Annotated in this window: 60 protein-coding genes (1 of these 60 running past the window's edge); 51 read left to right on the forward strand and 9 right to left on the reverse strand. The window is 57.7% G+C overall.

Annotated features, from left to right (window positions below):
- Positions 1–532: 532 nt before the first annotated feature.
- The gene (locus tag DHN60_RS11965; protein ID WP_159089199.1) at positions 533–1,189 is read left to right on the forward strand and encodes a VPLPA-CTERM sorting domain-containing protein; all 657 of its coding nucleotides are present in this window, start codon (positions 533–535) and stop codon (positions 1,187–1,189) included.
- A 458-nt stretch (positions 1,190–1,647) separates the two neighbouring features.
- Here DHN60_RS11965 and DHN60_RS11970 read toward each other — a convergent pair whose 3' ends face one another.
- The 3 genes from DHN60_RS11970 to DHN60_RS11980 all read right to left on the reverse strand — a co-directional run bounded on the left by DHN60_RS11970 (position 1,648) and on the right by DHN60_RS11980 (position 5,477).
- Positions 1,648–2,622, reverse strand: coding sequence for an ABC transporter permease (locus tag DHN60_RS11970; RefSeq protein ID WP_108837561.1), 975 nt, complete (start codon positions 2,620–2,622; stop codon positions 1,648–1,650).
- Positions 2,615–3,622 carry an ABC transporter permease gene (locus DHN60_RS11975; RefSeq protein WP_108837562.1) on the reverse strand — a complete coding sequence of 336 codons (1,008 nt, stop codon included), beginning with the start codon at positions 3,620–3,622 and terminating at the stop codon, positions 2,615–2,617. The genes DHN60_RS11970 and DHN60_RS11975 overlap by 8 nt, the downstream gene beginning before the upstream one ends.
- A 151-nt stretch (positions 3,623–3,773) precedes the next feature.
- On the reverse strand, positions 3,774–5,477 hold the full coding sequence (locus tag DHN60_RS11980) for a peptide ABC transporter substrate-binding protein (RefSeq protein WP_108837563.1): 1,704 nt from the start codon (positions 5,475–5,477) through the stop codon (positions 3,774–3,776).
- 302 nt (positions 5,478–5,779) lie between these two features.
- On the opposite strand from DHN60_RS11980, the gene DHN60_RS11985 reads away from it, so the two are divergent.
- The 7 genes from DHN60_RS11985 to DHN60_RS12015 all read left to right on the forward strand — a co-directional run bounded on the left by DHN60_RS11985 (position 5,780) and on the right by DHN60_RS12015 (position 13,716).
- A complete protein-coding gene (locus tag DHN60_RS11985; protein ID WP_108837798.1) occupies positions 5,780–7,612 on the forward strand; it encodes an ABC transporter ATP-binding protein in 1,833 nt (610 codons plus the stop codon).
- A gap of 6 nt (positions 7,613–7,618) precedes the next feature.
- On the forward strand, positions 7,619–8,317 hold the full coding sequence (locus DHN60_RS11990) for an SDR family NAD(P)-dependent oxidoreductase (RefSeq protein WP_234423624.1): 699 nt from the start codon (positions 7,619–7,621) through the stop codon (positions 8,315–8,317).
- A complete protein-coding gene (locus tag DHN60_RS11995) occupies positions 8,314–8,688 on the forward strand; it encodes a VOC family protein (RefSeq protein WP_108837565.1) in 375 nt (124 codons plus the stop codon). The genes DHN60_RS11990 and DHN60_RS11995 overlap by 4 nt, the downstream gene beginning before the upstream one ends.
- A complete protein-coding gene (gene argE, locus DHN60_RS12000; RefSeq protein ID WP_108837566.1) occupies positions 8,685–9,836 on the forward strand; it encodes an acetylornithine deacetylase in 1,152 nt (383 codons plus the stop codon). Before DHN60_RS11995 ends, argE begins: the two co-directional genes overlap by 4 nt.
- An 85-nt stretch (positions 9,837–9,921) precedes the next feature.
- A complete protein-coding gene (locus tag DHN60_RS12005) occupies positions 9,922–11,265 on the forward strand; it encodes an FAD-binding oxidoreductase (RefSeq protein ID WP_199913673.1) in 1,344 nt (447 codons plus the stop codon).
- 19 nt (positions 11,266–11,284) lie between these two features.
- Entirely contained in the window at positions 11,285–12,451 is a 1,167-nt protein-coding gene (locus DHN60_RS12010) for a M20 aminoacylase family protein (RefSeq protein WP_108837567.1), read from the forward strand.
- A 98-nt stretch (positions 12,452–12,549) separates the two neighbouring features.
- The gene (locus tag DHN60_RS12015; protein ID WP_108837568.1) at positions 12,550–13,716 is read left to right on the forward strand and encodes a M20 aminoacylase family protein; all 1,167 of its coding nucleotides are present in this window, start codon (positions 12,550–12,552) and stop codon (positions 13,714–13,716) included.
- 74 nt (positions 13,717–13,790) lie between these two features.
- Here the strand turns inward: DHN60_RS12015 and DHN60_RS12020 are convergent, their stop codons facing one another.
- Both DHN60_RS12020 and moaA read right to left on the reverse strand, forming a co-directional pair.
- Positions 13,791–14,519: a 3-deoxy-D-manno-octulosonic acid transferase gene (locus DHN60_RS12020; RefSeq protein ID WP_108837569.1), complete on the reverse strand. Its 729-nt coding sequence runs from the start codon at positions 14,517–14,519 to the stop codon at positions 13,791–13,793.
- Between the two features lie 5 nt (positions 14,520–14,524).
- A complete protein-coding gene (gene moaA / locus DHN60_RS12025; protein ID WP_108837570.1) occupies positions 14,525–15,532 on the reverse strand; it encodes a GTP 3',8-cyclase MoaA in 1,008 nt (335 codons plus the stop codon).
- A gap of 76 nt (positions 15,533–15,608) precedes the next feature.
- Between moaA and DHN60_RS12030 the strand changes: the two genes are divergently transcribed.
- Positions 15,609–16,043 carry a hypothetical protein gene (locus DHN60_RS12030; RefSeq protein ID WP_159089200.1) on the forward strand — a complete coding sequence of 145 codons (435 nt, stop codon included), beginning with the start codon at positions 15,609–15,611 and terminating at the stop codon, positions 16,041–16,043.
- A 4-nt stretch (positions 16,044–16,047) separates the two neighbouring features.
- Here the strand turns inward: DHN60_RS12030 and DHN60_RS12035 are convergent, their stop codons facing one another.
- From DHN60_RS12035 to glmU, 3 genes are read right to left on the reverse strand one after another with little or no spacing between them, the layout of a single operon-like run.
- Positions 16,048–16,725: a DNA alkylation repair protein gene (locus DHN60_RS12035; RefSeq protein WP_108837572.1), complete on the reverse strand. Its 678-nt coding sequence runs from the start codon at positions 16,723–16,725 to the stop codon at positions 16,048–16,050.
- Entirely contained in the window at positions 16,722–18,542 is a 1,821-nt protein-coding gene (gene glmS / locus DHN60_RS12040) for a glutamine--fructose-6-phosphate transaminase (isomerizing) (protein ID WP_108837573.1), read from the reverse strand. The genes DHN60_RS12035 and glmS overlap by 4 nt, the downstream gene beginning before the upstream one ends.
- A gap of 1 nt (position 18,543) precedes the next feature.
- Positions 18,544–19,899 carry a bifunctional UDP-N-acetylglucosamine diphosphorylase/glucosamine-1-phosphate N-acetyltransferase GlmU gene (glmU, locus tag DHN60_RS12045; RefSeq protein WP_108837574.1) on the reverse strand — a complete coding sequence of 452 codons (1,356 nt, stop codon included), beginning with the start codon at positions 19,897–19,899 and terminating at the stop codon, positions 18,544–18,546.
- 141 nt (positions 19,900–20,040) lie between these two features.
- Here glmU and DHN60_RS12050 point away from each other — a divergent pair, with 141 nt between their 5' ends.
- From DHN60_RS12050 to DHN60_RS12250, 42 genes are all read left to right on the forward strand, one after another.
- Positions 20,041–20,703 carry an HAD-IA family hydrolase gene (locus tag DHN60_RS12050; protein WP_108837575.1) on the forward strand — a complete coding sequence of 221 codons (663 nt, stop codon included), beginning with the start codon at positions 20,041–20,043 and terminating at the stop codon, positions 20,701–20,703.
- Between the two features lie 82 nt (positions 20,704–20,785).
- On the forward strand, positions 20,786–21,982 hold the full coding sequence (locus DHN60_RS12055; protein WP_108837800.1) for a DegT/DnrJ/EryC1/StrS aminotransferase family protein: 1,197 nt from the start codon (positions 20,786–20,788) through the stop codon (positions 21,980–21,982).
- Positions 21,983–22,077: 95 nt separating this feature from the next.
- The gene (locus DHN60_RS12060; protein ID WP_108837576.1) at positions 22,078–22,686 is read left to right on the forward strand and encodes a DJ-1/PfpI family protein; all 609 of its coding nucleotides are present in this window, start codon (positions 22,078–22,080) and stop codon (positions 22,684–22,686) included.
- A gap of 96 nt (positions 22,687–22,782) precedes the next feature.
- Complete coding sequence (locus DHN60_RS12065) at positions 22,783–23,946, forward strand: isovaleryl-CoA dehydrogenase (protein ID WP_108837577.1); 1,164 nt, start codon at positions 22,783–22,785, stop codon at positions 23,944–23,946.
- A complete protein-coding gene (locus DHN60_RS12070; RefSeq protein ID WP_108837578.1) occupies positions 23,946–24,218 on the forward strand; it encodes a hypothetical protein in 273 nt (90 codons plus the stop codon). The genes DHN60_RS12065 and DHN60_RS12070 overlap by 1 nt, the downstream gene beginning before the upstream one ends.
- A 145-nt stretch (positions 24,219–24,363) precedes the next feature.
- Positions 24,364–25,968, forward strand: a complete 1,605-nt coding sequence (locus tag DHN60_RS12075; protein ID WP_108837579.1) for a carboxyl transferase domain-containing protein — start codon at positions 24,364–24,366, stop codon at positions 25,966–25,968.
- 51 nt (positions 25,969–26,019) lie between these two features.
- On the forward strand, positions 26,020–27,957 hold the full coding sequence (locus DHN60_RS12080) for an acetyl/propionyl/methylcrotonyl-CoA carboxylase subunit alpha (RefSeq protein WP_108837580.1): 1,938 nt from the start codon (positions 26,020–26,022) through the stop codon (positions 27,955–27,957).
- Entirely contained in the window at positions 27,954–28,619 is a 666-nt protein-coding gene (locus tag DHN60_RS12085; protein ID WP_108837581.1) for a glutathione S-transferase family protein, read from the forward strand. The genes DHN60_RS12080 and DHN60_RS12085 overlap by 4 nt, the downstream gene beginning before the upstream one ends.
- Positions 28,620–29,471 carry a hydroxymethylglutaryl-CoA lyase gene (locus tag DHN60_RS12090; protein WP_108837582.1) on the forward strand — a complete coding sequence of 284 codons (852 nt, stop codon included), beginning with the start codon at positions 28,620–28,622 and terminating at the stop codon, positions 29,469–29,471.
- A 1-nt stretch (position 29,472) separates the two neighbouring features.
- A complete protein-coding gene (locus DHN60_RS12095; RefSeq protein ID WP_108837583.1) occupies positions 29,473–30,261 on the forward strand; it encodes a crotonase/enoyl-CoA hydratase family protein in 789 nt (262 codons plus the stop codon).
- A gap of 197 nt (positions 30,262–30,458) precedes the next feature.
- Entirely contained in the window at positions 30,459–31,283 is an 825-nt protein-coding gene (locus tag DHN60_RS12100; RefSeq protein ID WP_108837584.1) for a GAF domain-containing protein, read from the forward strand.
- Between the two features lie 147 nt (positions 31,284–31,430).
- Positions 31,431–31,796, forward strand: a complete 366-nt coding sequence (locus DHN60_RS12105; protein WP_108837585.1) for an NADH-quinone oxidoreductase subunit A — start codon at positions 31,431–31,433, stop codon at positions 31,794–31,796.
- A 397-nt stretch (positions 31,797–32,193) separates the two neighbouring features.
- Positions 32,194–32,727, forward strand: coding sequence for an NADH-quinone oxidoreductase subunit B family protein (locus DHN60_RS12110; RefSeq protein WP_108837586.1), 534 nt, complete (start codon positions 32,194–32,196; stop codon positions 32,725–32,727).
- A 54-nt stretch (positions 32,728–32,781) separates the two neighbouring features.
- The gene (locus DHN60_RS12115) at positions 32,782–33,390 is read left to right on the forward strand and encodes an NADH-quinone oxidoreductase subunit C (RefSeq protein ID WP_108837801.1); all 609 of its coding nucleotides are present in this window, start codon (positions 32,782–32,784) and stop codon (positions 33,388–33,390) included.
- Between the two features lies 1 nt (position 33,391).
- Positions 33,392–33,565 (forward strand): hypothetical protein, encoded by a 174-nt coding sequence (locus DHN60_RS22510; RefSeq protein ID WP_199913670.1) that lies wholly within the window; start codon positions 33,392–33,394, stop codon positions 33,563–33,565.
- Positions 33,566–33,576: 11 nt separating this feature from the next.
- Positions 33,577–33,948, forward strand: coding sequence for a nuclear transport factor 2 family protein (locus DHN60_RS12120; RefSeq protein ID WP_159089201.1), 372 nt, complete (start codon positions 33,577–33,579; stop codon positions 33,946–33,948).
- A 7-nt stretch (positions 33,949–33,955) separates the two neighbouring features.
- On the forward strand, positions 33,956–35,167 hold the full coding sequence (locus tag DHN60_RS12125; protein WP_199913674.1) for an NADH-quinone oxidoreductase subunit D: 1,212 nt from the start codon (positions 33,956–33,958) through the stop codon (positions 35,165–35,167).
- Positions 35,164–35,433 (forward strand): hypothetical protein, encoded by a 270-nt coding sequence (locus DHN60_RS12130; protein WP_108837589.1) that lies wholly within the window; start codon positions 35,164–35,166, stop codon positions 35,431–35,433. The genes DHN60_RS12125 and DHN60_RS12130 overlap by 4 nt, the downstream gene beginning before the upstream one ends.
- Positions 35,434–35,452: 19 nt before the next feature.
- Entirely contained in the window at positions 35,453–35,716 is a 264-nt protein-coding gene (locus DHN60_RS12135) for a hypothetical protein (RefSeq protein ID WP_108837590.1), read from the forward strand.
- Positions 35,717–35,735: 19 nt separating this feature from the next.
- Positions 35,736–36,869: an NADH-quinone oxidoreductase subunit E gene (locus DHN60_RS12140; protein WP_108837591.1), complete on the forward strand. Its 1,134-nt coding sequence runs from the start codon at positions 35,736–35,738 to the stop codon at positions 36,867–36,869.
- Positions 36,870–36,896: 27 nt separating this feature from the next.
- Positions 36,897–37,634, forward strand: coding sequence for a hypothetical protein (locus DHN60_RS22660; protein WP_234423625.1), 738 nt, complete (start codon positions 36,897–36,899; stop codon positions 37,632–37,634).
- A 3-nt stretch (positions 37,635–37,637) separates the two neighbouring features.
- Entirely contained in the window at positions 37,638–37,856 is a 219-nt protein-coding gene (locus tag DHN60_RS12150) for a DUF5337 family protein (RefSeq protein ID WP_108837592.1), read from the forward strand.
- A 60-nt stretch (positions 37,857–37,916) separates the two neighbouring features.
- Positions 37,917–39,194 carry an NADH-quinone oxidoreductase subunit NuoF gene (gene nuoF, locus DHN60_RS12155; protein WP_108837593.1) on the forward strand — a complete coding sequence of 426 codons (1,278 nt, stop codon included), beginning with the start codon at positions 37,917–37,919 and terminating at the stop codon, positions 39,192–39,194.
- A gap of 173 nt (positions 39,195–39,367) precedes the next feature.
- Positions 39,368–39,862 carry a DUF3291 domain-containing protein gene (locus DHN60_RS12160; protein WP_108837594.1) on the forward strand — a complete coding sequence of 165 codons (495 nt, stop codon included), beginning with the start codon at positions 39,368–39,370 and terminating at the stop codon, positions 39,860–39,862.
- Positions 39,828–40,208: a hypothetical protein gene (locus DHN60_RS12165; RefSeq protein WP_108837595.1), complete on the forward strand. Its 381-nt coding sequence runs from the start codon at positions 39,828–39,830 to the stop codon at positions 40,206–40,208. Before DHN60_RS12160 ends, DHN60_RS12165 begins: the two co-directional genes overlap by 35 nt.
- Before the next feature lie 121 nt (positions 40,209–40,329).
- The gene (locus tag DHN60_RS12170; protein WP_108837596.1) at positions 40,330–40,728 is read left to right on the forward strand and encodes a DUF5333 domain-containing protein; all 399 of its coding nucleotides are present in this window, start codon (positions 40,330–40,332) and stop codon (positions 40,726–40,728) included.
- A 3-nt stretch (positions 40,729–40,731) separates the two neighbouring features.
- Entirely contained in the window at positions 40,732–42,750 is a 2,019-nt protein-coding gene (nuoG, locus tag DHN60_RS12175) for an NADH-quinone oxidoreductase subunit NuoG (RefSeq protein ID WP_108837597.1), read from the forward strand.
- Entirely contained in the window at positions 42,747–43,127 is a 381-nt protein-coding gene (locus DHN60_RS12180) for a hypothetical protein (RefSeq protein ID WP_108837598.1), read from the forward strand. Before nuoG ends, DHN60_RS12180 begins: the two co-directional genes overlap by 4 nt.
- Before the next feature lie 6 nt (positions 43,128–43,133).
- The gene (gene nuoH / locus DHN60_RS12185; RefSeq protein WP_108837599.1) at positions 43,134–44,174 is read left to right on the forward strand and encodes an NADH-quinone oxidoreductase subunit NuoH; all 1,041 of its coding nucleotides are present in this window, start codon (positions 43,134–43,136) and stop codon (positions 44,172–44,174) included.
- A gap of 3 nt (positions 44,175–44,177) precedes the next feature.
- Positions 44,178–44,381 carry a hypothetical protein gene (locus DHN60_RS12190; RefSeq protein ID WP_108837600.1) on the forward strand — a complete coding sequence of 68 codons (204 nt, stop codon included), beginning with the start codon at positions 44,178–44,180 and terminating at the stop codon, positions 44,379–44,381.
- Positions 44,378–44,872: an NADH-quinone oxidoreductase subunit NuoI gene (gene nuoI, locus DHN60_RS12195; RefSeq protein WP_108837601.1), complete on the forward strand. Its 495-nt coding sequence runs from the start codon at positions 44,378–44,380 to the stop codon at positions 44,870–44,872. Before DHN60_RS12190 ends, nuoI begins: the two co-directional genes overlap by 4 nt.
- Complete coding sequence (locus DHN60_RS12200; RefSeq protein ID WP_108837602.1) at positions 44,869–45,288, forward strand: carboxymuconolactone decarboxylase family protein; 420 nt, start codon at positions 44,869–44,871, stop codon at positions 45,286–45,288. The genes nuoI and DHN60_RS12200 overlap by 4 nt, the downstream gene beginning before the upstream one ends.
- The gene (locus tag DHN60_RS12205) at positions 45,285–45,887 is read left to right on the forward strand and encodes an NADH-quinone oxidoreductase subunit J (RefSeq protein WP_108837603.1); all 603 of its coding nucleotides are present in this window, start codon (positions 45,285–45,287) and stop codon (positions 45,885–45,887) included. The genes DHN60_RS12200 and DHN60_RS12205 overlap by 4 nt, the downstream gene beginning before the upstream one ends.
- Before the next feature lie 19 nt (positions 45,888–45,906).
- Complete coding sequence (locus DHN60_RS12210) at positions 45,907–46,278, forward strand: hypothetical protein (protein ID WP_159089202.1); 372 nt, start codon at positions 45,907–45,909, stop codon at positions 46,276–46,278.
- Between the two features lie 41 nt (positions 46,279–46,319).
- Positions 46,320–46,793 (forward strand): hypothetical protein, encoded by a 474-nt coding sequence (locus DHN60_RS12215; RefSeq protein ID WP_234423626.1) that lies wholly within the window; start codon positions 46,320–46,322, stop codon positions 46,791–46,793.
- Positions 46,794–46,821: 28 nt separating this feature from the next.
- The gene (nuoK, locus tag DHN60_RS12220; RefSeq protein ID WP_008553673.1) at positions 46,822–47,127 is read left to right on the forward strand and encodes an NADH-quinone oxidoreductase subunit NuoK; all 306 of its coding nucleotides are present in this window, start codon (positions 46,822–46,824) and stop codon (positions 47,125–47,127) included.
- A gap of 6 nt (positions 47,128–47,133) precedes the next feature.
- Positions 47,134–49,233: an NADH-quinone oxidoreductase subunit L gene (nuoL, locus tag DHN60_RS12225; RefSeq protein WP_108837606.1), complete on the forward strand. Its 2,100-nt coding sequence runs from the start codon at positions 47,134–47,136 to the stop codon at positions 49,231–49,233.
- Positions 49,233–50,774, forward strand: a complete 1,542-nt coding sequence (locus DHN60_RS12230) for an NADH-quinone oxidoreductase subunit M (RefSeq protein ID WP_108837607.1) — start codon at positions 49,233–49,235, stop codon at positions 50,772–50,774. The genes nuoL and DHN60_RS12230 overlap by 1 nt, the downstream gene beginning before the upstream one ends.
- Positions 50,775–50,787: 13 nt before the next feature.
- On the forward strand, positions 50,788–52,227 hold the full coding sequence (nuoN, locus tag DHN60_RS12235; protein WP_108837608.1) for an NADH-quinone oxidoreductase subunit NuoN: 1,440 nt from the start codon (positions 50,788–50,790) through the stop codon (positions 52,225–52,227).
- Between the two features lie 37 nt (positions 52,228–52,264).
- Positions 52,265–53,032, forward strand: coding sequence for a biotin--[acetyl-CoA-carboxylase] ligase (locus tag DHN60_RS12240; protein WP_108837609.1), 768 nt, complete (start codon positions 52,265–52,267; stop codon positions 53,030–53,032).
- A 12-nt stretch (positions 53,033–53,044) separates the two neighbouring features.
- Positions 53,045–53,818, forward strand: a complete 774-nt coding sequence (locus DHN60_RS12245; RefSeq protein ID WP_108837610.1) for a type III pantothenate kinase — start codon at positions 53,045–53,047, stop codon at positions 53,816–53,818.
- Positions 53,819–53,822: 4 nt separating this feature from the next.
- On the forward strand, positions 53,823–55,493 hold the full coding sequence (locus tag DHN60_RS12250; protein WP_108837611.1) for a ribonuclease J: 1,671 nt from the start codon (positions 53,823–53,825) through the stop codon (positions 55,491–55,493).
- Positions 55,494–55,568: 75 nt separating this feature from the next.
- Here DHN60_RS12250 and DHN60_RS12255 read toward each other — a convergent pair whose 3' ends face one another.
- Positions 55,569–56,792 carry the 3' portion of a DEAD/DEAH box helicase gene (locus DHN60_RS12255; protein ID WP_108837612.1) on the reverse strand. The gene runs 270 nt beyond the window's last position, so the window shows 1,224 of its 1,494 coding nt (coding positions 271–1,494); its start codon lies beyond the right edge, outside the window; it ends in the stop codon at positions 55,569–55,571.

Here is a 56,792-nt window from a genome sequence, read left to right on the forward strand (position 1 = left end):
GTCCGCGCCCAACCATGCTGAGAGGGCACGGAAACCGGTAGGTGCATTGGGAAAGCGCGCTGTGCCTCCATCGCTTAACCGATGCGCTTCCAGAAAGTCCTTCGAAATATCAATGCCTATGCTATCATCTGTCATCATCGTCATGTCCTATGCTTGTCATGCAAGCCCATGAAAAATCCAGCTTGCGTATCCGTTCAGGCCTCATGCGAAGACGGCGGCTGACCATACTCGAAAACGGTCCCTCACGACCAAGCCCAAAGCGATCCAGCCGCCACCACTGCCAGCCATAAATGGCTTGGCCGGCAGTGGCTCAATCTTTGCAGATCGATAAGGAAAGCATAAGACAAGCCCGAAGCAGCCTTGTCGCCAAGGGTTTTCATGTTGTCATAGATCAAGGCCGCTATCATGCACAAACGTCAAACTGGACCACTCTGCAGGGGCTGATCAGAATTTTTGGTTGTGACTTCCGGACATCAAGTCTAAATTACGGCGAAAGTGTGTCGGGCTTTGCCCTGTAATGAGGATTAGTTTTATGAAAACCTTGATTATCGCAGCTATTGCAGCTGCAAACTTTGGAGCGGCAGCTCAAGCTTCTACCGTGAATCTCGTCACTAACGGCAGTTTCGAAGATACTCCAGACTTCAGTGGAAGCTGGAGAGTGTTTCAGGGCGCGGAGCTGGATGGTTGGGAAGTCCAGTCCGGCGCAGGCGTCGAAATCCAAACAAATTCTGTCGGCAGCGTTCTGGATACGCTCTGGGGCACGAAATACGTTGAGCTTGACAGCCACAACGGCAATGGTGGTGCGACAACCGGGCCGACAAATTCGGCGATCGGGCAGGACATTTTTCTGAGCGCCGGGCACTACTTGCTGTCGTTCTACTATTCGCCCCGCGTGAACTCTCTCGGAACCGATACCAATGGTATTGATTACAGCATTGCCGGCGTGAGCGGGTCCGCATCCGGCCCCAACGACGATTTCCGCTTTGGTGAGTGGACGCTAATTGAGGAAACCGTCAAAATTGACGTGGGCGACACGTATAAGCTCCTGTTTGCGGCGACCGGTGGCGATGAAACGCTCGGTGGCCTGATTGATAACGTGTCGTTGACCGCTGTGCCACTGCCTGCTGGTATGCTTTTGCTTATGACGGCTCTCGGCGGCCTTGGCATTGCCCGCCGTCAAAAAGGCTGAATCTGAAATCCCTGAAATTGAAAAGGACGGACATTTTGTTCGCCCTTTTTTTCGTGTCATGCAGACGAGTTTGTATGGATCTAAAGAAATCGCATGCGGCGGCAAACAAGTTGTGCCTGCCGTCCTTATTTTCTTAAATCCTGCACGCCAGTGTCAGATGAGAACGATCCCTTTGTCGGTTACTGTCAGACAAACTTGGCTTGAGCTGGGGTGGAGTTCTGGTTTACGCGCGGGAACGACCAAATCGACCCTAGTACAGTCGTTCAATACTTAAACTAGGATCATTTGTCTGGCTGCGATGCTCTACGTTCTTTTTTTGCTGCGAAGATCCGCAACGCGGGCTGCGACCGCCGCAATACGGCGAGTCCGCCAATGGCAGTCATTGGCCGATCGCACTAGTTCGAATGAGGTGATTAAGCGACGGCTTCGTCCGCACAGCGGACGTTTGTGTAAACCCCTCAGCGTCCCCTGATCCGGGGATCAAGCGCGTCGCGCAGACCGTCGCCAAGGTAGTTTACCCCAAGCACCGTCAGCGAGATCAACAGGCCGGGCAGGATAACCCGTTCGGGGTATTGCTCCATCCGCTGGACCGAGTCCGCAAGCAACTTGCCCCATGTTGGGAAGTCGGACGGGAAGCCGACACCGAGGAAGGACAACGCACTTTCGGTGATGATCGCAGTGGCGAGACCCAAGGTGGCCGACACCATGATTGGTGAGATCACGTTGGGCAGCAGGTGGCGCAGAATGATCGACCCGGATGTGGTACCGATTGAGCGGGCGGCGAGGATGAACTCGCGCTCTTTCAGCGCGAGGATGTCACCGCGCACGATACGCGCAGTCTGCATCCATGAGGTCAGGCCAATCACGCCAACGATCAGGATAAACATGCCCCCCTCAGGGCCGAAGTTGGCGCGCAGGGGTTGGCGGAACAGGGTTACGGCGACCAAAAGCAGGGGCAGGATAGGCAATGACAGAACAAGGTCCGTAAAGCGCATCAGCCAGAAGTCGGCCTTTTTGAAGTAGCCCGAGACAACGCCCACGGCCGTGCCGATCAAAAGGGCGAGCACCATCGCAGCCCAACCCACTGCCATGGAGGCGCGCCCGCCCGCAATCAGGTTGGCGAGGATGTCGCGCCCCAGATTGTCGGTGCCTAACGGATTGCCCCAACGCACGGCGGCCGTGCTGTCCCAGATCGCCGTATAGATCGGGCGCAGGTCCTTGTTGCGGATATCCAGCTTTTGCGGATCAACCTGCCACACCCATGGGCCGACAAGCACCGCAAGCGTGATGAAGATCAGAAAACCGCCGCCAAACAACGCACCCTTGTGGTGTTTGAACTGGTCCCAGACGTCTTTCCACTGGCTGCGCGGCGCCTTGGGGGGCTCTTTGTCCTGAAGGGCCGCATATGGGTCGATTGGGGCGGTATCAGTCATAGCGGATCCTCGGATCGAGCACGCCATAGAGCACGTCTGCGATCAGGTTGAAGAGCACAATCAGGATGGCGAAAATAAAGGTCAGCGTCATCACCATGGGGATGTCATTTGCAAAGAGCGCGGTGAGCAGCAGTTGCCCGATCCCGTTCACTTTGAACACATTTTCGGTGATGATAGCGCCGCCGAAGATGGCTGGGATGCCCAGGGCAATAACCGTGATCACCGGGATCATCGAATTGCGCAGAACGTGCTGCATAACTACGACGCCTTCTTTCAAGCCCTTGGCGCGGGCCGTGCGCACATAGTCCTGCCCAAGATTGTCGAGCATGGAAGAGCGCATATAGCGAGAGATCTGTGCCGTGGTTTGCAGCGCGAGGACCATCACAGGCATCACCATCTGCATGAACTGGATTTTAAAGCTGGCCCAATCCGTCACGACGTGGGTGGTGTCGTAGATCGACGGCAGCCATCCCAGTTGCACGGAAAAGACCACGATCAACAGTGGCCCGGTAAAGAAGGGCGGGATCGAAAAGCCGATCATGGTGATGAACGTGCCGGCCTGATCGAAGACGGAATACTGTTTGTAGGCCGAATAGATGCCGATCGGCAGAGCGATCAGAATACCCACGATGTATGAAAGCCCCACAACCCACAGAGTTTGCGGGATACGCTGCACTACGATGTCCATCACGGGGCTGCGTGTCTGCCACGAGATCACGCGCTGCTTGCCTTCGGCGAAGGTCGTGCCAAACCAGTGATCGATCAGAACCTGCGGTTCGATCCAGAAGAACTGTACAATCCATTTCCAGTATTGGACGTGGATGGGTTGGCCAAGGCCAAGAGCCTCGCGCATCTTTTCTTTGACTTCGGGCGGGACCGTAAGGGGCACTTGGGCCATTGGGTCGCCGGGGGCGAGCTGCAAGAGCAGGAAAATCACAAGGCTGATGAACAAAAGCGTCGGGATCGATAGGATCAACCGGCGGATTGTGAAGGTCAGCATAGTCAGGCCAGTCCTTTGTCGGAGGTCTTGTTGTTGCTTGGCGGTGGGCGGAGGTTCGTCCGCCTTACGGGGTGGGTGCCCTCTGGCAGGCGTTACGAGGCAGCCTGCCAGAAGGGAGGGTAAGGCGGACGTGTTGCCCGCCTTGCCTTGATTAGTCGACGCGGTACCAGTCGGCCACGTTCCACAATTCACTGTCCCAGACGTTCAGCTTTACGCCACCAAGGGAGTTGGCGTGTGCCGATACACGACCACGGTGCACAAGTGGCACGATGGTATAGGTGTCTTTGGTCAGCATGTTGTTCATCTTGATCGCGATTTCGGCGCGTTTCTCGATTTCACCGGTGCGACCCAGTTCGTCGATCAAAGCGTCATACTCTGGATCACAGAAGCGGTTGATGTTCTCACCCTGCCACTGGCTGGAAGGCTTGGGTTCGTTGCCACAACGGTAGGCCGACAGGTACGCCTGTGGGTCTGTTCCGTCGAAGGTGTTGGCATACATCTCTACGTCCGCATAGAACTTCTGGAACGTGTCAGGCGAACCTGGGTCACCACCAAAGAACACGGATGCATCAAGGTTACGCAGTTCGGTTTCAACACCGATCTCGCTCCACCACTGCTTGATCAGGGCTTGGAAGTCCTGACGCACAGCGTTGGTCGATGTCTGATAAAGGATCGACAGTTTCACGCCGTCCTTGTCACGTACACCATCACCATCGCTGTCGGTCCAGCCGGCTTCGTCCAGCAGGGCCTTGGCGCCTTCAATGTCCTGGGTTGCACAGTGCATGTCGCCGGAGGCGAACATTGCTGGGGCAGGGACCAGATCGCAGGACACTTTACCAGCCTGACCATAGCCGACTTCAACCAACAGGGGGCGGTCGATCGCGAGCGACAGCGCTTTGCGCACGTTGATATCCGTCAGGAACGGGTGGGGTTCGGCAACCGTGGCGCGTGTTTCGGCCGGCAGGTCTGGTGACGGGTTCGTCATGTTCATTTCCAGACGTTCGATCAGCGGGCCAAAGCCTGCAATCGCCACACCTTTGCCTGCCGCTTCCATACGCGCGATCACGTCGGGCGCAAGCTGCAGGTTCCAAGCGTAGTCAAACTCGCCCGTTTCCAGAACGGAGCGGCCTGCCGCTGCGGCATCGCCACCACCTTTGAACGTCAGCGACGCAAATGCGGGTTTCGCCGGGTCACGGTAGTTCGGGTTGGCCGACATCTGGATCACGTCGTTGGGGCGGAATTCGTCCACAACAAATGGGCCGGTACCGATCGGGCCAAAGTTCGCGTCCGTGCACTCGGGCGCTTTGGCACCTGTGCAATCAGCAAACTGAGCGGCTTGAATGATCGGGGACTGACCGCCGACAAATGGGCCATATGGGTTGGGCTTGGGCTGGTTGAAGGTGACGACGATGGTTTGCGCATCTGGCGTCTCGACGTTTTCAACACCGTCGAATTTGGCCAGCTGTGCACAACCGCCTTCGGGGTTCATGCAGTAGTCAGCAGTGAATTTCACATCAGCCGACGTCACGGGCGAGCCATCAGACCAGACAAGGCCATCTTTCAGCTTCCATGTGATGGTCGTGAGGTCTTCGCTCACGCCGCCATTGCCGACGGTCGGGATTTCTGCGGCCAGCCATGCTGTCAGTTCACCGACTTCGTTGTAACGCGCAAGCGGTTCGATCACGAGGCTGGAGGATTCGATGTCCTTGGTGCCGCCTGACAGGTAAGGGTTCAGGATCGACGGGGCTTGCCAGTAGATGATGCTGACTTCGCCATCTGATCCGCGTTCAGCAAATGCTGCAGGCGCAAGCGCCGCTGTCGCGACAGCACCCATAAGCAGGGATTTGAGGGTCATGTGTTACTCCTTGTTGGACGGCATGGGCGCACCCAAAACCATCAATCGCGTGCCGCGTTGACCGCCGCACATTTTTCGACGCTTGAGAATAAGTGGCGCAATCATCGGTGTAACCCACGGTTCGTCCGACATTTTTACCTATTGCCCCCAAGCACACTTGAACATCGAAACAGAACTTGGCGAAATTGCAAGCCTTGCGTGCCGTCAATGGACCATTTTGGGCATCTAAAGTTTGACAGTGCCTTAAGGTTCGACCACTCTTTTTGAAACTGCGCTAATGCTGGCGCACTGCGGGGATGCACATGCTAGATCACACCGAAAAAACGCCCATTGCCGACATTCAGGAATTGCGCGTTGCCTTTCAAACAAAGGATGGTCCGGTGCTGGGGGTCGAGGACGTTTCGTTCTCCATAAACGCAGGCGAAACCGTCTGTGTGGTCGGGGAATCTGGATCCGGCAAATCCGTGTCGTCGTTGTCTTTGATGCGTTTGGTGGAGTTTGGCGGGGGCGAAATCGCTGGCGGGCGCCTCATTTTTAATCGCAAGGATGCCGATCCGATCGATCTTGCGGACGCAGAACAAGAGTTGATGCGCACGATCCGCGGAAACGAGATTGGGATGATCTTTCAGGAGCCCATGACTGCGCTGAATCCGGTGTTCACCGTGGGGCGTCAATTGACCGAAGGGCTGCGCCTGCATCGCGGAATGAGCAAGAGCGAAGCCGAAGCGCGTGCGCTTGAGTTGATGAATCAGGTCCGAATCCCGGAACCGGAGCGTCGCCTTAAACAGTATCCACATGAACTGTCAGGCGGCATGCGCCAGCGTGTGGTCATCGCGATGGCGCTTGCGTGCAAGCCGCGCCTGCTGATTGCGGATGAACCCACGACGGCATTGGACGTGACCATTCAGGCGGAAATTCTTGCCCTTATGGATCGTCTCAAACGCGAAACAGGCACGGCAGTGATGTTTATCACCCATGATATGGCGGTGGTTGCGCAGATGGCTGACCGCGTGGTCGTCATGTTCCGCGGCAACAAGGTAGAAGAGGGAACGGTCGAGGAAATCTTTGAAAATCCTCAGCACGCTTACACCAAGGCACTGCTGGCCGCTGTCCCGAAGCTGGGCGAAATGCGCGGCAAGGCAGCCCCCGAGCCGATGAAGCTGATGGGCCGGGACCAGGCCGAGATCAAACCGATCCCCGGCACGGACGAACCCCTTCTCAAAGTTAAGAACCTGACGACTCGATTCCCGGTGCGCGGCGGATTTTTCCGCCGCCTCGTGGCGAACGTCCACGCCGTGGAGGATCTGTCCTTCACCATCAACAAAGGCCAGACGCTCAGCCTTGTGGGTGAAAGCGGGTGCGGCAAATCCTCGGCTGGTCGCTCGATTTTGCGATTGGTCGAACCGCAATCAGGCGAAGTGGTGCTGGATGGCAAGGACATCATGGCTCTGAATGATCGCGATTTGCGCACTGCTCGGCTCGACATGCAGATGATCTTTCAGGATCCATTTGCCTCGCTCAATCCACAGATGCAGCTTGCTGATCAAGTGGCCGAACCGATGCAGAACTTTGGCATGTTCAAAGGCGAAGAGGGTCGCAAGCGAGTTGAGATGCTTTTTGACCGGGTCGAGTTACCGCGCAGTTTCATGCGACGCTTTCCCCACGAACTGTCCGGCGGGCAGCGCCAGAGGGTTGCCATCGCACGCGCGCTGGCCCTCAACCCCAAACTGATCATCGCGGATGAGGCTGTGTCTGCGCTGGATGTTTCGGTGCAGGCACAGGTGTTGAACCTGATGATGGAGTTGCAGGCCGAGCTGGGCCTGTCCTTCCTGTTCATCAGCCACGACATGGCAGTTGTTGAGCGGGTCAGCCACCATGTGGGCGTCATGTATCTGGGCCGGATCGTCGAAATGGGCCCGCGCGCCCGCGTTTTCGAAAACCCGCAGCACCCCTATACGCAGGCATTGATGAAGGCCGTGCCAATCGCCGACCCGCGACAGCGCAAGGACGAAAAAGACCTGAACTTCAAACCCATCCCATCGCCGATCCATCCGGTGACCTATACGCCCGAACCCTCGGCCTATAACGAGGTCGAGCCGGGGCACTTTGTGCTGACGACAGACAGCGGGTATTGATCCATTGTGACTGGCAAGGAACGGCGCAAAACGGTTCTGGTCACAGGGGGCGCGCGTGGGATTGGTGCGGGTATCGTCGCTGCTTTGCGCGACACCCATGACGTCATGGTGCACTACAACACAACGATCCCTATTCATGATGCGGTTGTGCAGGGGGATCTGACCGATCCCGAAACGCCCGCCCGTTTAATTGCGGCAACCATGGAACGGTTTGGCCGACTGGACGGTGTGGTGCACAATGCAGGCGACATTTCAGTGTCTCCGCTGGATGCATTCACGCCAAAGGCTTATCACGAGATGTTCGATGTGAACCTGTTTTCAGCCCAGGGTCTGCTGTCTGCCGCAATGCCCCATTTGTCGCGCGGTGCGGCCATGGTGAACATCTCGTCTGTGAATGCTGTATTGCCGCCCAAAGGGGCCGCAATGTACGGCGCCAGCAAGGCGGCCCTTGATTTGTGGACCCGAGGAGCGGCCAAAGAGCTGGGCCCTCGGGGCATCCGGATCAACGCGGTGGCGCCCGGCGCAATTGATGTCCCAGATGCGGGGCGAGATGATGATCTGAAACAAGCATTTGTTGATATGACCGCATTGGGGCGCATGGGCACACCTGCGGACATTGCCGGTGTTGTGGCCTTTCTGCTGAGCGATGCGGCATCGTATATCACGGGCGAAGTTCTGACCGTATCGGGAGGATATCGGTTGTGAGCGCGCGTTTAACCCAAGTCACACCTTTTGTGCCCTGCACATCGCTTCAGCAGCAAATTGGGTTTTACAGGGATATTCTGGGTTTTTCGGTGGGATTTCAGGCGGAGAACTACGCTTTCGTTCGTCGTGACGATGTGGCCTTGCGGCTTGTCGAAGTCTGGGAAACGGTGGACCTGTCGCATCCCGAACGAGAGAACTCGTTTTATGTGGATGTGGTGGGGCTTGATGATCTTTTTGCTTTGATGAAGCCAAAACTCGACACGCTTGCCGACGGCCGGGTGCGCGCGCCTTTTGATCAAGACTATGGCCAGCGTGAGTTTCACGTCAAAGATGAGGACTGCACATTGATATTCTTTGGAGAAGCGTTGTGACCACCCGCCTTACACCACTGCAGTTGATGACCAAGCTCATCAGCTTTCCGACGGTCAGCCGTGACACAAATCTGCCGTTGGTGGATTGGGTTGAGGAATACCTGAGCGGCCACGGGATAACCTGCCACCGGTATTATCATCCTGACCAACCCAAGGCCGCGCTTTTTGCTCATGTGGGTCCCGAGGTTGAGGGTGCGGTTGTGCTGTCTGGGCATACGGACGTTGTGCCTGTTGATGGCCAGCCGTGGGATACGGACCCGTTTGTCGTCACCGAAGTTGGTGGCAAATATTTCGGGCGTGGCACCTGCGACATGAAGGGCTTTGATGGGCTCGCCATCTGGGCGCTGGTCGAGGCGCATTATGCGGGCAAGGCGATGCAAATTGCGCTGAGTTTTGATGAAGAGATTGGGTGTCTTGGTGCCCCGCCAATGATTGAAGCCATGCAAGGGGTGGTGCCCAAGGGCGGGCCAGTGATTGTGGGCGAGCCCTCGATGATGAAAGCAGTGACAGGCCACAAGGGCGGGCAGGGCTTTGACACCCATGTGGTGGGATTCGAGGTGCATTCCTCGCTATTGCCCACGGGGGTCAGTGCCATTTTGGAAGGTGCAAAGATCATCGACTTTGCCAATCACCGCAACGCCGAAAATATGGCCGCCATACCTTCGCCGCTGGCTGCGATGTTCGATCCGCCTTTTACCACATGGCATGTGGGGCAAGTGTCGGGGGGGACCGCCCACAACATCACGGCCAAGGATTGCCGGTTTTCCATGGATTTCCGCGCCGTGCCGGGGGACGATGTTGTCGCGCTGAAAGAGGCCTATATGGCCCATGTGGCTGGGATCGAGGCGGGGATGCAGGCGATACACCCTGACACACGCGTCGAGATTGAGACCCGCTTTGATGTGCCTCCGTTGAAGCCGGAAGCCGATGGCGTTGCCGAGGCATTGGTGCGTGGCATTACGGGGGACAATGCAGGTCACGTGGTAAGTTATGGAACCGAGGCCGGACAGTTTCAGGCGGCGGGATATTCTGCGGTTGTCTGCGGTCCCGGCGACATTGCCCAGGCACACCAGCCCAACGAATTCATCACTGTGGCGCAATTCGAGGCGGGACACACCTTTATGCGGGATTTGGTGGCGCGGTTGTGATTGTCGTCGTGCGGGACTGTTTTGAGCAATGCTCAAAAGGCGCACGCCCACCGGCACGCCTGTCGCCCCGCCAGTCTCGGAGATGATGAGGTTTCCGATCCACGAGGGGACACCTATTTCATGGCCGGGCCCACATCCCACTGAAGCCGATGTGGTTGTCATTGGAGGCGGTGTGATCGGTGTGTGCTCGGCTTTGTACCTCGCGCGGAGCGGCCTGCGTGTCGTTTTGCTGGAGAAAGGCCGGATCGCGGGCGAACAGTCTTCACGCAACTGGGGCTGGATTCGTCAGCAGGGACGCGATCCAGACGAGTTGCCGATCATGGTCGAAGCCAACCGCCTGTGGCGTGAACTGGCCAGTGAGACAAATGTGGACATCGGTCTGAAAACCGGAGGCGTCACGTATCTGGCCAGCACCGAAAAGGCGATGGCAGATTACGAAGATTGGCTGCCCCATGCGCAGGTGAATGGGGTGGACAGCCGCCTTTTGACCCGAGCCGCAACAGCTGAACTGATCCCGGGAATGTCCCGCACATATGTGGGGGCGCTGCATACAGCTTCGGATATGCGGGCCGAACCGTGGGTGGCGGTGCCTGCTCTTGCCGGAATTGCCGCGCGCGCAGGTGTTTCGATTGTTGAAAACTGTGCTGTGCGCGAGCTGGACATTGCCGCAGGCCGTGTGATCGGAGTGATCAGCGAACATGGGCGCATAAAAGCACCCGAGGTGGTTCTGGCTGGAGGCGCTTGGTCGAGCCTGTTGTTACGACGGCACGGCGTGGCGCTGCCTCAGCTGTCGGTACGTGCAACCGCGGCCGCAACCGAGGCCTTGCCTATGGTCTATCCCGGTGGCGCCGCAGATGACGAGATCGCATTTCGCCCGCGTGCGGACGGGGGATATTCGCTAGCGGCAGGCGGATTTCATGAGCTTTTTGTGGGCCCGGATGCCTTTCGTGCGTTGCCAAATTTTCTGACCCAATTGCGCGCTGATCCATTTGGGACGCGATTCTTGCCCGGTGCCCCGCATGGATTTCCCGACGCTTGGGGCACGCCGCGCAGCTGGACAGCCGACGACATCAGCCCGTTTGAGAAAATGCGCGTGCTGAACCCCAAACCGAACAAGGGAAAGCTCAAAGCGCTCACTCGCGATTTCGCCGCACTGTTTCCCAACATCGGGCCTGTTCGAATCAAGGCCGCGTGGGCGGGCATGATCGACACGATGCCAGACGTGGTGCCTGTGGTGGACCGGGTTGCGGCCTTGCCCGGACTAACGGTTGGCACAGGCATGAGCGGCCACGGCTTTGGCATCGGTCCGGGTATGGGAAAGGTGCTGGCTGCTCTGGTCACTGGCGCGGAGGTGGGGCATGATCTGGCACGCTTCCGCCTCGCTCGGTTTTCGGACGGTTCGCCTATGCGACTCGGTCCTGCCCTTTGACATCCAGAAAGGATATGTGATGCCGATCAAGAACCGCCTTGCTGAGACCCACGCCGAAATCATCGGCTGGCGCCATCACCTGCATGCCCATCCCGAACTGGGTTTTGAAGAGCATGAGACAGCCGCCTTTGTGGCGAAAAAGCTGGGTGAGATTGGTGCAGACAAGGTCGAGACAGGCGTGGCCCAAACCGGCGTCGTTGCGGTGATCAAAGGACGCACGGACAGCAAAGGTCGCGTGATTGGCCTGCGTGCAGACATGGATGCCTTGCCCATTCTTGAGGCCAGCGGCGTGGATTACCCATCGCAAAACGCCGGTGTGATGCACGCGTGCGGCCACGATGGGCATACTTCAATTCTACTGGGGGCCGCACAATATCTGGCCGAGACGCGCAATTTTGACGGTACGGTGGTGCTGCTGTTCCAACCTGCCGAAGAAGGCGGCGGGGGCGGCCGCGTCATGGTCGAAGAAGGCGTACTAGACCGCTACGGTGTGCAAGAGGTTTATGGATTGCACAATATGCCGGGCTTTCCCACGGGGCAGTTCGCGATCCGGCCCGGCGCATTGATGGCGTCGGCGGACGAATTTTACATCACCGTGACGGGCAAGGGCGGGCATGGCGCCGCACCGCACCAGTCGATCGATCCCAACATCACGGCTGCACACATCATTCTGGGGCTGCAAAGCATCGCCAGCCGCAATGTGGACCCGCTCGAATCAACCGTTGTGTCGGTCTGCGCGCTGCATTCTGATGTGGATACGCACAACGTAATCCCGCAGCAAACGCGTATGACTGGTACTGTACGCGCACTGAATTCAGACGTGCGCGATATGGTTGAGGCTCGGGTCATATCCATCGCCAAAACCATTGCAGAAGCCTATGATTGCGTCGCCGAGGTGGATTATCGGATCGGGTATCCGGTGACCGTAAACGATCCTACACATACCGAATTTGCCGCTGCTGCCGCCCGCGCTGTGGCGGGGGACGTGGACATGGAAACGCCGCCCATTATGGCTGCCGAAGATTTCTCCTTCATGCTGAACGAACGGCCCGGCGCGTACATCTTTTTGGGCAATGGAGACGGCCCCATGGTGCATCACCCCGCCTACGTCTTTGACGATGATGCCATTCCTGCCGGGTGCAGTTGGTTCGTGGAACTTGTCGAACAACGTATGCCAGCCCAATAACTTAATAACCACGACCTGCATGCTGGTCCGGTCTGGACATTCCGCCCGATTGGCACAGTTTCATCGCAACAAACCCACATCCCGGACAGGAGTTCCCGATGCCGATCAAAAACCGTTTTGCCGAAATGCAGGCCGATATCACTGAATGGCGCCGCGATATCCACGAACACCCGGAAATCCTGTTCGAAACCCACCGCACCAGCGCGTTGGTGGCCGAAAAACTACAGGCATTCGGCTGTGACGAAGTGGTGACCGGGATTGGTCGCACAGGGGTCGTTGGCGTGATCAAGGGCCGCGGCGCTGGATCCGGCAAGGTGATCGGTTTGCGCGCCGATATGGACGCGCTGCCCATCCATGAACAGACAGGGCTCGACTACGCCTCCAAAACGCCAGATGCGATGCACGCCTGCGGGCATGATGGACATACCGCGATGCTGCTGGGAGCTGCGAAATATCTGGCAGAGACGCGCAATTTCGACGGTACTGTTGTGGTCATCTTTCAACCCGCTGAAGAAGGTGGAGGCGGCGGACGAGAGATGTGCAATGACGGGATGATGGAACGCTGGGGCATTGATGAGGTCTATGGAATGCACAACTGGCCCGGCAAACCCGTGGGCGAGTTTGCGATCCGGTCGGGTCCCTTCTTTGCGGCTACAGACCTGCTGAATATCGAATTTGAGGGCTTGGGCGGGCACGCGGCCAAGCCGCAGGAAACCATCGACACGACTTTGATGGCGTCTCACGCCGTCACGGCGCTGCAATCCATCGTCAGCCGCAATGCCGATCCTATTGACCGCATCGTGGTATCGATCACCTCGTTCGAGACATCGTCAAAAGCCTTTAACGTGATCCCGCAGAAGGTTCAGATTTATGGCACTGTGCGCACCATGTCGGCGGAGATGCGTGATTTGGCGGAAAAGCGGGTTATTGAGATTTGCAACGGCGTCGCGGCCACCTTTGGCGGCGTTGCTCGTGTGGAGTACCAGCGCAACTACCCGGTGATGGTCAATCACGACGAACAGACTGCATTTGCGGCCGAGGTTGCCCGGTCCGTGTCCGGGCAGTGCGAAGAAGCGCCGCTTGTGATGGGGGGCGAGGACTTCGCCTTCATGCTGGAAGAGCGCCCCGGGGCCTATATTCTGGTTGGCAATGGCGACACAGCCATGGTGCACCACCCCGAGTATAACTTTAATGACGAGGCGATCCCGGCGGGCTGTTCGTGGTGGGCGGAAATTGTTGAGCAAAGGATGCCTTTGGCCGGCTGACGTTCCTGCCGTTGGCAGATCGCTCCTCCCGACGTCCCTCAAACCATGGTTGGGATTGGCCGGGCGGGAGCGGCTCAACGCATAACGTCAACCGCGTGATCGTTCGCCAATGCAAACAGGCGGCTGGCAAGCGGCCGTCTGGTTTTGCCCTGCATCTTTGGGTCAGAAAGTGTCTTTGGGTCACTCATCCGGGCCAACTCCAGCCCCATATCGCGCAGATGATTTCTGCTGGCCATGTCGCGGCACTCGGCCATAATGATGCCACGCAAAACGTAAGATGCGGTGGTAGGAAATCGTTTCCAACCTTGCGCGCTGGCGTCCGCCAGATGCACATCCAGCAAAGCAACAGGAACGCCTGCATGTGCGCAGCGATCCAACAGGTTTGGCCATAGATCTGAGTTCACAAGAACACAAAGGTCGGGCCGCCAGTGCCGCAAAAAGCGGTCAATTGGTCCTGTTCCTTCTAGAGGGCTGAACTGGTGCACGGCGCGTGCGTTTGACTGTCCAGCCGCCGCCTGTGCAGCGGCAGCGGTGTTAGAGGTGAGCAACAGCATGGCGTCCGGGTGGGTACGGGTAATGTCCGTGATCAGAGGCAGAACCGAAGTGACATCATCTTCATCCGCTGCATAGATCCAGATCATTGGGCCGGCGCGCCTATCTGCCGTGGCGTGCCCGAGGCGTTCATGCGCCCGGTCCACGGAAACGCCAGCACGTCGCAATGCATTAACTGATGCACTCGCCATGAAGGGCAGGGCAAGGGTGGTGGCAGCCCTGTAAAGGTAGAACAGGGCGGTGGGGCGCATATTGGCTATCCGCCTGTATGGCTCATATGGCGCGGCATCTGGCCATCAAGGCGCTGGCGCGAATAGTCAAAGTCATGCCCTTTGGGCTTGGCCCCGATGGCGGCGCGGATGGCGTTTTCCAGCGGCACATCGTCATCGGGATGCGCACGCAACGGAGCACGCAGGTCAGCCATGTCTTCTTGACCCAAACACATATAAATCTCGCCCGTGCAGGTCAGGCGCACGCGGTTGCAGCTTTCGCAGAAATTGTGGCTGAGGGGGGTGATGAACCCAATTTTTTGGTCCGTCTCTTCCAAACGGACATAGCGGGCGGGGCCGCCGGTGCGTTCGGCCAGATCGGTGACGGTGTAGTGATCTGCATAGCGCGCGCGTACATCTTTGAGCGACCAGTACTGGCCCAGACGGTCCTCGTTCCCAAGATCGCCCATCGGCATGACTTCGATCCAGGTGAGGTCCATGGATCGCTCAGCACACCAACGCGTTATCGTCTCCAATTCGTCTTCGTTGAAGTCTTTGAGGGCAACGGCGTTGATTTTAACTTTCAGACCAGCGGCCAGCGCCGCATCTACGCCACGCAGCACTTGGGGCAGACGGCCCCAACGGGTGATATCCGCGAATTTCTGCTCGTCCAGCGTATCAAGCGAGATGTTCACGCGACGCACGCCTGCGGAATAAAGTTGATCCGCAAAGCGCTCAAGCTGGCTGCCATTGGTGGTCAGCGTCAGTTCTTTGAGTGTACCCGCTTCGAGATGCCGGCCCATCGCGTTGAAAAAGGTCATGATGTCACGACGCACCAGAGGCTCGCCGCCCGTTATCCGCAGCTTTTCCACGCCCAGACCGATAAAGGTCGAGCACATGCGGTCCAGCTCTTCGAGGGTCAGCAGTTCTTTCTTTGGCAGAAAGGTCATGTTTTCCGACATGCAGTACACACAGCGGAAATCGCATCGGTCGGTTACAGAAACGCGCAAGTATGTGATGGCGCGGGCAAAGGGATCAATCAACGGAGCATTCATGTGAATATTGGTAGGTGCGCGCAAGAGTGTCTGCAAGGGGCATTGCGTCAACAATTGCGTGCTCTATGGTTGGATCATGCGACGAATGATTATGATTGTGCTGTGTGTTTCGGGATGTGGGACCTTGCCGGGGCAGCTCGAAACCGCATCCGGTACCGCGAATGTATCCTCGGCATCCGGTGATGTGCAGCGCCCCGTCGCTCGTTCGGACGGCGTCGTTGCGACCGAAGCATCTGTCAGTGGCACGCCCGAAGTCTCGGTTGGCACTCTGGGTCGTACGATTGCCTCTCTTGGTAATCCGGGCGAGCCAGGATTGTGGCTGAAGACCCCGTTGGTGTCCGCCGAACGGAAAGCACGTGTTTCCAACCCAGCGACAGGTCAGGCCGTTGAGGTCACGTTGATTCCAATTGAGGGGCCGCGGACAGCGGGCAGTCGAATGTCATTGGCAGCCATGCAGGCGCTTGGCGCGCCGCTGGGTGATCTGGTCGAAGTCGACGTGTTCGGGTTTTAGCGCGTCAATCGAGGTACTTGCCCGCCTCTTTGGCGGCAAAAGGCTTCATTGCGCTCCCATGTTCCTCAAGAAATGCGCGCGCACGCGGGGCGTCATGCTTGCCCAATTCACGTATCCACCATGCAATTGCCTTTTGGATGAACCATTGTTGATCCGGGACATAAGAGGCAGCCCAGCCCAGCACCCGTTCGCGTGCGGCAACTTCTTCGGGCTTGGGGAAGTTCTGTTTGGTCCAAGGCAATGTCATCACAAGAGCGGCGCGGCGCGTCCACATGTGTTCGGATGTCGTCCACGTCTCAACCAGATCAAGGCGGGCCGGGTCGGCCGCAACACGGCGTTGCCCCGCCATGCAGGCGTGATCGGCGATGGCCCAACCGTCAAATTGCGGCACCCATGATGTGATCAAATCCCATGCCGCATCGTCTGGCCGGATACGGGCCTGCGTCAACAGCTTGGCCGCCGCCAGTCGTGCCTCGAAAATATCCGTTTGCCACAGCCCGTCTGCAAGGGTGACGCGTGCAGGCACGTCCAGTTCCTTGCGCCAGGCTTGGGTCAAATCATTCAGGACCGGATTGGGTACGCCCAGATGAACACGCTTTGACTTGTGATAGGCTTTGGCACCGGCTGCACGGGTCTCATCGCCATGGGTTGCGATCTGCGCCAGCGCGTCTTCTGGGCTCATTCTACCGTCACAGACTTGGCAAGGTTGCGGGGTTGATCAACGTCGGTGCCCTTGGCCACGGCCGTATGATAGGCGAGCAGTTGCGCAGGCACGGCATAGAGGATCGGAGCAATGATATCCGGGCAATCGGGCATCGCGATCTTTGCCCACGTACCGTCTCCGGCCTCTTTAAGCCCGACTGAATTCGAGATTAGGGCGACCTTGCCCTTGCGTGCCATGATCTCTTGCATGTTGGACACTGTCTTGTCGAACAACGCGTCGCGGGGCGCCATGACCACGACGGGCACGGATTTGTCGATCAGGGCGATGGGGCCATGTTTCAACTCGCCAGACGCATAGGCTTCGGCATGTATATAGCTGATTTCCTTGAGTTTCAGGGCGCCTTCCAAGGCCAGCGGATACATCACGCCACGTCCTAGAAACAGAATATCGCGTGCCTCGGCCAGCTTGCGAGCGGTGGATTTCATCGCGCTGCTCTGCTCAATGGCATGGTTCATCAGGGCAGGCAGGCTGCGCAATGATGCAATGTGTTCGGCCATCTGCTCATCTGTGATGGTTTCGCGTGCACGCGCCGCCTTGAGCACCAGCATCAAAAGCACGGTCAACTGGCAGGTGAACGCCTTGGTCGAAGCCACCCCAACTTCGACGCCCGCAAAGATCGGCAATGCCAGATCGCTTTCCCGTGCGATTGAGCTTTCGGGGACGTTGATCACGGATGCGATCTTGTCCGCCTTGCCTTCGCAATAGCGCAGGGCGGCCAGCGTATCCGCGGTCTCGCCAGACTGGCTGACGAAAAGGGCCAGCGTACGCGCCGGTATGGGTGGTTCGCGATAGCGGAATTCTGACGCAACATCGACCTCGACGGGCAGACGCGCGATCTGTTCGAACCAATACTTCGCTGTCAGGCAGGCATAATATGCCGTGCCGCACGCGACCATGGTCAGCCGGTCGATCGCAGTGAAGTCGATACCGGGGTCGGGCAGGGTGATCTCGCCCTCCGCACTCAGGTAGTTTGCCAGCGTATTGGCCAACACCACCGGCTGTTCGGCAATTTCCTTGGCCATGAAGTGTTTGTGCCCGGCCTTGTCTATGCGCGTGGAATCCATCTGGACCTGGCGCATCGCGCGGTTGGCCAATGCGCCATTTGCGTCCCGAATTTCAACACCTGCGCGGGTCACAACGGCGCGGTCGCCTTCTTCCAGATAGGTGATGCGATCCGTCATGGGGGCCAAAGCGATGGCGTCCGAACCCACAAACATCTCGCCATCGCCATGGCCTATGGCCAGCGGAGAGCCCTTGCGCGCGGCCACGATCAAATCGCCCTGACCCTGAAACAAAAAGGCCAGCGCAAACGCTCCCTCTAGACGGTCGAGCGCGGCAAAGGCAGCGTCCACCGGGCTCATTCCGCCATCCATGTAGTGTTGCGTGAGCAGAGAAACCGTCTCGGTGTCCGTCTCTGTCTGGGATTTAAGCCCCGCCGCATCCAATTCTGCGCGCAAGTCGCGGAAATTCTCGATAATGCCATTGTGCACCACGGCAACAGGGCCGGACTGGTGGGGATGGGCATTGCCTTCTGTCGGCGCACCATGCGTGGCCCAGCGGGTGTGCCCGATGCCAGCCTTACCAGCGAGCGGTTCATGCACAAGCCGGTCGCTGAGGTTCACCAGCTTGCCCACAGCGCGCCGCCGTTCCAGCACACCATTGTTTACCGTAGCGATCCCGGCACTGTCATAGCCGCGATATTCCAGCCGTTTGAGCGCCTCAACCAGCATTGGAGCAACTTCGTGATCGCCCAAGACCCCTACAATTCCACACATGTTAGCTGCCCCTGTGCATTCTGGCCTTTTTGGCCTTTAACATTTCGAATAATTTTCGCGCCATGCCGGGCTTTTCCACCTGTGGTGCGCGCGCCAACGCAAGCGCGCCCGCTTCCACGTCGGATGTGATGACAGAACCGGACCCCGTCATCGCCTCGTCCCCGATGGAGACCGGGGCCACGAGCATAGTGTTGGACCCGATAAAGGCACGTTCGCCGATATGGGTGAAATGCTTCATCACGCCATCGTAGTTGCAGGTGATGGTGCCTGCGCCGATGTTGCTGGCCGCACCAATGGACGCATCGCCAATGTAACTGAGATGGTTGACTTTGGATCCCTCTGCCAGCGTCGCATTCTTGACCTCGACAAAGTTGCCGATGCGCACATCCTCGGCCAGTTCCGTACCCGGACGCAGGCGGGCGTAAGGACCAACAATAGCACCACGCGCGACATGACACCCTTCAAGGTGGGAAAATGCGCGGATGGTGGCACCGGATTCGACGCTTACGCCGGGCCCGAACACGACATTTGGTTCGATCACGGCATCCCTTCCGATCACCGTATCAAGGGAAAGATAGACCGTGTCGGGCGCGACCAAAGTCACGCCGTCGCCCAGCAATTCGGCGCGTGCCTTCGTCTGAAACAACGCATCCGCCGCTGCCAGATCGGTACGCGAATCCACGCCTAACGTCTCGGCTTGGTCACAGGCGATGGCCGTCACCGACAGACCCCGTCGGTTGGCCAGTTCGGCGACTTCGGTCAGGTAGTATTCACCTGATGCGTTGTCATTGCTCGTCTCACTCAGCATTTCAAACAATGTCTTTGCGTCGCAAGCCAGCAAGCCGCTGTTGGTAAAACGAATAGTCTGCTCGTCCTCGCTGGCATCCTTGTACTCGACAATTTTAACCAAGCGGTCGCCGTCCATCACCAAACGGCCATAGCGCGGCTGAAGTTCGGCAATTTCGAACCCCAGCACCACCACATCGTGGGTTTGACGGGTCGCAATCATGCGCTCCAGCGTTTCAGGGCGCAAAAACGGCGTGTCACCAAACAGCACGACAATGTCGCCGTCGAAGCCTTTCAGCACCTCGCGCGCCTGATCCACAGCATGACCTGTGCCTAGTTGCTCTTCTTGCAGAACAACTTCGGCGTTTTCGTCATAGGCGAGGGCGGCCGCGCGCACTTGGTCTGCTCCGTGCCCGGCCACAACGATCACATGTTCCGGATCTAGCGCCGCACCAGCACGCATCGCGTGGTGCAGCATGGGGGCACCGCCAATGGGATGCAGTACCTTGGGCAGTTCCGAATTCATCCGGGTGCCCTTGCCTGCGGCAAGAATGATCAATGCAGCGCTCATGAAATGCCTCTTTGCCCAATTCTCTTTGTCTTTTTGTTGCGCCCTGTTTATCGCCTATTGCGATGCGCGCAAGCGGGCTGGCCATCAAACAAGATTGCGGCTTGCAACAACTGAGACCAGCAAGGGCGATGGAGAACAGATATGACAGCGGTGATTTTCGATCTTGACGGGACGCTTGCCGACACCAGTGGTGATCTTTTGGCGGCTGCAAATATCTGCTTTCGCGATATGGGATATGGCGATGTGCTGGGGGCAGGGGACGCAGGTGTCGCTTTGCGCGGCGGACGCGCCATGCTGCGTGCTGGGCTGACCCGGGTGGATCAGTTGGATGAGCGCACGATCGATCTGTACTACCCCGTATTGCTTGAGGCATACGGCGCTGCGATCAGCACCCACACGCGCCTTTATCCCGGCGCAATGGAGGCCATCGAAACCCTTAAATCCCATGGCCACGCCATAGGCATCTGCACCAACAAACCCGAAGGGCTGGCCGAACAGCTGATGCGCGATCTGGGTGTGCGCGACGTCTTTGGCAGTCTTGTTGGTGCCGACACTCTGCCTGTGCGCAAACCGGATCCGGAGCCACTCTTTGAAGCGACTCGCCGTTTGGGCGTTGATCCAAATGCCTGCCTTCTGGTCGGCGACAGTGACACGGATCGCAACACTGCGCGTGCGGCGGGCGTGCCTTCTGTGCTTGTCACATTCGGACCGTCAGGCGAGGATATGGCGGCGCTGGAACCCGAGGCATTGCTGGACGATTACGCCGCCTTACCATCAGTAGCCGCCGCTCTGTTGGCGCGCTAGAAACTCTGCATCCGCCCTTTGATATTTTGAAATGGCAATGCACCGCATTGACGGTTGGCGCGTCTACTATCAAAACGAGATTATGAAAGAGCAATTCACCGGTAGTTTCACCCAACAAGAACCAATCCCCGAAGCCGGGATCGATGCGGCACTTGCCGTTCTGCGGCACGGGCGGCTTCACCGTTACAACACCGTTCCTGACGAGATGTGTGAAACCGCGTTGCTGGAACAGGAGTTCGCGGACGTTGTCGGCGCGCCATATTGTCTGGCCGTAGCTTCGGGTGGGTATGCAATGGCGACGGCCCTGCGTGCTGTTGGGGTTGAGGCCGGAGACAAAGTTCTCTCAAACGCATTTACCCTCGCGCCCGTGCCGGGTGCCATTGCCTCGGTCGGCGCAACTCCTGTGTTCGTCGGTGTTACTGAAAGCCTCACAATCGACCTTGATGATCTTGAGGCCAAACTGGATCAGGCCCGTGTCCTGCTGCTGAGCCATATGCGCGGTCATATCTGTGACATGGATCGTCTGATGGCCATGTGCGATGCCGCCGGTGTCACTGTGATTGAGGATTGCGCGCACACGATGGGGGCCGCGTGGAATGGTGTGCCTTCGGGTCGCCACGGAACGGTGGGCTGCTATTCCTGCCAGACTTATAAACATGTGAACTCGGGAGAGGGCGGATTCCTCGTTACCGATGATCCTTATGTTGCCGCCAAAGCGGTCATGCTGTCCGGCAGTTATATGCTTTATGAACGGCACAGCGCAGCGCCACCCAAAGAAGCGTTTGAAGACATCAAATACACGACCCCGAACATCTCGGGCCGGATGGACAACCTGCGCGCTGCGATCCTGCGCCCACAAGTGGCTGACCTGGCCACACAATGCGCGCGCTGGAACGACCGCTACTATGCGCTTGAAGCCGGTTTGCGCGACACACCCGGCCTGACGGTCATTGAGCGACCTAACCAAGAGACAATCGTTGGCTCCTCCATTCAGTTCTTGCTGCTCGACTGGGCTGCTGCTGCGGTGCAGGACGTGGTGGCCCGGTGCGGGGCACGTGGGGTCGAACTCAAGTGGTTTGGTGCCCCTGAGCCGGTCGCCTTCACCAGCAAGTATGACAGTTGGAAGTATGCGCCGTCAGCACCTATGGCGGCCAGCGATCGCGTGCTGGCCGGGATTGTCGATATGCGGGTGCCTCTGACCTTCAGCCTCGATGATTGCGCCCTGATCGCGCGGATCATCCGAGCGGAAGTCAGTGCGGTGTATCAGGCAGGTTCTTAAAAAGCTGACGTTCTTGATCTGATGGCTGACAAACCTCGAAACGCAGCGCTTACGAGCTAGGATCAAACGCTTACAGGCAACAAAGGTCCTAGCTTATGAAATCTCTCGCTGCCCTCGTCTTTCCCGGATTCGAAACGCTCGACTATTTTGGCCCCATCGAGATGCTGGGCGGATACGGAGAAGAGACCGAGATTGTCACCGTCGCCAAGCATGCAGACCCTGTGGCCAGCGTTCACGGTCAACGGATCGTCATCGACCAGACTCTTGCGGAAAAGAACGACTATGATCTGCTGTTGGTCCCGGGGGGAGACTCGGCCCTCGACGCAGCCAAAGATGAAGAAATGCTCGACTGGTTGCGCGCAGTTTCCAAAAATGCAGAACGGGTGATGACCGTGTGCACCGGCTCGATCCTTTTGGGAATGAGCGGGGTTCTTGATGGGCGCAAGGCGACCACGAACAAAATCGACTTTACCAGCACCGTACACCTCGCGCCCAGAGTTGATTGGGTGAAAGAGGCGCGATGGGTGCGCGATGATAAGTTTTATACGTCATCAGGCGTTTCGGCGGGCATGGATATGGCGTTGGCCGTTATGGCCGATCTTTTCGGGATGGAGATGGCTGATAGGCTGGCTCTCGGCAGCGAATATGAATGGCACAAAGACGCGAGCCGCGATCCTTTTGCAAAACTGGCCGGGTTGGTTTGAAGGCAGGCGTTTCGCTCAGTTTGCATCACAGTGCTGGACAGACGCAGGACTTAACCCTATTATTGAACAAGTGTTCATTTAGGCGGGAGGCTGCACATGTTCACCCATTCTATGACCTTTGATCTCGGCGAGGATGTAAATGCCTTGCGCGACATGGTGCACCGTTGGGCTCAAGACCGGGTCAAGCCGATGGCGGCTGAGATCGACCGAACCAACACCTTCCCACCCGAACTCTGGACCGAGATGGGCGAACTTGGCCTTCTCGGCATCACGGTGGACGAAGAATATGGTGGAGCAAACATGTCCTACCTCGCCCACACGGTTGCTGTTGAAGAAGTGGCACGGGCGAGTGCCTCGGTTTCATTAAGCTATGGGGCGCACTCCAACCTCTGTGTGAACCAGATCAAATTGAACGGCACACCTGAGCAAAAGGCCAAATACCTGCCAGGCTTGATTAGCGGGCAACATGTCGGCGCGCTTGCCATGTCCGAAGCGAGTGCTGGATCCGATGTCGTGTCGATGAAGCTGGCGGCTGAAAAGCGTAACGACCGCTACATCCTGAATGGCACCAAATACTGGATCACCAACGGGCCTGACGCTGACACGCTGGTGGTCTATGCAAAAACAGACCCGGACGCAGGCCCCAAAGGCATCACCGCCTTCCTCATCGAAAAGTCGATGACAGGATTCTCCACCTCGCCGCACTTCGACAAGCTAGGCATGCGCGGCTCGAACACCGCCGAACTGATCTTCGAAGATGTCGAGGTGCCCTTCGACAACGTATTGGGTGAAGAGGGGCGCGGGGTGGCCGTGCTGATGTCCGGCCTTGATTACGAGCGCGTGGTGCTCGCAGGCATCGGTCTTGGGATCATGGCCGCCTGCATGGACGAAGTCATGCCTTACATGGCCGAGCGCAAGCAATTCGGCCAGCCCATCGGGTCCTTCCAGCTGATGCAGGGAAAAATTGCGGATATGTATACAGCCATGAATTCGGCGCGGGCCTACGTCTATGAAGTGGCCAAGGCGTGCGACCGCGGGACAGTGACCCGACAGGACGCCGCAGCCTGTTGCCTTTACGCCTCTGAGGAAGCGATGAAACAGGCCCATCAGGCAGTGCAAGCCATGGGCGGTGCCGGGTTCCTGAACGACGCGCCGGTTGCGCGCATCTTCCGCGATGCCAAGCTGATGGAGATCGGGGCAGGGACCTCTGAAATCCGCCGCATGCTGGTGGGCCGCGAACTGGTCACGGCGATGGGGTGATGAAACGCACCGTGCTCATCACGACATCAGTGCTGGTGGTGCTGGCCGGGTTTGCCGGGTTCTGGCTGGGGCAGCGACAAGTCACTCTGGATGCGACCGGGATCATCAACGCAGTTGCCACACAGCACGTTGCGGAACACGGGGGCGATACCTCCGCGTGCCTTGGCTGGGCGGGCAAGGACACGTCGGTGTTTCAGGTCAAATGTGGCGAAATCACGTATCTGGTTGACCGTTTTGGCAACGTCACGAATGCCCCGGAAGACGAGCTGTGAAGGCAGGCGGCAGCATACACGACGCGGCACGCACACGCCGATGGACCCATATATCGGGTGCGCTTTTGCAATCAGGCGCACTGCCTCGTTCTCACACAGTGCCCACAAGTACTGAGCGCACAGTCGCAACATCAAAGGCCTCTCCATGAAACTTAACTCACAAGCTCTGCCTTCGTCGCAAACCTTTAAAGACAATCGGGCCATTCATCTCGAGGCTCTCGATGTCGTTCAAAGTGCTGCCCAAGCCGCTGCGGCAGGCGGCGGAGAAGCCTCTCGGGAGCGTCACCTTTCGCGCGGCAAGATGTTGCCACGTGACCGTGTCGCAAACCTGCTCGACCCCGGCTCGCCCTTTCTTGAGGTCGGAGCGACGGCCGCGCACGGGCTTTATGATGGCGCAGCACCTTGCGCAGGGGTCATCGCAGGCGTCGGTCAGGTGATGGGCCATGACGTCATGGTCATTTGTAACGATGCGACAGTAAAGGGCGGCACTTACTATCCGATGACCGTCAAGAAGCACCTGCGTGCACAGGAAATCGCTGAGCAGAACCACTTGCCCTGCATTTATCTTGTCGACAGCGGGGGTGCGAACCTTCCCAATCAGGACGAGGTGTTCCCTGATCGCGACCACTTTGGGCGCATTTTTTACAATCAGGCGCAGATGTCGGCCAAGGGTATCGCGCAGATCGCCGTCGTTATGGGGTCCTGCACGGCAGGCGGGGCCTATGTCCCGGCCATGTCAGACGTCACCATCATTGTGCGTGACCAAGGCACGATATTCCTGGCCGGTCCTCCACTTGTCAACGCGGCGACGGGCGAGGTCGTCAGCGCCGAAGATCTTGGCGGCGGCGATGTGCACACACGACTGTCGGGTGTTGCCGACTATCTGGCCGAGGATGACGCTCACGCGTTGGCGCTGGCACGCAGAAGTGTCGCAAACCTTAACCTTTGCAATGCAAACAACGTCACTTTGCAGAGCTCCGAAGAACCCGCCTATGACCCGGATGAAATCCTTGGGGTTGTCCCCGGTGATCTGCGTACACCCTATGATATTCACGAGGTGATCGCCCGGATCGTGGATGGATCGCGCTTTGATGCGTTCAAGGCACGATTTGGGGAAACACTCGTTTGTGGTTTTGCTCACATCAAGGGCTGCCCAGTCGGCATCATCGCCAACAACGGTGTGTTGTTTTCTGAGTCCGCACAGAAGGGAGCGCATTTCGTCGAGCTGTGCAGCCAGCGCCGTATCCCATTGGTTTTCCTGCAAAACATCACCGGCTTCATGGTCGGCCAAAAATACGAAAACGAAGGGATCGCGCGGCATGGGGCCAAGATGGTCACGGCCGTCGCCACGACTTCTGTCCCAAAGATCACAATGCTTGTGGGCGGGTCATTCGGCGCAGGCAACTACGGTATGGCAGGGCGGGCCAATTCCCCGCGTTTCCTTTGGTCTTGGCCCAACTCCCGCATTTCCGTTATGGGTGGCGCGCAGGCGGCAGGGGTGCTGGCGACCGTCAAGCGTGACGCGATTGAGCGCAAAGGTGGGGCTTGGTCGGTCGAGGAAGAAGCGGCCTTCAAACAACCAACCATCGACATGTTCGAGGAACAGTCTCATCCGCTTTATGCCTCTGCCCGACTGTGGGACGACGGCGTAATCGATCCCCGCAAAGCCCGCGATGTGCTGCACTTGTCCTTACGCGCCGCACTCAACGCCCCGATAGAGGAGACGCGCTTTGGCCTGTTCCGCATGTGATCAACTTTGCAAAGGAATCCGTACGGTTTTGCAAAGCTTAGGAGAGTGTTCATGTTTGAAAAAATCCTGATCGCCAATCGCGGGGAAATCGCCTGCCGCGTCATTGAGACTGCCCAATCCATGGGCGTGTCGTGCGTGGCCGTCTACTCGGATGCCGACGCATCGTCCAAACATGTCGCCATGGCAGACAAGGCTGTTCATATCGGCGGCAGCGCCCCGGCGGACAGCTACCTGCGTGGCGATGTAATTGTTCAGGCGGCGCTGGATACTGGCGCACAGGCGATCCATCCCGGCTACGGCTTTCTCTCCGAAAACCCCGATTTTGTTGAGGCTGTCGAGGCCGCCGGTCTTACCTTCATCGGTCCCAGCGCAGATGCCATCCGTGCCATGGGTCTCAAGGACGCGGCCAAGGCGTTGATGGTTGAGGCGGGTGTGCCAGTTGTTCCGGGCTACCATGGAAGCGATCAGGCAGACACGACCCTTAAGGCCGAAGCCGATCAAATGGGTTACCCGGTTTTGATCAAGGCCGTCGCTGGCGGTGGCGGTAAGGGCATGCGATTGGTCGAGAACCAAAATGACTTTGCGGACGCCCTCGCCAGTGCCCGTAGTGAGGCACAAACGGCCTTTGGCAATCCCGACGTGCTGGTTGAAAAATTTGTCACTCATCCACGCCATATCGAAGTGCAGATCTTTGGCGATGGGACCCGCGCCGTGCATCTGTTTGAGCGCGACTGCTCCCTTCAGCGTCGCCATCAAAAAGTGATCGAAGAAGCCCCTGCACCGGGCATGACCCCGGACATGCGCGCGGCCATGGGCGATGCGGCAGTCAAGGCCGCCGAGGCGATTGGGTACAAAGGTGCAGGCACAGTTGAATTCATCGTGGATGGTTCCGGCCCGCTGCGTCCGGATGGGTTTTTCTTCATGGAAATGAACACGCGCCTGCAGGTCGAACACCCGGTGACCGAGGCGATCACCGGCGTGGATTTGGTCGAATGGCAATTGCGGGTCGCTGCAGGCGCACCTTTGCCCATGACCCAAGATGAGCTGTCGATCACTGGCCACGCTTTTGAAGCGCGTCTTTATGCTGAGGATGTGCCGGCAGGCTTCCTGCCTGCGACTGGCACTCTCACGCACCTGCGCTTTCCGGAGCAGGCTCGCGCGGACAGTGGCGTGCGGGCAGGGCACGCGATTAGTCCCTTCTATGACCCGATGATTGCAAAGGTGATCACCTACGGTCCGACCCGTGACACTGCTTTGAGCCGACTGTCGCAAGCGCTCGCCGGAACAGAAGTGGCGGGAACAGTGACAAACCTCGCCTTTTTGGGCGCTCTGTCAGGTCATGACGGGTTCCAGCGCGGAGAGGTCGACACGGGTCTTATCGGGCGCGATCTGGAAACTTTGACATTGCCACCGTCCCCTGAACCGCGTCACGCTGTTGCGGCCGCAATGGCTTTAGTGGGTCTTGCAGATGGTGGTGCTGCGACCGGGTTCTCGCTTTGGGCTCCCTTGCGTCGCGCTGTGCCGCTGGCACTAGGGGAAGACAGGCTGGACATCCATGTCGAGGTTCTGGGACCGAATGCGCAGGCCTGGACAGTGGATGGAACCACCGTTCAAGCCGACTGGCACCAGGGCAATTGGATCATAGACGGATCGCCCGCGCCCCGATGCAGCATCTCTAACAACATCATCACCGTTTTTGATCACTACGGAATCGCATATCGCGCCATTGACCTGCTCGATGTCACGGCGGGTGCCATGGGCGACGGCAACCTGATTGAGGCCCCGATGCCGGGTCTTGTCAAAGCCGTGTTTGCCACCCCCGGCGCAAAGGTTGCAAAGGGCGACAGATTGGCCATGCTGGAGGCGATGAAGATGGAACATGCTCTTTTGGCTTTGCGCGACGGCACCGTGGCCGAAGTGTTGGTGTCGCAAGGCGATCAGGTCAGCGCAGGGGCTGCGCTTGTTCGGCTTGAGGATGCTGATACGTGATTACCCTGCATCATTGCCCCCAGACCCGCTCGATGCGCACGCTCTGGCTGCTGCATGAATTGGAGATTCCCTTTCGCCTCGTCGTGCACCCGTTTGACAAGTCTTTGCGTCGTCCCGAGTTCCTTTCGCTCAGCCCCGCAGGTCGGGTGCCCGCACTGGAAATCGATGGTGAGCGGATGTTTGAAACGGGGGCGATCACGGAATACCTTTGCGAACGTTTCAGCCCCGAGGCGATGGGTCGCGGTGCAAATAGTCTGGATCGTATGGCTTGGCTTGTCTGGGTGCATTTTGCCGAAACGGTCAGCCAGCATGCCGCCGCTCTGACCCAACAGCACGTGGTGCTTTATGAGGATGCCATGCGCAGCCCCATAGTGATGAAGCTTGAGGCCGCACGGCTCAGAAAATGCTATGATGCGATTGAGGCGCGGTTGTCCACGCCGTTGGAAAATCGCGACTATTTACTGACCTCGGGCTTTTCTGCCGCCGACGTGTCGGTCGGGCAGGCCGTCTATATGGCACGTCATTTCGCGGCCTTGGACCAGTATCCCGAAACAACAAAGTGGTACGCACGGATCACCGAGCGTCCCGCATTCAAGGCCAGTCTGCCCGAAAGTGGCGGTGGCCTTTACGACAAGGATTTCTATCCAGCTTGGGAGGGTTAGGTGGCGGAAGCAGTTGAAATTTACGAGGTGGGCCCGCGCGATGGCCTGCAAAACGAAGCTGGCGAGATTTCGGTGGCCGATAAGGTCGCGCTGATCGACCATTTGAGTAGTGCGGGTTTTCGCAGGATTGAGGCAGGCAGTTTTGTCAGCCCCAAGTGGGTGCCGCAAATGGCCGGTACAGCAGAGGTATTTGCTGGAATCGAGCGCGCGCCCGATGTCCGCTATTCGGCGCTGACACCCAACTTGAAAGGGTTTGATGCCGCCATTGAGGCCACGGTTGATGAGATCGCGGTGTTCGGCTCGGCCAGCGAAGGGTTCAGCAAGGCCAATATCAACGCCTCGATTGACGAATCCCTTGAACGGTTTGCCCCCGTCATCGAAGCCGCGCGGATGATCGATCTGCCGGTGCGCGGATATGTATCCTGTGTGGTGGACTGCCCACATGATGGTCCCGTTGATCCCGGTGCTGTGGCGCGCGTGGCAGATCGGCTTTTTGCCCTTGGATGTTACGAGATCAGTCTGGGGGACACGCTGGGCCACGGCACACCCGAGACAATCGCGCGGATGCTGCTCGCCGTGCGAGATGTGGTGCCCGTGGGCCGGCTTGCTGGGCACTATCACGACACAGGTGGGCGGGCGATGGACAACATCGATGCGTCGCTGAGCCTTGGGGTGCGCGTGTTTGACGCCGCCGTTGGCGGATTGGGTGGCTGTCCGTATGCGCCGGGTGCGGCCGGAAACGTCGCGACCGAAGCCGTGGCCGAGCATCTGGACCGGCTGGGCTATTACACCGGTCTTGATCTGGATGTGGTACGCGCCTGTGCTGCGCGCGCCCAAGCCATGCGCAGCTGACATGAGCCACGAGACCATTTCGATCGCGCTGGATCCGCGCGGCGTGGCGACAGTGACGCTTAATCGCCCGGAAAAGCACAACGCGCTGAGTGCGCAAATGTTGGCCGAGTTGACGCAAGCCGCCGCAGATCTCGGCGCAGATAAATCTGTGCGTGTGGTGGTTCTGACCGGGGCAGGCAAAAGCTTTTGCGCGGGTGGTGATTTGGAATGGATGCGTGCGCAAATGCAGGCGGACGCAGAGACACGGGCGCGCGAGGCGGCCAAGCTCGCGTATATGCTTCAGGCGCTCAACACACTGGCCAAGCCGCTGATCGGTGCAGTGCAGGGCAACGCCTTTGGTGGCGGGGTGGGAATGGCATCGGTGTGTGATGTGGCCATCGGTGTTGATCACCTCAAAATGGGGCTGACCGAAACTCGCCTGGGCATTATCCCAGCCACCATCGGCCCCTATGTACTGGCCCGGATGGGGGAGGGACGGGCGCGCCGCGTGTTTATGTCCGCCCGCCTGTTTGGCGCGGAAGAAGCGGTGTCTCTTGGGCTGTTGGCGCGTGCCGTTCCGCAAGCTGACCTCGCACAGGCGATCGAAGCCGAAGTTGCGCCTTACCTGTCGTGCGCGCCGGGGGCGGTCGCGGAGGCCAAGGCACTGGCGCGTCGATTGGGGCCACGGATTGATGCTGAAACGATTGAAATGACGGTCCAAGCGCTCAAATCCCGTTGGGAAACGGATGAGGCGGCCGAGGGAATCGGTGCCTTTTTCGACAAGCGACAGGCGACCTGGACGTACAAGTGAATCCAGAAAGACGGCGCGCGAGCGAGTTTTCTGGAGAATGGCGTAGCGGCGCGTAAGAACAATTGGTGCCGCCGTTCAATCTTGAGTTGAGAGTTGTTTTTGGCATTGGCGCAAACCCGCCAATGGGGTAGATTCGTTTTGTAAACTGAGGATTTTCAGATATTTCTGCCGATCAGCAGGAGTTGGTGAGTTTTTTGATGCGTACTCAGGTAAAAAACAAGAACGTCGATCAGACGGATCATTCAAATGATATCAGCAACATGGCTGAATTTGATGCGTTAGCGCAATCCATAACGGCCAAGCTGAATTGCGAGATGAGTCTGATCAGCATCGTGAATGCCGATGCTTTGGTCGCGCTTGGGTACTCCGGCGATGATCCAGCGGCGACAGGACGCTCTTTCCAATTACGCGACACGATCTGTTCAAAAACTGTGCAAGTCGGGCGACCTTTGCGCATTGCAGATGCCCAGATTGATCCAATGATTTGTGATATGCCGGCGGTCGTGGCGCATGGTATTGGGGCATACATTGGCGCGCCTTTGCGGCTGGACGGGTACGGTATCATCGGGGCCGTCTGTGCTGTGTCGAAGTCGGCGCGTTTGTGGCAGGACGGCGAGGTTGATTATCTGATCGCCGTCGGTGATCTGGTTGAAAGCAAGATCGAACGGCAACTGCTGCGCTATGAACAAAAGGCGCTGAGCGTCGCTCTCGCCGAGAGTGACGCCATCCTGACGATTCTGTCAGAGCTGGAAGGCAAACCGCTCACCGTGCACAATGAGGCAGGCGATCTGGTTTTCGCAAATTCTGCGCTGCGCACCGATCTGCGTCTGAACACCCATGAGGTGCTGAGCCTGTCAAAAGTGGCAAGCGATCTAGTACCTGAGGTGACGCAGAATGGCGGCGTCAATGTGGCACTGCCTGTGCCGGGACAAACAGCATTGAACGTGCATGTGTCGGCCATTCAAAATGGGTTGACCCTCGCCCAGTGGTCGCGCGCGGATTCTGAACTCGATTCCAACTAAGCTGCCCTCCTGCATCAAAATCACGCGGATTCAGGGGGTGATAGGTCATTTGCCTTTATTGACGCTTCGAAAGTGCGCGCGTAGATAGGGGCTCAACCACCGCGCCGAAAAGATCGGCACCGGGCGGCAGACCAAAGGAGCAAGACTGTGGACGGCATGTTGCGGGAATATCTTCCCATTCTGGTGTTTCTGGCCGTGGCCATTGGACTTGGCCTTGTTTTGATGCTGTCTGCTGTTGTGATCGCGGTGCGCAATCCCGATCCTGAAAAGGTTTCGGCTTATGAATGTGGATTTAACGCCTTTGATGACGCTCGGATGAAATTCGACGTTCGTTTTTATCTGGTATCGATCCTTTTCATCATCTTTGACCTCGAAATTGCCTTTCTGTTCCCATGGGCGGTGGCCTTCAAGGACGTCAGCATGGTCGGATTTTGGTCGATGATGGTTTTCCTTGGAGTTCTCACCATTGGCTTTGCCTATGAGTGGAAAAAAGGTGCGCTCGAGTGGCAATGAGCCCTACCTAGGCTTGTTAACGTCGCACGACCTATCCCTAGGGAACTAATGCCAAGCCAGTATCAGGCATCCTGAGCCTGTAATTCGTGTCGTTTTGCGTGCGAGCTTCAGTTTCTGTGCCGGTCGGTAGATTCGGTAATCCCATAGTCGGAAAAACGTTGAAGCATTGGTCCCCGGCAGGGGGCCGACATGTGTGATATATCGTTGATTGTTTTGGACCAAATGCGAAATCAGTTTGCGCGTTTGTTGCGAAAGGTAGCTTTGCTAAAAAGAGGATGCGACAAGCCGCCTTTCCATGTGCATGTCGCGTTGACCGCCTTGGGGTGCTAGGTTAGACGGGAACGGTATGACGATACGGGGTTTGCAACCCCGTTCGAGCGCAGGAGCCAGAGCACTTATGTCGATCGCCACTTCGCCGAACGCCGCGGGTATGGACCGCGACGTGGCCGCGCAAAATCTGAACGAAGCCTTGCAGGACAAGGGGTTCCTGCTGACCTCGACCGATGACCTGATCAACTGGGCGCGCACAGGCTCGCTGCACTGGATGACGTTCGGGCTGGCCTGCTGTGCGGTTGAGATGATGCACACCTCGATGCCGCGCTATGACCTTGAACGTTTCGGCACAGCGCCGCGCGCCTCGCCCCGCCAATCCGACCTGATGATCGTGGCCGGCACTCTGACCAACAAGATGGCCCCAGCTTTGCGCAAGGTTTACGACCAGATGCCAGAGCCGCGCTACGTGATCTCGATGGGGTCCTGCGCCAATGGCGGCGGGTATTACCACTACAGCTATTCCGTGGTTCGCGGTTGCGACCGGATTGTGCCCGTGGATGTGTACGTCCCGGGCTGTCCGCCCACTGCCGAGGCGCTGCTGTATGGCATCATGCAATTGCAGCGCAAGATGCGCCGAACCGGAACGATTGTCCGCTAACCTTTTGATACCGCGTGCATTGTCGCGCAGACCACCTCCGGCTAGGAGCCTATGATGACCGAAGCCCTGAACGAACTTGGCGCCTACCTTGAGGCCAAGCGCACCGATTGCGTGCTGGCCTGGGATGTCACCCATGACGAGTTGAACGTGGATGTGACGCCGTCGAACATCGTCGGCTTTGTGGAGTTTCTGAAGGCAGACTCGACCTGCAAGTTCTCAAGCCTCGTGGACATTACGGCGGTGGACTACCCCGGCCGGGCCAAACGGTTCGACGTCGTCTATCATTTCCTGAGCATGTACCAGAACCAGCGCATCCGTTTGCGCGTGTCGATCCGTGAGGATCAAATGGTGCCATCGGTGACAGACGTGCACCCGTCGGCCAACTGGTTCGAGCGCGAAGTGTTCGATATGTTTGGCATTCTGTTCTCAGGCCATCCGGACCTGCGCCGCATCCTCACCGACTACGGGTTCCGCGGTTATCCACTGCGCAAGGATTTCCCGACCACGGGCTATACCGAGGTGCGCTATGACGACATGGAAAAGCGTGTTGTGTACGAGCCCGTCAGCCTTGTGCAGGAATACCGCCAGTTTGATTTCATGAGCCCATGGGAAGGTGCCGAATACATCCTGCCCGGGGACGAGAAAGAGCAAGAGGGGGCGTGATGTGGAGATGATTGTTTGGCTTGTCATCGCCGCGCTGACCATCATCCCGATGTTCAAGCTGCTGCCTCATTTCGGCATCAACGCCTATTGGGCGTTTGTCTGCGTGATTCCAATCGGAACGATCGCGCTGCTTTGGTTTATGGCGCTCAAGTTGCAAGAACTGGAGAAGCGGTGATGGACGGGCAAATGGATACAAACAGCGATCTACATGCCGCCGCTCTCGCTTATTGCGACGCGGTGTATTTTGCGAAAGCGGATGTGTTTGAAGACCTGTGCCATGAAAAGTTTCAGATGACGCTGATCGAAGATGGGGCAGCGACGTTTTGGGACAAGGCGTCTTACCTCGAGCGTGTGCACGGCCGTGAACCTTTCCCGGCGCCTGCCACCTATGACCTGCTCGGTATGGACAGTGCGGGCGACGAAATTGCGCGGGTTCACCTGACTGTGGATGTGCCGCCCTTACGGTACGAAGATCACTTGGGGTTTGTCCGTGTGGACGGCTCTTGGAAACTGTTGACCAAGGTGTTCCGCGTAAGCGCGCGCCTGAGCGAGGAGTAAAGCCATGATGGACGGCTCCAAATTCGACGACGCCCTCACAGGCGAACAAAAAATCCGCAACTTCAACATCAATTTTGGTCCGCAACACCCTGCTGCACATGGTGTTTTGCGTCTTGTGCTTGAGTTGGACGGTGAAGTGGTCGAACGCTGCGATCCGCATATCGGCCTGCTGCACCGTGGCACTGAAAAGCTGATGGAAAGCCGGACGTACCTGCAAAACCTGCCGTATTTCGACCGCCTCGACTATGTCGCCCCGATGAATCAGGAGCACGCGTGGTGCCTGGCCATCGAAAAGTTGACCGGGGTTGAAGTGCCGCGCCGTGCTTCGCTGATCCGAGTGCTTTACTCAGAGATTGGGCGCATCCTGTCTCACCTGCTGAACGTCACCACGCAAGCCATGGATGTGGGCGCGCTCACTCCGCCGCTTTGGGGTTTTGAAGAGCGTGAAAAGCTGATGGTGTTTTACGAGCGTGCCTGTGGCGCGCGTCTGCACGCCGCATATTTCCGTCCCGGTGGGGTGCATCTGGACCTGCCCGATGATCTGATCGACGACATTGAACAGTGGTGTCACGAGTTCCCGGCGCTGCTCGACGATATCGACGGGCTGCTGACCGAAAACCGTATCTTCAAACAGCGCAACGCCGATATTGGCGTCGTGACAGAAGACGATATTCAACTCTACGGTTTCTCTGGCGTGATGGTGCGGGGCAGTGGCCTGGCATGGGATCTGCGCCGCAGCCAGCCCTATGAGTGCTACGACGAGTTTGAGTTCCAGATCCCCGTGGGCAAGAACGGCGACTGCTATGATCGCTATCTGGTGCGGATGGAAGAGATGCGCCAATCGGTGTCGATCATGAAGCAGTGCGTCGGCAAGCTGCGTGAAGCAACAGGCGACGTACTGGCCCGCGGCAAGATCACACCGCCGTCGCGTACAGACATGAAGACGTCGATGGAATCGCTGATCCATCACTTCAAGCTTTATACCGAAGGCTTCCACGTACCGGCGGGTGAAGTCTACTGCGCAGTCGAAGCGCCCAAGGGCGAGTTCGGCGTGTATTTGGTGGCTGATGGGTCCAACAAACCTTACCGCGCCAAGCTTCGCGCACCTGGCTATCTGCATTTGCAGGCAATGGATTATGTCTCCAAAGGGCACCAACTTGCCGACGTGGCCGCAATCATCGGCACCATGGACGTGGTGTTTGGAGAGATTGACAGATGATGGCTTGGATCGGCATCGGCTTTTGCTTGCCGTTCGTGCTGGCCTATTTGCTGGCCGGGTGGACCGGCGCGAGGACCCAGTCTTCGATTCTGGGCGCGCTAGCTGGGATGCTTGGCTATTGCGTGTTTATGACCATTTATGTCGGTGCACTGTTTGTTCGGATGCGGGCGCAGTTGTTCGCGTTTATCGAAAACGAAGTGCCTCTGCTGATCTCTCGGTTCTTGGGGCTTGTTGAGCAAATCGTGCAGTTTAAGGATTCGTTGTGATGTTCGGTGGAGCCTTGTCATGACACGATTGGCCATGGCCCTGATGTTTTTCTGCGTTTGCTCCGCTGCGCAGGCCGATGCCCAAAAGGACGCGTTGATCCAAGTGATGCAGGCCAACGGCTGCATGATGACGACAGCGCAAGCCAATGTTCAAGTGCCACAACTTGGTATCGACCAGCCTACGGCGATCCGGTTGTCCCGCGAAATGATGGCGGAGGGTATTGCTGCCTTCGCCGCTGATGAAGAAACGCTTTTGCTCTTGCCCCCTGCGTGCAAGTCATAGTGCGACAAGGATAGAAGACATGCTCCGCCGCCTGCACCTAGACCAACCTGACAGTTTCGCCTTTACCCCTGCCAACCAGGCTTGGGCCGAAGCGCAAATCACGAAGTACCCAGAGGGGCGCCAAGCCTCGGCAATTATCCCTCTTTTGTGGCGCGCTCAGGAACAGGAGGGGTGGTTGACCCGTCCCGCGATCGAAACCGTCGCAGACATGCTCGACATGGCCTATATCCGCGCGCTCGAGGTTGCGTCTTTTTACTTTATGTTCCAGTTGCAACCGGTTGGTTCTGTTGCGCATATTCAAGTTTGCGGTACAACGTCCTGCATGATTTGTGGGGCCGAAGACCTGGTGGCCGTTTGCAAGAAAAAGATCGCCAAGAAACCGCATCAACTGTCCGAGGATGGCAAGTTTAGCTGGGAAGAGGTCGAATGCCTCGGTTCGTGCGCGAACGCCCCTATGGCCCAGATTGGCAAGGACTATTACGAAGACCTGACCGCCGCCCGCATGGGTGAGCTGATCGACGAACTTGCGGCAGGCAAAGTGCCCACGCCGGGTCCGCAGAACGGCCGCTATGCAGCGGAACCTCTTAGTGGGCTGACAACCCTCAAGGATTTTGACAGCGGGCACACGAAATACAACGCCTCTGTTCAGTTGGCCACAGATATTGGCGATACGATCAAGCGGATTGACGGGACCGAAGTGCCCCTGATCGCGCCGTGGCAAGGCAAGGCAGCCAATGCGGCGGCCAAGCCGAAGGCAGCGGCCAAACCGGCCAAGAAAGCGGCTCCCAAACCCAAAGCGGCCACAAAGTCCAAAGCGAAGCCAGCGGCCAAAGCAGAACCTGTTGAAACGAGCACTGGCGCCAAACCAGCCACTTTGGACAGTGCGCGTGACGGGAAGGGCGATAATCTCAAGATGATCAAAGGAGTCGGGCCCAAGTTAGAAACACTTTTGAACAGCATGGGCTTTTACCACTTTGACCAGATCGCCGCATGGACAGGTGCCGAAGTGGCGTGGGCTGATCAGAATCTTGTTGGGTTCAAGGGCCGCGTCAGCCGGGATGACTGGGTTGGTCAATCGAAGGCACTGGCCACAGGCGCCGAAACAGAATTTTCTCGACGTGCGAAAAAAGATGACATCTATAATGGTGAGTAACGTTTGGGTTTCAGGGGACTGCGCATCATGACCAATGAAAATGGATCTATAAGCTGCACTTTGGGCTGTTGGTTGGTGGCCCTGTTTGGCGGCGTCCTGGCGGCAATCTTGCTGTTGCTTTTGGGGACATGGACGTTCGTACCAGCCGTCTTTGCTGGTCTGGTCATCGCGGGCATTGCCGGAGTGTTGCTGAGCCGGATCATGTGCAAGCCTCTGCCGGCTGTGAATGCCGCGAGCGAGGCCGCGCCATCTGATGCCGAGGCGAAAGCCGCAGCAGCAGAAGCCGAAGCAAAAGCGAAATCCGAAGCAGTTACGACGCCCCCACCGGTTGCCGCCCAAACCGAGGCAGCCGTTAAATCCAAGGCCAAAACGGGCCCCGCCGCCAAGCCAGCCGTCAAACCCGCCGCCAAGCCCGCGGCAAAACCAAAAGCCGCAAAAGCGGCCAAGGCTGTAACCAACCCGACGCCTTCAAGCGGCGGCAGCAAACCCGAAACCCTGAGTGCCGCGCGTGATGGTGTCCCCGACAATCTCAAGCAGATCAAGGGCGTGGGTCCCAAGCTCGAAGGCGTCTTGCATTCCATGGGCTTTTACCACTTTGACCAGATTGCCGCGTGGGGTGCAGACGAGATCGCATGGGCGGATCAGAACCTTGTTGGCTTCAAGGGCCGTGTGAGCCGTGATGACTGGGTGTCGCAGGCCAAGACATTGGCCGAGGGTGGCACAACCGAGTTTTCCAAGAAGGTCAAGAAGGGCGGCGTTTACTAGGCCGTGTCTGACCGACTTGATCCGAAACTGGCTCGACAGGGTCGTATAGCGGCCCTCGTCATCGCGGGGGCCGCTTTGCTGTCCATATTTGCGCCCGTTATTGTGTCCGCTCTCGGGCTTCCTGCGCGGTTCGAGATACTTTTGCTGCTTTTTGCGCTGGCTGCGTTCATTTGGGCACTGGTGGTGGCCCTCAGGATTTGGCAAAACAGCCGGGACACATAAGCGACCGTGCGCGTCCGCCCCATGGGTGGCTTGAAAAATGGTCGATCAAGGAGAATTGGCATGCTTGCTGACAAGGATCGTATCTTTACCAACCTGTATGGGATGCATGACCGCACGCTGAAAGGCGCGCAGGCCCGTGGCCATTGGGATGGCACCGACAAGCTGATCAAAAAGGGTCGCGACTGGGTCGTTCAAGAGATGAAGGATTCCGGTTTGCGTGGCCGTGGCGGCGCAGGTTTTCCTACGGGCCTCAAATGGTCATTCATGCCCAAGGAAAGCGATGGTCGTCCCGCATATCTCGTTGTGAACGCGGACGAATCCGAACCAGGTACCTGCAAAGACCGCGAGATCATGCGCCATGATCCGCACACCCTGATCGAAGGCTGTTTGATCGCGTCCTTCGCGATGAATGCCAACGCCTGTTACATCTATATTCGCGGTGAATACATCCGCGAAAAAGAAGCCCTGCAAGCCGCCATCGATGAAGCATATGAGGCGGGTCTGGTGGGCAAGAACGCGGCCAAATCGGGTTGGGATTTCGACATTTACCTGCACCATGGTGCAGGGGCCTATATCTGCGGTGAGGAAACCGCATTGCTGGAATCGCTCGAAGGCAAAAAGGGAATGCCGCGCATGAAGCCGCCGTTCCCAGCCGGTGCTGGCCTTTACGGCTGCCCGACCACTGTGAACAACGTGGAGTCCATCGCTGTCGTACCCACGATCCTACGTCGGGGCGCGTCTTGGTTTTCGGGCTTCGGCCGTCCCAACAATGCGGGTACCAAATTGTTCGCCATCTCGGGCCATGTGAACAATCCTTGCGTGGTCGAAGAGGCGATGAGCATCCCGTTTGAGGAACTGATCGAAAAGCACTGCGGCGGCATTCGCGGCGGCTGGGATAACCTCAAGGCCGTTATTCCCGGCGGGTCGTCCGTGCCCAACGTGCGCGGCGAAGACATGCGCGATGCGATCATGGATTTCGATGCGCTCAAGGAAAAAGGGTCCTCCCTTGGTACAGCGGCGGTCATCGTGATGGACCAGAGCACTGACATCATCAAGGCGATCTGGCGTTTGTCCAAGTTCTACAAGCACGAGTCTTGCGGACAATGTACGCCTTGCCGCGAAGGCACTGGATGGATGATGCGCGTGATGGACCGTCTGGTGAAGGGCGAGGCGGAGGTCGAAGAGATCGACATGCTGCTCGATGTGACCAAACAGGTCGAGGGGCATACGATTTGCGCCCTAGGTGACGCTGCGGCGTGGCCTATTCAGGGGCTGATCAAGAACTTCCGCGACGAGATCGAAGACCGGATTGCAAGCAAGCGGATCGCGGCGGAGTGAGATGCTTTGCATTGTAGGGAGTAGGTGTCCGTCTTGTGAGCATCTCCCTTACTTTGATCCTGTCGGATATAGGGCATTCTGCCATTCTATCTTGGGTGCCTTAAACTCTTACGGAAAACGGCTGTTGATTGGAGCGTGCTTGGTGATCGTTGCAGTCGCTTTGGAATTGATCGATGCCCCTCGCTGAATTCAACATTGGCACTCTCAAATACGACTGGGACGATCCGCGTGTGGCGGACTTCCAGAACAATCTCGAACCCGTCTATGACATCGCGCGCCGCAGCCCCGGCTATATCTGGCATATGGAAAACGAGGATATGGAGGCCGCCCAACGCGATGCAGGCGGCCCGTTTGGAGGCAATCCGCGCACGGCATCTACGCTTTCGGTCTGGAAAAACGTCGCCAGCTTTCGCCACTTTGTCTTTCAGACGGTGCACAAGCAGTTCTATGACCGCAAAGCGGAATGGTACGATCTGGACAGCCAAGGCACCCGCCTCGTGATGTGGCGGGTGCCGGACGGGCATATCCCTACCGTCACAGAGGCGATGGAGCGCTTTCATCATCTTGAAAACCATGGCAATACGGATCACGCCTTTGGTTGGAACCATGTGAATGCAGCGATGTGCGGAGAAGATGATGACCAAAACCAAAACGCTGAACCGGACTAACCTGAGCCCTGTCTTTCTGATGGGCCTGATGCTGATCGCAACTGTTTTGCTGACTGCATGCGGTAACGAACGGCGCGCGGACCGCATCGCCTTTGATGGCCAGTACTTTCGCACTGATGCCAAAAAACTGGACAAGCGACGCCTCGACTTTGAGGTAACGGTGCGCCCGGTTTCTGCCTCTTTGAATGGCGCGTTGGAGGCTGGTCTGCATGAGGGTATCCGCTACTGCATTGGCAATTTTGGCAGCTCCGATATTCGTTGGGCGAATGGTCCGGAATCTGAGAATGGTCAGGTGCCAATTTCCAACGACCGCCTCGTGTTGCAGGGTACCTGCACAGGTCTGTGACTTCATGCCCCGAATTGGCGACAATTTGCGTGCTAACGGGTTGTGAAACCCTGTGATATTGCATAGCAACGAGGTGCTTTCCCATCTTGCGTCAGCACGACGCGATCAGAGGAGAGAAACGATGCGCGCAATGACCATGGCCCTAATTTTTTGCCTGTCCGCCGGAGCGATTTCGGCCAAGCCTCATTTGAGGGAAGTGTCCAAGGTGGATGATACCCTTTTGGCTGTCGGTATTGCTGACGAAATTCGCAAGAACTGCCCGGATATTTCAGCCCGTATGATCAAAGCCGTTGGCCTGATCCGAGGAGTTGCTGCACACGCACGCGGTCTGGGCTATACGTCCGAAGAAATTGACCTGTACCGCAAATCCGACACCGAAAAGGCGCGGTTGAAAGCCAAGCGTGACGCCTATCTGGCGGCGGGTGGTGCACAGGCCGGGAATAACCAGAGTTATTGCCAGCTTGGGCGTCAAGAGATCGAAAAAGGCAGCCTGATTGGCGCCGTGTTGAGGATGAACTGACCTATGAGCACAATGCGCAAACTCGTGATTGACGGCCAAGAGGTCGAGGTCGAAGGGGCGTTGACCCTGATCCAGGCCTGCGAAGAGGTCGGGATCGAGATCCCGCGGTTCTGTTATCACGAACGTTTGTCCATCGCGGGCAACTGCCGGATGTGTCTGGTTGAGGTTGTTGGAGGCCCGCCCAAACCTGCGGCGTCGTGTGCGATGCAAGTCAAAGACATGCGTCCGGGCCGTAATGGCGAGCCGCCAGAAATCAAGACGAACTCCCCCATGGTAAAAAAGGCGCGCGAAGGGGTGATGGAATTCTTGCTGATCAACCATCCGCTCGATTGCCCGATCTGCGATCAAGGCGGCGAGTGCGATTTGCAGGATCAGGCGATGGCCTACGGCGTGGATTTTTCCCGCTTCCGCGAGCCCAAGCGGGCGACAGACGATCTGGATTTGGGTCCGTTGGTCGAAACCCACATGACCCGCTGTATTTCCTGCACGCGCTGTGTGCGTTTTACCACCGAGGTGGCGGGCATTGCGCAGATGGGCCAGACCGGCCGTGGAGAAGATGCAGAGATCACGTCCTATTTGGGCGAGACTTTGGATAGCAATCTACAGGGCAACATTATTGATCTGTGCCCGGTCGGAGCTTTGGTATCGAAGCCTTATGCCTTTACTGCGCGGCCTTGGGAATTGACCAAGACCGAAAGTGTGGATGTGATGGATGCCCTTGGTTCGTCCATCCGAGTGGACACGAAGGGGCGCGAAGTGATGCGGTTCCTGCCGCTGAACCACGACGGCACGAACGAGGAATGGATTTCGGACAAGACGCGCTTTGTCTGGGACGGCTTGCGCCGCCAGCGTCTGGACAAGCCCTATATCCGCGAAAACGGCAAGCTGCGTCCGGCTACGTGGCCAGAGGCGTTGGGTAAGTCGGCTGAAGCTATTAAGGGCGCGTCAAATCTGGCGGGCCTCGTGGGCGATCTGGCCCCGGTCGAGGCCGCATATGCGCTAAAAGAGTTGGTTGAGGGGCAGGGCGGTATTGTCGAATGCCGCACCGATGGGGCGAAACTGCCCACGGGCAACCGCGCGGCCTATGTGGGGACCGCGGCGATCGAAGACATCGACGGTGCCGAGGCGATCATGCTGATCGGTGCCAACCCCCGTGTGGAAGCCCCCGTTCTGAACGCGCGCATCCGCAAGGCTTGGGCGCGTGGAGCCAATGTGGGCGTCATTGGCGAAATGCCGGATCTCACCTACGAGGCGAACCATATTGGGACTGACGCCACCATCATGACCGATCTGCTCAAGCGTGATCATTCGGACGTGGCTGAAAAGCCATCCGTGATTATCGTTGGCATGGGCGCGTTGACCCGCGGTGACGGGGCGGCGATTCTGGCGGCGGCCCAAGCATTGGCAGAATCGACCAAGTCGGGCCTGATGGTGTCGCACACAGCAGCAGGGCGCGTAGGTGCGATGGATGTTGGCGCAACAAACCCGGACGCCATGGCGGCGATCGGAAATGCCGATGTCATCTACAATCTCGGCGCCGATGAAGTTGAAATCGCTGATGGGGCGTTTGTGATCTATCAAGGCAGCCACGGTGATCGCGGCGCACACCGTGCGGATGTGATTCTGCCAGGTGCTGCCTACACAGAAGAGCCGGGCTTGTTTGTAAACATGGAAGGTCGTCCACAGTTGGCTGCCCGTGCGAGCTTTGCTCCGGGTGAGGCCAAGGAAAACTGGGCCATCCTGCGCGCACTGTCGGGTGAGATGGGGGCAACATTGCCCTACGACAGCATCACCGCTTTGCGGAGTGCAATCGTCAAGGCACACCCACACTTGGGTGATATCGATGTCGTGGCTGAAAACACAGGTGCCGCGTTGGAACAGGGCAAGATGGAGAGCGGGGCACTGACGTCGCCGATCACCGACTTTTACCTAACCAATCCTATCGCGCGCGCCAGCCAGTTGATGGCCGAACTTAGCGCCAACGCCAAGGCGCGCAAGACCGAGGCGCTGGCCGCTGAATGAAGGCCGCATGGCTCATATCACTCGCGCCCTTTGCGGGCTGCGACACGGTGCCAGTGGCAAGCCAGTTCATCCCGGATTATCGCGGAGTGGAAACAATGCTGCTGGCCGATGACCTTGTGCAGTTCAACGTGTCTATGACCAATGCGTTGAGCGCTGAGGACGTGACCAACTATGCCGAATGCGCGGCCGCGGGCTATACCCTCATCCGAGGGTGGGGATTTGCGCGCCATTTGCGTACAAATGTTGACGAAGAGGCTGGCGTGTGGACGGCGGATGCTGTTTACACCATCTCGCCTGCCTTGCCGCGTGGGATCAGTACCATCGACGCCGAAGTCGTGTCTGCTGCCTGCGCGGAAAAAGGGATACCGACGGTGTGAGGACAGATGCCTGAATTTTTCACAAGCAGCCCATTGGGCATCGGACTTTTGATCGTAGGGCAGGTGCTCTTGGTGGTTGTGCCACTGCTCGTCGCGCTTGCCTTTCTGATGTATGCGGACCGCAAAATCTGGGCTGCTGTCCAGATGCGCCGGGGCCCCAACGTGGTTGGCGTCTTTGGCTTGCTGCAAAGTTTTGCGGACTTTGGCAAATATATCGTGAAAGAAGTCGTTGTGCCCGCAGGCGCCGACAAGGGCGTATTTTTTATGGCGCCCATGGTGTCATTGGTCATGGCGCTGATCGCTTGGGCGGTTATCCCGTTCAATGACGGCTGGGTCTTGAGTGATATCAACGTCGCGATCCTGTACGTTTTCGCCGTCTCATCACTCGAAGTTTATGGCGTGATTATGGGTGGTTGGGCGTCAAACTCAAAGTACCCGTTCCTTGGTTCCTTGCGCTCTGCTGCGCAGATGATTTCCTACGAAGTGTCCATCGGTCTGATCATCATCGGTGTGATCTTGTCGACCGGGTCGATGAACTTTGGATCAATCGTACAGGCGCAAGACGGCGATTGGGGCATCTTCAACTGGTATTGGTTACCGCATTTGCCGATGCTGTTTCTGTTCCTGATTTCGGCTCTGGCCGAAACCAATCGCCCACCGTTCGATCTGCCAGAGGCCGAATCCGAACTGGTTGCTGGTTATCAGGTCGAATACTCGTCGACGCCCTTCCTGCTGTTCATGATCGGCGAACTGGTTGCCGTGGTACTGATGTGCGCGCTCGTATCGCTCTTGTTCTTTGGTGGCTGGTTGTCGCCCGTTCCGTTCTTGCCTGACGGCATTTTCTGGATGGTTGCGAAGATGCTGTTCGTCTTCTTCATCTTCTCAATGGTGAAGGCGATCACGCCCCGCTACCGCTATGACCAGCTGATGCGTCTGGGCTGGAAAGTGTTCCTTCCATTCTCGCTGTTCTGGGTGGTGTTTGTTGCCTTCGCAGCCAAGTTTGACTGGTTCTGGGGCTTTTACGCCCGTTGGACCGTGGGGGGCTGAGTTATGACCACACTTTCAGTTGCAGTCAGCGATGCCTCTCATCATGACCTTGCGGATATGACGACGTTCATAGTGGCCGAATGCGAGATGTGCACTCAGGACACTGATGGAAATATGATTGATATCAACGTCGATGAGGTGATTGTGGCGCTCAAGGCCTGGGCACAAATGCACCGTAGAGACAGCCACAAAGGAGGTTTGCGATGACACAGATCGACTATGGCCGTGCGGCCAAGTACTTCCTGCTTCAGGACTTCTTTCAGGGCTTCAAACTAGGGCTGAAGTACTTTTCCCGTCCAAAGGCCACGCTGAACTATCCGCATGAAAAGGGGCCGCTGAGCCCTCGTTTTCGTGGGGAACACGCATTGCGCCGTTACCCAAATGGTGAAGAGCGCTGCATCGCTTGTAAACTGTGCGAAGCGGTGTGTCCTGCGCAGGCCATCACCATCGACGCCGAACCCCGCGAAGACGGCTCGCGTCGCACAACGCGCTATGACATCGACATGACCAAGTGCATCTACTGTGGCTTCTGCCAAGAGGCGTGCCCGGTTGATGCAATTGTCGAAGGCCCCAACTTTGAGTTCTCCACCGAGACCCGTGAAGAGCTGTACTACGACAAGGACAAGCTCCTTGAGAATGGCGACCGCTGGGAAGCCGAGATTGCACGCAATCTCGAGATTGATGCGCCGTACCGATGAGTGATGAGACAAACCCTTTTGCCGCCATGATGGCGCAGATGCAGGAAATGGCGAAAGCTTTTCCGCAAATGGGGGCGTTTGACCCTTCGAAAGGCTTTGATCCCAAGGCGATGGAAGCAATGTGGCCCACCATGCCCAAAGAGGTGATGGAAACGTGGTTCGGCAATGCGCTGAATGAAAATGGACTGGATGCCAAGACCCGCCTGCTGATCACCCTTGCCGGGCTGACCATGCAGGGTGCGCAGGCAGACAGTGCCATACGCCAGACAGTGCGCCATGCGCGCGAGGCCGGGGCCACCGACCAACAGATTTCCGAGACATTGGGCATGATGGCGGTCTTCGCCGGGGTGCCTGCGATGACCCGCGCCATGGAATTGGCGCAAGAGGTCATGACCGACAGCGAGGACAAGACATGAGCGTGTTCGCCTTTTACCTCTTTTCGATCTGCGTGATCTCGGGGGGGCTGTTCACCGTGATCAGCCGCAACCCGGTGCATTCGGTCCTGTGGTTGATCCTTGCTTTCCTGTCTTCGGCAGGGTTGTTCGTGATGCTCGGGGCTGAATTCGTCGCGATGTTGCTGATTATCGTCTACGTCGGCGCGGTCGCGGTGCTGTTCCTGTTCGTGGTCATGATGCTCGACATCGATTTTGCCGAGCTGAAGGCCGAGATGGCCAAATACATGCCGCTGGCCCTGCTGATCGCCGTGGTGATCCTCATGCAATTTGTGATGGCCTTTGGTGCTTGGGAAAGTAATGCCGCCGCCGAAGGGCTGCGTGCGCAGGTCACTCCAGTAGACCGCCACAACACCGAGGCGTTGGGCCTGATCTTGTATGACCAGTATTTCCTGCTGTTCCAACTGTCCGGTCTGATCCTGTTGGTCGCGATGATTGGTGCGATTGTTCTGACTCTGCGCCACCGCGAGGACGTAAAGCGGCAGGATGTCGTTGCGCAGATGATGCGCGATCCCAAGCTGGCGATGGAGCTGAAGGACGTCAAACCGGGGCAGGGGCTGTAAGCGGATGGGTATCAACTTTATGCAAATTAAGCCCATGATTTGTGCTTGTTTCGCGATCGCGATCAGCGGCGCTGCTCTCGCACAAAACGCGGGTGAGACGGCCATTGAAGGCATCGATGACCGCTTTGCGATTGCCAGTGAGCATTACGGCGAGGGCAAAGTTCAGATTCAGTCTCGTACCAAGATTGATGACAAAGACGCTTATTCCGTCCACGAGGTGGACTGCGTCGAAGGCAAAATGCGCGCGTTTTTCGAGAACACGGACGAAGCGAGTCCTTTACCGACATCTGACAACATTCCCGGTGATGTGCCTTTTGAGCGTACGCCCGGCCTTGGCCCCTTGGCGCGCCATGCTTGCGAGCAACATGGTTTTAACTTGGTGGAGTGGTGACGCATGTGTCTGGTCACGCAAAATCGCAGGTTTGCTGCTGAATGAAGAGGCTTCTGCATATCGTCTGTGTCTGTATGGCATTTGGTACGGTTGACGCGGCGGCGTTGACGTTGGCCGATTGCGAACGGACCACTCACATCTCTCATGGCGGAGAGGCGGATCACCGCGATCTTGGCGACGCCCGCGTGATGTGGCGCGATTGGTGGAGCCAGGAAGGTAGTGCAACGTCCTTCTCCGTCGTGGATTGCGGACCGGGTGCAGTACTGACCTTTTTGAGCCAAGAAGAAAACATGGGCGCGCGCCTGCCCTTTGATCGCACCGACAAAGCCTTGGCCATTATTGCCCGTCACGAAGACGGCGCACGGGCCTTTGCGACATTTGACCGGATAGCTGCCGACCTCAACGGGATCGCGCGCGATATCACGATAACCATCCTTGATGCAGAGCCTTGCGCCTGCGCCGCCCTCTATCCAGAGGCGCGGGGGGACAAGACAGAATTCAAGCTGGCGGGTTGATCCGCACAAGCCAGATTAGGAAAGACCGATGATCGGACTAGAACACTACCTCACTGTCGCGGCGACCTTGTTCGTCATTGGCATTTTCGGGCTGTTTTTGAACCGCAAGAACGTGATCATCCTGCTGATGAGCATCGAATTGATGCTCTTGGCAGTGAATATCAACCTTGTGGCGTTCTCATCTTTCCTCGGGGATTTGGTGGGGCAGGTGTTCACTTTGTTCGTTCTGACCGTCGCCGCTGCTGAGGCGGCGATTGGCTTGGCCATTCTGGTCTGTTTCTTCCGCAACCGTGGCACCATCGCGGTTGAAGACGTCAACGTGATGAAGGGCTAAGACATCATGGAAACTATCCTCCTCTTTGCCCCTCTTGTTGGCGCTCTACTGTGTGGGTTTGGCTGGCGCATCTTTGGTGAGGCTGCGGCCTGCTGGATTGCGACGGGCCTTTTGTTCCTGTCCGCCATCCTGTCGTGGATCACCTTCCTGACCTTTGACGGCACGACCGAAAGCATTCAGATTCTGCGTTGGATCGAAAGCGGTACCCTCAGTACAGATTGGGCCATTCGCCTTGATCGACTGACCTGCATCATGCTGATCGTGATCACGACGGTTTCAAGCCTCGTGCACCTTTATTCGTTTGGATACATGGCCCACGATCCTCAGTGGAAAGAGGGCGAAAGCTACAAACCCCGCTTCTTTGCCTATCTCAGCTTCTTCACCTTCACGATGTTGATGCTGGTGACAGCCGACAACCTTGTGCAGATGTTCTTTGGTTGGGAAGGGGTTGGCGTCGCCTCGTACCTCCTGATCGGGTTCTACTATCGCAAGCCCACTGCGAACGCCGCTGCGATCAAGGCTTTTGTGGTGAACCGCGTTGGTGACTTTGGGTTCCTGCTGGGCATCTTTAGCCTCTACTTCCTTGTCGACAGCATCCGTCTGGATGATATCTTTGCCGCCGCACCAACGCTGGCAGAGACGCAGTTGACCTTCCTGTGGTCCGAATGGAACGCGGCCAATCTGATCGCCTTCCTGCTGTTCATTGGTGCGATGGGAAAATCGGCGCAACTGTTCCTGCACACATGGTTGCCCGACGCGATGGAGGGGCCGACCCCTGTGTCTGCCCTGATCCACGCTGCGACCATGGTGACGGCAGGTGTGTTCCTTGTTTGCCGTATGTCCCCGCTGATGGAATTTGCGCCAGAGGCGATGATGTTTGTCACCTTCATTGGCGCCACCACTGCGTTCTTTGCAGCCACCGTGGGTTTGGTGCAGACCGACATCAAACGTGTGATCGCCTATTCGACCTGTTCACAGCTGGGCTATATGTTCGTGGCCGCAGGCGTCGGCATGTATTCGGCGGCGATGTTCCATCTGCTGACGCACGCGTTCTTCAAGGCGATGTTGTTCCTTGGGGCCGGATCAGTCATCCACGCAATGCACCACGAACAGGACATGACCAACTATGGCGGCCTGCGCAAAAAGATCCCCTATACCTTCATGGCGATGATGATCGGCACATTAGCCATCACCGGTGTGGGTATTCCAGTTTGGATCTTAACGCTGGGTGAAATTCCCATCGGCTTCGCGGGCTTCCAGTCCAAAGACGCCATCGTCGAAAGCGCCTATGCCGCTGGAACAGGGTACAGCTTTTGGATGCTGGTCATTGCGGCGCTGTTCACCAGTTTCTACAGCTGGCGTCTGATGTTCCTCACCTTCTACGGTGAGCCGCGCGGGGACAAGCACACCCACGATCACGCTCATGAAAGCCCAATGACAATGCTCGTCCCTCTGGGCGTGCTCAGCCTTGGCGCGATCTTTGCGGGCATGGTCTGGTACGGATCTTTCTTCGGACACGTGGACAAAGTCGCCAAGTTCTACGGCATCCCTTATGCCGAAGCGGGCGAAGATCATTCGGCCATCGTTACCCCACGCGATAAGGCGGCAGGGAAGAAAGACGGCGAACATCACTATGTGTTTGCGGGCGAGCCGGGGCAGGGCGCTCTTTACATGGCGCCTGACAACACGGTTCTGGATGACGCGCACAAGGTGCCGTATTGGGTTAAAACCTCGCCCTTTGCAGCGATGCTTCTGGGTTTCCTGACCGCCTATTGGTTCTACATCAAAAACCCCAGCCTGCCGGGTCGTCTGGCCGAAAACCAACGTCCGCTTTACCTGTTCCTCAAGAACAAGTGGTACTTTGACGAGCTGTATCACTACATCTTTATCGTTCCGGCGATGTGGATCGGTAAGCAGCTGTGGAAAAAGGGTGACGGCAAGGTCATTGACGGGTCGATCAACGGTGTGTCCATGGGGCTCGTGCCCTTTATCACCCGCCTCGCTGGCCGTGCGCAGTCCGGCTATATCTTTACCTATGCCTTCGCCATGGTGATCGGGATCGCGGTTCTGATCACGTGGATGACGCTCAGCGGAGGAGCGAACTGATGGACAACCTTCTTTCCATCGTAACCTTCTTGCCCGCGGTTGCGGCGTTCATCCTTGCGATTTTCCTGCGCGGTGATGATGAGGCGGCCAATCGCAATGCAAAGTGGGTGGCCATGGCCACCACCTCCATTACCTTCATCGTGTCATTGTTCATCCTTGTTGAGTTTGATCGCAACGACACCGGCTTTCAGTTCGTGGAAGAGGGCGCGTGGATCATGGGCCTGTCTTACAAGATGGGTGTGGACGGGATTTCGGTTCTGTTTGTGATGCTAACCACCTTCATGATGCCGCTGGTCATCGCAGCGTCGTGGAATGTGGAAACACGGGTCAAGGAATACATGATCGCGTTCCTGATGCTGGAAACGCTGATGCTTGGCGTATTCATGGCGCTGGATCTGGTGTTGTTCTACCTGTTCTTCGAGGCCGGGCTGATCCCAATGTTCCTGATCATCGGTATCTGGGGGGGGGCGAACCGGATCTATGCGTCGTTCAAGTTCTTCCTCTACACGTTCCTCGGCTCGGTTCTGATGCTGGTGGCAATGGTGGGGATGTATGCGGACGCGGGCACCACCGATATCGAACAGCTTCTGACACACAATTTTGACTTTGCCACGTTTGAGTTGCTGGGCATTCAGGTTGTTGGTGGCTTGCAGACGCTGCTGTTCCTTGCCTTCTTTGCGAGCTTTGCGGTCAAGATGCCGATGTGGCCTGTGCACACATGGCTACCGGATGCGCACGTACAGGCCCCGACGGCTGGCTCTGTCGTTCTGGCTGCGATCTTGTTGAAGCTGGGCGGCTACGGGTTCATCCGCTTTTCCTTGCCGATGTTCCCCGTTGGGGCTGAGGTGCTGACGCCGCTGGTCTTGTGGATGTCTGCGATTGCGGTTGTCTACACATCGCTCGTGGCACTGGTGCAAGAAGACATGAAGAAGCTGATTGCCTATTCGTCTGTGGCCCACATGGGTTTTGTCACTATGGGCATCTTTGCGGCCAACCAGCAGGGGGTTGATGGGGCCATCTTTCAGATGATCAGCCACGGCTTTATCTCGGGCGCACTCTTTTTGTGTGTTGGCGTGATCTATGACCGGATGCACACGCGGGACATCGACGCCTATGGCGGTCTTGCGAACCGGATGCCGGCCTACGCGATGATCTTCATGCTATTCACGATGGCCAACGTTGGCCTTCCGGGCACCTCGGGTTTTGTGGGTGAATTCCTGACGCTGATGGCGGTGTTCCAGGTCAACACATGGGTTGCGCTTGTCGCGACGTCTGGTGTGATCTTCTCTGCCGCTTATGCGCTCTGGCTCTATCGTCGGGTCGTGATGGGCGATCTGATCAAGGAAAGCCTCAAGTCGATCACCGATATGACACGGCGCGAGCGTGCGATCTTTGCCCCGCTGGTGGTGATGACGATCCTTCTGGGGGTCTACCCATCGCTGATCCTCGACATTACCGGGCCGTCAGTCGCGGCCCTGGTAAGCAACTACGACACGGCACTTGCGGCGGCTGAAGCTGCAACGCAGCTGGCTGCGAATTAAGGACTGAATTGATATGATCTCCGCTGATCTGAACATCATCCTACCTGAAATCCTGCTGGCCGTTTTTGCCATGCTCGGGCTGCTGGGCGCGGTATACTCGTCAAAAGACGGGCTGGCCTCGCCGCTGCTATGGGCGACGTCTGCGGTGTTTTTGGCCGTTGCCGCGTGGATCGGATTTACGGGCGAAGGAGTGAACATCGCCTTTAACGGCATGTTCGTCGATGACGCCTTTTCCCGCTTTGCCAAAGTGGCGATCCTTGTCTCTGCCGCTGCGGTCCTGTTGATGAGCGAAGCCTATATGTCGTCGCGCGGCATCTTGCGTTTTGAGTACCCTGTACTGGTCGTGTTGGCCGTGGTTGGCATGATGATGATGGTGTCTGCGGGCGATTTGATGGCGCTTTACATGGGGCTCGAGTTGCAGTCGCTGGCGCTCTACGTGGTCGCCTCATTGCGCCGGGACTCGGTAAAATCGACCGAAGCGGGCCTAAAGTACTTTGTGCTTGGCGCTTTGTCCTCTGGCTTGCTGCTTTATGGTGCGTCGTTGGTCTATGGCTATGCTGGCACAACGCTGTTCTCTGGCATCGTTCAAGTGGCCGAAGAGGGTGTTTCTCTGGGTCTATTGTTTGGCCTTGTGTTCCTCATGGCTGGCCTTGCCTTCAAAGTTTCTGCTGTGCCGTTCCATATGTGGACGCCTGATGTCTACGAAGGGTCGCCCACGCCGATCACAGCCTTCTTTGCGACAGCGCCAAAGGTTGCGGCGATGGCCCTGTTTGCACGCGTGATGCATGACGCCTTTGGCGGCGCAGTTGCAGACTGGCAGCAGATCATGGCCCTTTTGTCGGTCCTGTCCATGTTCCTTGGCGCCTTTGCGGCCATTGGGCAGACCAATATCAAACGACTGATGGCGTTTTCGTCTATCGCCCACATGGGATATGCACTGATGGGCTTGGCCGCTGGCACTGTTCTGGGTGTACAGGCGATGCTGGTCTATATGGCCATCTACGTCACCATGAATGTCGGCACCTTTGCGTTCATCCTGATGATGGAGAAAGACGGGCAACCCATCACCGACATCGGGTCACTGAACATGTATGCCAAGCGGGAACCCACCCGGGCACTGGCCATGCTGGTGCTGTTGTTCTCTCTGGCGGGTGTCCCGCCAATGCTGGGCTTTTTTGGCAAGCTGTACGTGCTGCGCGCGGCCTATGAGGCAGATTTGATCTGGCTGGCGGTTGCTGGCGTGATCGCGTCGGTCATCGGGGCCTACTACTACCTGCGCATCGTCTTCTTCATGTATTTCGGCGAAGAGCCAGAAGAAGGATTGAACGGCGGCAAATCAGTGATCCTGTCAGCAATGCTGCTCGGATCTGCGGCTGTGATGGTCTTTGGTATCGTCAACATGTTCGGGGTCGAAGGTGCGGCAGCGATGGCAGCACAGACACTGGTCAACTAAGCGCTTGGTGGCCGATTGACCCTTTGGGGGTGAAGCCTTGAATTCAAAGCCGGCAGGAACGCTTTGGCCCAGAGGATATGGGCGGATTGTGTTGTCCGCCGTGGATTCGACGCTAAGCGAAGCGGCGCGTATTGCGCCCGAGCTTGGCGGGCCGACTTGGATCATGGCATACGAACAGACAGCGGCGCGGGGCCGTCGTGGACGTGCTTGGGTGATGCCAACGGGGAACTTTGCAGCGACGCTGGTACTGCCACTGGCCGATGATCCGGGGCAGGCGGCATTGCGCTCTTTCGTCGTTTCACTCGCCTTGCATGAAGCTTTTGTAGCGGCAACGGGCCGTAGCGCCGCTTTTGCCCTGAAATGGCCCAACGACGTCTTGCTGAACGGAGGAAAGGTGGCTGGTATTCTTCTGGAAACGATCAGCACCGGGGCGCGAATGAGCCATTTGGCGATCGGCATTGGCGTGAACCTTGCAGCGGCACCTGATCTGGCAGAAGTTGAGGCTGGTGCAGTGCGCCCGGTCGCGGTGGCATCAGACCTTGGCGTGCGCATTGATCCGGTCGACTTTCTGGACCTGTTGGCCGCGTCCTATGCCCGTTTTGAGGATCAGTTTTCGCAGTACGGATTTGCCCCGATCCGCACGTCGTGGTTGGCGCACGCGGCCCGATTGGGCGAAAAGATCACTGCGCGCACAGTGCGGGACGAACATGTGGGCACGTTCAGGGATGTGGACGAGACCGGACAACTTGTTTTAGAGACGCAGGCAGGCCGCGTGACCATTCCTGCGGGCGACGTCTATTTCTGAAAGGGGCACATTATGCTCTTGGCCATTGACTGCGGCAACACCAACACTGTGTTTGCGATCTGGGACGGAGAAGCGTTCATCGGCACATGGCGCACCTCGACTGAGTGGCAGCGCACAGCCGATCAGTACTATGTCTGGCTGTCCACGCTGATGAAGTTTCAGCAGATTGACGTTGAGATTACGGATGTAATCGTGTCTTCCACCGTGCCGCGTGTGGTGTTTAACCTCCGCGTCTTTGCGGATCGCTACTTCAACACGCGGCCCATCGTGGTTGGTAAACCTGACTGTCTGTTGCCTGTGGATGTCCGGGTGGATGAGGGCACTCAAGTGGGTCCCGACCGGCTTGTAAACACCGTCGCCGGATACGATCTGTTCGGCGGTGATCTGATTATGGTGGACTTTGGGACAGCCACCACCTTTGACGTGGTCGACAGCGACGGGGCCTACATCGGCGGGGTGATTTCGCCGGGTGTGAACCTGTCGCTTGAGGCGTTGCACAATGCCGCCGCCGCACTACCCCATGTAGACATCACCAAGCCACAAGCCGTGATCGGCACCAACACAGTCGCCTGTATGCAGTCTGGCGTGTTTTGGGGTTACGTCGGCCTTGTGCGTGAGATATGTGCCCGAATTAAAGCGGAACGCGCCCGCGACATGCGCGTCATCTCAACAGGGGGGCTGGCACCGCTTTTTCAGCAGTCAGAAGCCCTGTTTGACCACTTTATCGACGATTTGACGATGCATGGCCTGACGGTCATCCATCGCTATAACAAGGAAAATAACTGACAAAATGAGCAGTGAACGATTGATCTACCTGCCCCTCGGAGGGGCGGGTGAAATAGGCATGAACGCCTATGTGTATGGCTATGGTGCCCCTGAACAAGAACGGCTGATTGTGGTTGATCTGGGCGTGGCCTTTCCGGATATGGACGGATCACCCGGTGTGGACCTGATCCTGCCGGACATCGCCTGGCTGGCGGAACGGCGTGACCGGATTGACGGGGTGTTCATCACCCACGCGCACGAAGACCATGTTGGCGCGGTCTCTCACACCTATGAACAGCTTGGTGCGCCAATCTATGCGCGCCCCTTCACGGCCAACATCGCACGGCGCAAGATGGTCGAGCGTGGGCATCCGGATGATGCAGTGACAGTTGTGGCCGGATGGCCTGATCAGGTCGAGGCTGGCCCCTTCAAGGTTGGCTTTTTGCCCATGTCCCACTCTATCCCTGAAAGTGCGGCGCTGGTCATTGATACGCCCGAGGGACGTGTGATCCACTCTGGCGATTTCAAGCTAGATGAGACGCCATTGGTGGGTGAACCTTTTGATCCTGACCTTTGGGCTGAGGTGTCCAAGGATGGGGTGAAGGCGCTGATCTGTGACAGTACCAATGTCTTTTCTCCTAATCCCGGTCGTTCTGAGGCCAGCGTTGGGCCAGAGATTGAAAAGCTGGTACGCGCCCATGACACAGGCATCGTGGTCGCCACGACCTTTGCTTCCAACGTCGCACGGGTCAAAACGCTGGCCGAAGCAGGGGACCGTGCAGGCCGTTCGATCGTTCTGTTGGGGCGTGCGATGCGCCGGATGATCGAAGCCTCAATTGAAACGGGCGTGCTCAAGGACTTTCCGTCTGTGATCAGCCCCGAGGACGCGCGCAACATCCCGCGTGAAAACCTGATGCTGCTGGTCACCGGATCCCAAGGGGAACGGCGCGCGGCGTCAGCTCAACTGGCCAATGGCAAGTATATGGGGTTGGAGCTGAAAGAGGGCGACCTGTTCCTGTTCTCGTCCAAAACCATTCCCGGCAATGAACGGGGCGTGATCCGCATCATGAACCAGCTGAGCGAAAAGGGTGTGGATGTGGTCGACGACTCGTCTGGCCTTTACCACGTTTCCGGCCACGCCAACCGGCCTGATCTGGAACGCTTGCAAGAGATCGTGAACCCGCAGGTGGTTGTGCCGATGCACGGTGAACACCGGCATTTGCGTGAGCATGTGAAACTGACCGAGGGCAAAGGGCGCACAGGCGTTCTGGCCGTAAACGGGATGATGATCGAGCTGTCTGGCAATGCACCGCGCGTGGTTGAGTATATCGAGACCGGACGGACTTATCTGGATGGCTCTGTTCAAATCGGTGCTTTGGACGGCGTCGTACGCGACCGCATTCGCATGGCTTTGAATGGACATGTGACGGTGACACTGATCTTGGATGAAGAAGACGAACCGCTCGGTGATCCTTGGTGCGAGACTATGGGTATTGCGGAAACGGGTCGTAGCAAAGCGGCTGTGGTCGAGGTGCTGGAGGCGGACCTGAGCCAGTTCCTCGGGCGCGCTGATGCAAAGACGTTGCGGGACGATTCCAATCTGGAAGAGGCTTTGCGCCGTGTCGTGCGCAAAACGGCGCAGGACGAGATTGGCAAGAAGCCTGAGGTGACAGTGGTGATCAGCCGGATGCACTGAAGCGGGCTGTGATTGAACGGAAAAAAGGCGGGCCTCTGGCCCGCCTTTTTGCGTCTTTGCAGTTGCGTAAGCGAGTTAGCTTACGCGGCGCTCTTCAAAGCTGAGTTCGATGAAGCTGGGCGTGTGATCGCCAAGACCTACGACCTTGTTGCCGCCACGGTCCTCGCGGTTTGATGACCGGTTGCGGCCCGAAGACGATCCTCGGCCACGCCCACGGCCCGATGTGCGCTCAGGTTCAGCTTCTGTGACTGTCTCGGTTGCTGCTTCGACTGGTGCTTCTGCTTCAGGCTGCGTTTCTTCGACTTTTGGCGCGTCGGCTTTCGGTGCATCAGCCTTGGGTTTGCGCGGGGCGCGTGTGCGTTTTGGTTTTTCTGCCTTCATCGCGTCGTCTGCTTCAGCGTCGGCCGCTGGGGCAGGGGTGCCGAGTGGATTGTCGATCCGTGGAATTTCCTTTTGGATCAACCGCTCGATATCCTCGAAATTCTTTTCGTCACGCGGCACGCAGATCATCATCGCTTTGCCATCGCGACCAGCGCGTCCTGTGCGACCGATCCGGTGAACGTAGTCTTCGGCGTGGCTTGGCACATCGAAGTTGAACACGTGACTGACGGATGGCACGTCAAGTCCACGTGCAGCGACGTCTGAAGCGACGAGGAACCGCAGTTCTCCGTTGCGGAAGCCATCGAGTGTGCGTGTGCGTTGCGACTGGTCCAGATCACCGTGAATCGGCGCCGCGTCATATCCGTATTTTTTCAGCGACTTGGCGACGATATCCACGTCTGTCTTGCGATTGCAGAAGATGATTGCGTTTGTGCACTTCTCACCTTCGGAATCGATCAACATGCGCAACACTTTGCGCTTTTCACTGGCTTCTCGGTCCCGGCGCGATCCTTTGAACATGACCACGCCCTGCTCAATCGTCTCGGACGCTGTGGCCTGACGGGCCACTTCGATCCGTTCGGGATTGGAGAGGAACGTATTGGTGATCCGCTCAATCTCGGGGGCCATGGTGGCAGAGAAGAACAGCGTCTGACGGGTAAACGGCGTGAGGCCAAAGATGCGTTCGATATCCGGGATAAAGCCCATGTCGAGCATGCGGTCAGCTTCGTCCACAACCATGACTTTAACGTCATTAAGGATCAGCTTGCCACGTTCGAAATGGTCCAAAAGGCGGCCCGGCGTTGCAATCAGAACATCCACGCCCTTGTCGATCAGGGTATCCTGTTCTTTGAAGCTGACGCCGCCGATCAGCAATGCTTTGCTGAGCTTTACGTACTTGGAATAGGTGTCGAAATTTTC

The organism is Tateyamaria sp. Alg231-49 (assembly GCF_900143535.1).
Lineage (GTDB): Bacteria > Pseudomonadota > Alphaproteobacteria > Rhodobacterales > Rhodobacteraceae > Tateyamaria.

Bases quoted from the DNA above. Each gene is read 5' to 3' on its own strand.
- DHN60_RS11965 (WP_159089199.1), top strand. From the start codon at position 533: ATGAAAACCTTGATTATCGCAGCTATTGCAGCTGCAAACTTTGGAGCG.
- DHN60_RS11970 (WP_108837561.1), bottom strand. From the start codon at position 2,622: ATGACTGATACCGCCCCAATCGACCCATATGCGGCCCTTCAGGACAAA.
- DHN60_RS11975 (WP_108837562.1), bottom strand. From the start codon at position 3,622: ATGCTGACCTTCACAATCCGCCGGTTGATCCTATCGATCCCGACGCTT.
- DHN60_RS11980 (WP_108837563.1), bottom strand. From the start codon at position 5,477: ATGACCCTCAAATCCCTGCTTATGGGTGCTGTCGCGACAGCGGCGCTT.
- DHN60_RS11985 (WP_108837798.1), top strand. From the start codon at position 5,780: ATGCTAGATCACACCGAAAAAACGCCCATTGCCGACATTCAGGAATTG.
- DHN60_RS12005 (WP_199913673.1), top strand. From the start codon at position 9,922: ATGAGGTTTCCGATCCACGAGGGGACACCTATTTCATGGCCGGGCCCA.
- DHN60_RS12010 (WP_108837567.1), top strand. From the start codon at position 11,285: ATGCCGATCAAGAACCGCCTTGCTGAGACCCACGCCGAAATCATCGGC.
- DHN60_RS12015 (WP_108837568.1), top strand. From the start codon at position 12,550: ATGCCGATCAAAAACCGTTTTGCCGAAATGCAGGCCGATATCACTGAA.
- DHN60_RS12020 (WP_108837569.1), bottom strand. From the start codon at position 14,519: ATGCGCCCCACCGCCCTGTTCTACCTTTACAGGGCTGCCACCACCCTT.
- moaA (WP_108837570.1), bottom strand. From the start codon at position 15,532: ATGAATGCTCCGTTGATTGATCCCTTTGCCCGCGCCATCACATACTTG.
- DHN60_RS12030 (WP_159089200.1), top strand. From the start codon at position 15,609: ATGCGACGAATGATTATGATTGTGCTGTGTGTTTCGGGATGTGGGACC.
- DHN60_RS12035 (WP_108837572.1), bottom strand. From the start codon at position 16,725: ATGAGCCCAGAAGACGCGCTGGCGCAGATCGCAACCCATGGCGATGAG.
- glmS (WP_108837573.1), bottom strand. From the start codon at position 18,542: ATGTGTGGAATTGTAGGGGTCTTGGGCGATCACGAAGTTGCTCCAATG.
- glmU (WP_108837574.1), bottom strand. From the start codon at position 19,899: ATGAGCGCTGCATTGATCATTCTTGCCGCAGGCAAGGGCACCCGGATG.
- DHN60_RS12050 (WP_108837575.1), top strand. From the start codon at position 20,041: ATGACAGCGGTGATTTTCGATCTTGACGGGACGCTTGCCGACACCAGT.
- DHN60_RS12055 (WP_108837800.1), top strand. From the start codon at position 20,786: ATGAAAGAGCAATTCACCGGTAGTTTCACCCAACAAGAACCAATCCCC.
- DHN60_RS12060 (WP_108837576.1), top strand. From the start codon at position 22,078: ATGAAATCTCTCGCTGCCCTCGTCTTTCCCGGATTCGAAACGCTCGAC.
- DHN60_RS12065 (WP_108837577.1), top strand. From the start codon at position 22,783: ATGTTCACCCATTCTATGACCTTTGATCTCGGCGAGGATGTAAATGCC.
- DHN60_RS12070 (WP_108837578.1), top strand. From the start codon at position 23,946: ATGAAACGCACCGTGCTCATCACGACATCAGTGCTGGTGGTGCTGGCC.
- DHN60_RS12075 (WP_108837579.1), top strand. From the start codon at position 24,364: ATGAAACTTAACTCACAAGCTCTGCCTTCGTCGCAAACCTTTAAAGAC.
- DHN60_RS12080 (WP_108837580.1), top strand. From the start codon at position 26,020: ATGTTTGAAAAAATCCTGATCGCCAATCGCGGGGAAATCGCCTGCCGC.
- DHN60_RS12095 (WP_108837583.1), top strand. From the start codon at position 29,473: ATGAGCCACGAGACCATTTCGATCGCGCTGGATCCGCGCGGCGTGGCG.
- DHN60_RS12100 (WP_108837584.1), top strand. From the start codon at position 30,459: ATGCGTACTCAGGTAAAAAACAAGAACGTCGATCAGACGGATCATTCA.
- DHN60_RS12110 (WP_108837586.1), top strand. From the start codon at position 32,194: ATGTCGATCGCCACTTCGCCGAACGCCGCGGGTATGGACCGCGACGTG.
- DHN60_RS12115 (WP_108837801.1), top strand. From the start codon at position 32,782: ATGACCGAAGCCCTGAACGAACTTGGCGCCTACCTTGAGGCCAAGCGC.
- DHN60_RS12120 (WP_159089201.1), top strand. From the start codon at position 33,577: ATGGATACAAACAGCGATCTACATGCCGCCGCTCTCGCTTATTGCGAC.
- DHN60_RS12125 (WP_199913674.1), top strand. From the start codon at position 33,956: ATGGACGGCTCCAAATTCGACGACGCCCTCACAGGCGAACAAAAAATC.
- DHN60_RS12130 (WP_108837589.1), top strand. From the start codon at position 35,164: ATGATGGCTTGGATCGGCATCGGCTTTTGCTTGCCGTTCGTGCTGGCC.
- DHN60_RS12135 (WP_108837590.1), top strand. From the start codon at position 35,453: ATGACACGATTGGCCATGGCCCTGATGTTTTTCTGCGTTTGCTCCGCT.
- DHN60_RS12140 (WP_108837591.1), top strand. From the start codon at position 35,736: ATGCTCCGCCGCCTGCACCTAGACCAACCTGACAGTTTCGCCTTTACC.
- DHN60_RS22660 (WP_234423625.1), top strand. From the start codon at position 36,897: ATGACCAATGAAAATGGATCTATAAGCTGCACTTTGGGCTGTTGGTTG.
- nuoF (WP_108837593.1), top strand. From the start codon at position 37,917: ATGCTTGCTGACAAGGATCGTATCTTTACCAACCTGTATGGGATGCAT.
- DHN60_RS12160 (WP_108837594.1), top strand. From the start codon at position 39,368: ATGCCCCTCGCTGAATTCAACATTGGCACTCTCAAATACGACTGGGAC.
- DHN60_RS12165 (WP_108837595.1), top strand. From the start codon at position 39,828: ATGATGACCAAAACCAAAACGCTGAACCGGACTAACCTGAGCCCTGTC.
- DHN60_RS12170 (WP_108837596.1), top strand. From the start codon at position 40,330: ATGCGCGCAATGACCATGGCCCTAATTTTTTGCCTGTCCGCCGGAGCG.
- nuoG (WP_108837597.1), top strand. From the start codon at position 40,732: ATGAGCACAATGCGCAAACTCGTGATTGACGGCCAAGAGGTCGAGGTC.
- DHN60_RS12180 (WP_108837598.1), top strand. From the start codon at position 42,747: ATGAAGGCCGCATGGCTCATATCACTCGCGCCCTTTGCGGGCTGCGAC.
- nuoH (WP_108837599.1), top strand. From the start codon at position 43,134: ATGCCTGAATTTTTCACAAGCAGCCCATTGGGCATCGGACTTTTGATC.
- DHN60_RS12190 (WP_108837600.1), top strand. From the start codon at position 44,178: ATGACCACACTTTCAGTTGCAGTCAGCGATGCCTCTCATCATGACCTT.
- nuoI (WP_108837601.1), top strand. From the start codon at position 44,378: ATGACACAGATCGACTATGGCCGTGCGGCCAAGTACTTCCTGCTTCAG.
- DHN60_RS12200 (WP_108837602.1), top strand. From the start codon at position 44,869: ATGAGTGATGAGACAAACCCTTTTGCCGCCATGATGGCGCAGATGCAG.
- DHN60_RS12205 (WP_108837603.1), top strand. From the start codon at position 45,285: ATGAGCGTGTTCGCCTTTTACCTCTTTTCGATCTGCGTGATCTCGGGG.
- DHN60_RS12210 (WP_159089202.1), top strand. From the start codon at position 45,907: ATGCAAATTAAGCCCATGATTTGTGCTTGTTTCGCGATCGCGATCAGC.
- DHN60_RS12215 (WP_234423626.1), top strand. From the start codon at position 46,320: ATGAAGAGGCTTCTGCATATCGTCTGTGTCTGTATGGCATTTGGTACG.
- nuoK (WP_008553673.1), top strand. From the start codon at position 46,822: ATGATCGGACTAGAACACTACCTCACTGTCGCGGCGACCTTGTTCGTC.
- nuoL (WP_108837606.1), top strand. From the start codon at position 47,134: ATGGAAACTATCCTCCTCTTTGCCCCTCTTGTTGGCGCTCTACTGTGT.
- DHN60_RS12230 (WP_108837607.1), top strand. From the start codon at position 49,233: ATGGACAACCTTCTTTCCATCGTAACCTTCTTGCCCGCGGTTGCGGCG.
- nuoN (WP_108837608.1), top strand. From the start codon at position 50,788: ATGATCTCCGCTGATCTGAACATCATCCTACCTGAAATCCTGCTGGCC.
- DHN60_RS12245 (WP_108837610.1), top strand. From the start codon at position 53,045: ATGCTCTTGGCCATTGACTGCGGCAACACCAACACTGTGTTTGCGATC.
- DHN60_RS12250 (WP_108837611.1), top strand. From the start codon at position 53,823: ATGAGCAGTGAACGATTGATCTACCTGCCCCTCGGAGGGGCGGGTGAA.